Genomic DNA, 57,671 nt, shown 5'->3' on the forward strand with positions numbered 1-57,671 from the left:
AAGTCCGGTCGAGGTGTCGCCGCTGGAGTACTCGGTGGCGCGGCGCACCGACACCGGGTCCGCGGAGGCGCTGCACGCGCTGTCGGGGGCCGAGGTGCTGCGTCGCCGTAGCGATGGTGAGTTGTTGGTGTTGGTGCACAACAAGTGGCGGTTGCGGGTCATCGAGCGTGATCATCCGTCGTTGTTCATGGAACCGTTGCTGGCCGGCGGCGTCATCGAGGACGAGTAGGACCCGGCCGCCGCCGATGCACCGCCCGGGGCGCGGAAAAGGCGCTCCCGACCTCTTGCGGTCGGTGCACTTCGCGTGCCCCGGACACGCCCCCGAAACAGGGCTTCGGAAGACGGGTTCGCCGGGACGGGTGTGAACTCCCGTTCCGCGGGCACACTCTTTGCCCACCCGGGACGCCTCCGTGTTCATTCCGGGGAACGGGGTGGGATGCGACGTCCGCGGCAGAGGCCAAGATCACCGCACCGGGGGCACCCCGCGTCAAGCCCCGTGATCAGGGCGAAGGTACTCTGATAGATGGCCACTAGGGCGCGTTCGGACAGTTGATCGCACTCCGTCGTGTTCGGGTATGTCCATATCTGTGAAGGACACCCGGCAGACGAGGTTCGTGAGGTGATCGGGGTGCTCAGGGGACCGGCACAGGAGGTGTCGCGGTGTCGGGGGAGAACCCTCCGCGGTTCCGCGATGTCTCAGGGCGATCACGGAGTAAACGACATCTGGCAAAGATTGCAAATCTTCACCGTGCGGTAATTCCACTCACGTCTGGGTATGTGTTGCATGTCACCTGTTCGTGAATCGGTGAAACTTATATGATTTTGCTTAATCGTCGTTTAACAAAACAGAACAATAACGAGTGAACGAGAACGTGGCGGCGGACCGCCCCGCGTCTGACGCACCTCACGTATCCCCCGCCTGGAAAGGTTGACCTCGGGCATGAGCGAAGACGACAAAGAGCGCACGGTAGAGCTCCACTACGAGGGCGGCGTGCTGAAGCTGCCGGTGTTCACCGGCACCGAGGGTGAGCAGACCATCGAGCTGAAGACCCTGCTGGGCTCGACGGGCATGACCACCCTGGACCCGGGGTTCGGCAACACCGCTTCGTGTAGCTCGAAGATCACCTATATCGACGGGGCGGCCGGGATCCTCCGCTACCGCGGGTACCCGATCCAGGACCTCGCCGTGGGCAGCACCTTCCTTGAGGTGGCCTACCTGGTGATCTACGGCGAGCTGCCGGAGCCCGGCCAGCTCAAGGAGTTCTCCGACAAGCTTCGCGAGAACGCCGACATCCCGGCCGAGATGGGCGCGTTCCTGGACGCGATGCCCGGCAACGGCCACCCGATGGCCCTGCTCGCCAGCGCCGTCAACACGCTGTCCGCGTACTACGCCGACAGCGTCGACCCGTCCGACGAGGCCCAGGTGGAGCTCGCCACGATCCGGCTGTTGGCCAAGCTGCCGACGATCGCGGCCCGCATCTACCGCAACTCCATCGGCGCCGAGCCGATCGGTCCGGACGACTCCCTCGACTACGTCGAGAACTTCATCCGGATGACCTTCGGCGACAACGCCGCCACCGGTGAGCTGGGCGACCTGTTCGGCAAGGCCGTGGACCTGCTCCTCATCCTGCACGCCGACCACGAGCTCAACTGCTCCACCGCCACCGTGCGCACCGTCGGCTCCTCGCAGGCCGACATCTTCGCCAGCGTCGCCGCGGGCATCAACGCCCTGTCCGGCCCGTCCCACGGCGGCGCCAACCAGGCCGTGCTGGAGATGCTCGACGAGATCCGCGAATCGGGCACCACCATCGAGGAGTTCCTGGAGCGCGTCAAGGCCCGCGAGGTCCGCCTCATGGGCTTCGGCCACCGGGTCTACAAGAACTTCGACCCGCGCAGCAAGGAGATCAAGGGCCTCGCGACCCAGATCCTGGACCGCGACGAGAACCCCGACGAGCTGTTCGCGCTGGCCCTCAAGCTGGAGGCCGCCGCGCTCGCCGACTCCTACTTCACCGAGCGCAAGCTCTACCCGAACGTCGACTTCTACACCGGCGTGATCTACCGGGCCATGGGCTTCCCGACCACCATGTTCACCGTGCTGTTCGCGATCGGCCGGCTGCCCGGCTGGGTCGCGCACTACCGCGAGCAGCTGCACGACCCGGCCTTCCGGATCGCGCGCCCGCGCCAGCACTACATCGGCTCCGAAGAGCGCCGCTACCCGGGTCTGGGTTAGCCCCCGACCGGAGCGTACGCAACGCCCGCCCCGCCTTTCGGCGGGGCGGGCGTCCTTTTTGTCCGGATATCTCAGCTATCCGTACCGGTACAGAACCGTCCCTTTCCGCGTATTTTGCGGACGCCCTGCCGTCGGCGTGCGACTTTGAGGGAAGTTGCAGGGTGCGCCCTCTCCGACGGGAGCGCACAAGGGAGGTGAGGCAACCATGATGCGGAACATGCTGGCCGGGGAGGTCCTCGGGACCATGAGCAGGAACTGGTGGATGGTGGTCCTCCGCGGGGTCGCCGCGGTGCTCTTCGGTCTGATAGCGCTGATCTGGCCCGGGTTGACCACCGTCACCCTGGCGCTCGTGTTCGGTGCCTACGCCCTCATCGACGCGATCGTGCTCGGATACGCGGCCTACCGGGCCGCCCCGGGGACGCGCACCCCGCTCGTGGTCCAGGCGGTGCTCAGCGCCATCGTGGGTCTGATCGCGCTGATCTGGCCGGTCGCCGCGGTCATCGCGCTGGTGTTCGTGATCGGCGCGTGGGCCGTCATCACCGGAGTCTCCGAGATCGTCACCGCCGTCCGCCTGCGCGCCCACATCAGCTCCGAGTGGCTGCTGATCTTCGCCGGCGCGCTCTCGGTCGTGTTCGGCCTGCTGCTGTGGTTCTGGCCGCTGGCCGGGGCGCAGGCGATCGTGTTCGTGGTCGGTATCTACGCACTGATCTTCGGTGTCGTCATGGTCGTCGCCGGGTTCCGGCTGCGCGGTGCGACCGACGCCATCGCCGACGCGGACGCCATGGCCTCCGCCGACATGTCGGAGATGCCGGAGGACCCGGTGAGCGCCTTCGACGAGGGGTACTCCGAGGGCTACCGCGAGGGGTACCGGGGCGACCCGAACGCGCCCGAGCCGCCGACCGGCGAGGACACCGGCGACACCGGGGCGGTGCGCCGCAGCGGCGGCCGCCACCGCGCCCCGGACGAGGGCGGCGACCCGGGCACGAAACCCTAGGACTCGCTGACGAGGAGAGGGCCGCCGCGGTCGACCTGGCTTCCGGGGACGACCGAGGCGGCCTTCTCCTGCTGCCAGGCCGCGAAGTGCGGCGAGGCGCGGTGCGCCGCCAGGGCCGCCTCGTCGGCGAACACCTCGCACACCCAGAACAGGTCGGGGTCGGCCGAGTCGGCCGTCACGTCGAAGCGCAGGCACCCCGGCTCCTCGCGGACCGAGGCCGCGGCGTGTCGCGAGATCCCGGCGACGAACGCGTCACGGCGGTCGGGCCGGACCCGGACCGAGATGACCAGGGACAACGGGCGGTCGGACACGGCGGCTCCTGTCGGGGCGGGGCGGGGCGGGTGCCCGAGCCTAGCGCCCCCGTCCGCGGTGCGCGGTGGCCGGGGTTCGCTACCATGGCGCCGTGCACTTCCTCCAGATCTACGGCTAGCGGCCCGGCGTCACCGACGCCACGCCGCCCCCGCCCCGTGAGCGGGCCGGGCGCCGCTTCGCCCTACCCGTAGCAGCTTCTCGACATCTGGAGAGATCCGCGATGACCCGTCGCGCCCATATCGCCATGGTCGGCGTCCCGGCGGTCAGCCACACCCTGCCCAGCCTGGAGATCCTCCGCGAACTGGTCCGCAGGGGCCACCGCGTAACGGTCGCCAACGACACGCTGATGGCCGACCTCATCACCCCGACCGGGGCCGAACTCGTCCCGTTCACCACCACTCTGCCCACCGGGGACGAGGAGTGGCCGGACGACCCCGTCGAGGGCATGGACGTGTTCCTCGACGACGCCATCAACGGCCTGCCCGTCATCCGCGACTCCTACGAAGCGGACCGGCCCGACGTGTTCCTGTACGACATCGGCGGGTACGCCGCCCGGGTGCTGGGAATCCAGTGGGGGATCCCCAGCGTGCAGCTGTCCCCGACCTACGTCGCCTGGGCCGGCCACCAGGAGGCGGTGATGACCTGGCTGGCCGAGCAGCCCGCCGCCGCGCACTTCGCCAAGTTCGACGCCTGGCTCGCCGGGAACGGGATCACCGGGCTGGACCACGTCACCTTCCCCGGGAGCCCGGACCGGGCGCTGGCGCTCATCCCGCGGGAGATGCAGCCGTTCGCCGACACCGTCTCCGACACGGTCACCTTCGTCGGGCCCTGCCTGGGCGACCGTGCAGACCAGGGCGAGTGGACACGGCCCGCCGGTGCGGAGCAGGTCGTCCTGGTGTCCCTGGGGACGGCCTACACCCGCCGGCCCGAGTTCTACCGCACCTGTATCGAGGCGTTCGCCGGGCTGCCGGGCCGGCACGTGGTGCTCCAGGTCGGCGAGTACATCGACCCGGCCGACCTGGGCGAGGTGCCCGCGAACGTCGAGGTGCACCCGTGGGTGCCGCAGCTGTCCGTGCTGCGGCAGGCGGACGCGTTCGTCACCCACGCGGGGATGGGCGGTTCCAGCGAAGGACTGTACTGCGGCGTTCCGATGATCGCCGTGCCCCAGGCCGTCGACCAGTTCGACAACGCCGACCGCCTCCAGGAGTTGGGGGTGGCCCGGCGACTCGACGACAAGGCCGACGACCCGCTCGCCCTGCGGTCGGCACTGCTGGAGCTGACCTCCGACCCGGCGGTGGCCGCCCGCCTGGCGGAGATCTCCGCCAGGCTGCGGAACCAGGGCACCGCCCATGCGGCCGACCTCATCGAGGCCCGGATCCGGTAGGCCCCCTCCCGCAGCCCCTCCCGCAGGCCGTCCCGCCATCCCCGACCCGACCCCCGGGCGCGTCCCGGCCGTGCGCCGGGGCGCGCCCCCGCCCCCTCGCGGAAGGAACGCCCGTGGACCACCTCGTCGTCATCACCGGAGGGCCCGGCTCCGGCAAGACCACCCTCGTCGACCACCTGGCCGGGCTCGGGTACGCCCGCACCGAGGAGGCGGGCCGCGCGATCATCCGTGACCAGCGCGAGATCGACGGGCCCGGCCTGGCCTGGCGCGACGACGCCCTGTTCGCGGAGCTGATGCTGGCCTGGGAGATCCGTTCGCACCGGGAGGCGGCGGCCCGGCCCGGCCCGGTGTTCTGCGACCGCGGGGTGCCCGACCTGGTCGGCTACCTCCTGCTGCGCGGGCTGCCGGTGCCGGCGCACGTGGACGCCGCCGCGCGCCGCTTCCGGTACCGGCGCACCGTCTTCCTCGCCCCGCCCTGGCCGGAGATCTTCACCGGGGACGCCGAGCGCCACCAATCGTGGGAGGAGGCCCTGCGCACCGACCGCGCCATGCGGGAGGCCTACCCGCGGTACGGCTACGAACCGGTGGAACTGCCCCGGGTGCCGGTGGCCGAGCGGGGCCGGTTCGTGCTGGCGGCGCTGGCGGGGGAGGACCGGAATTCAGGTCACCGAGAGTGAGTATTCGGTGCATGCACTTTTGTGTCCGGAGCGCTGGAGAACCCCTGGGGGTGAGCAGGCGATCCCCGGTTCGCGAACGTGTCGTGAGTGGCCGTTCACGGCCGTAAATCCGGCTCTCCCTTGTGATCGGCAGAACCCGGCGCCAGACTCTTCTAGGTAAAGGGAGCATTGACCATGCGCGTCCACCCGATGGGCGCGGGGCGGACGGGACACGGGGAGTGGTACGGAAGGTGGCGAGCGCGTCGGAGGCGAATACGCCGCCCATGAGCTGGGAGGGCATCGAACACGCACTCAACCGGGTACGCGGGGAGCTGAAGCAGATCACGCTCAACCTGGCCGATCTGGACGACCACGTCGGCCACCGCATGCTCAAGGGGGCCGACCTGCGCGGCCTCACCCGGGAGCGCTGGGAGCACGCCGACCGCCACATCCACCGCCTGTGGTCGACCTACGACGCCTTCCGCCGCGCGGTGGAGGAGGCCACCGAGCACCACGGGCTGGGCAGCAGGCGTGCCTCCGACCAGGTCCGGTTGACCTTCCTGCTCACCGGCCCCTGCCTGGACATGCCGTTGGAGAAGGCTCCGCTGCACGAGCGCGGACTGCTGGACACCGGCACCGAGCACATCACCCTGGCGGCGGCCGTCGCCCGGATGACCGCCGACTACGAGGAGATCACCGAGGTCGTCTCGGCCGCCGAGACCGCCTGGAACGCCCTGCATCCCCGTCTGGCCGACCTCGACTCCCTGTGGCGGGAGGTCTGCACCCTCGGCGACATGATCGAGGAGGCGGGCGACGAGAGGGACGACGAGGCCCTGCGCTCGGAACTGGACAGGATCGGCGACACCGTCCGCCGCGATCCCCTCTCCCTGCTGGGCGCCGACCGCCGGGTCGACACCTCGGGCCTGGAGCGCCTGCGCAAGCGGCTGGAGGCGGCGCGCGGCGAGCTGCGCGACGCCCTGCGCATGCGCGACTCCTACCGTGAGAGCATCACCCACCTCGTCTCCGCCATCGACGACCTGGAGGCCACCGTGGCCTCCCTGCGCGAGCAGCGCGCCCACGTGGCCGGCCGTATCCGCGAACCGCAGGCGGTCGACGTCCCCGACCCGGTGCCCGCGCTGCGCGCCCGGATCGACGCGATGGACGCCCTGCGCTCCCGCGGCCGCTGGCGCGAGCTGGGCGTGCTGCTCGGTGAGGTGCAGGCGGCCGTCCACGCCGCCGCCGACGACGCCCGCGAACGCGGGGAGAACCTGGCGGGCCTGCTGGACCGGCGGAACGAGCTGCGCGGCCGCCTGGAGGCCTACCGCGCCCGCTCGGTCCGGTTGGGCCTGGCCGAGGACCCGAAGGTCGGCGAACTCCATGCTCGCGCGCACCGGGAGCTGTGGATCGCGCCCGGTGATCTGCGGGCCGCCACGGTCGCACTGGCCGCCTACCGCAGGTCGCTGGAGGAGCCCGCGGTGACCGAAACCACCCAGAACAGAACCACACCGGGTGCGGGCGCGTCAGACGGCGAGAGCGATGGTGGTGTGAGCATATGACCAAGTGCACGAAGCCCGGGTGCGGCGGTGCGATCGAGGACGGCTTCTGCGTCGTGTGCGGCCTGGAGCCCGTGCCCGGCACCGCGCCCCCGGTGCCCCCTGCCCCCGGCCCCCCGCAGAACCCCTCCTTCACGCCCCCCGGACCCCGGGGGACCGGGCCGCAGCCGGGTCGTGCGCAGCCGGCGGCCCCGCGACCTGCGCAGTATCCGCCCCCGGCGCAGTTCCACCCCTCGGGTCCGCAGGGGTCGTTCGGCGCGCCCGTGCCCTCCGGCCCGCCTCCCTCCGGCCCGCCGCCGTCCGGTCCACAGCACTCCTTCGCCGCCCCGGGCGCCCCGGGGACCCCGCCCGGAACACCGCCGGGCACCCCGCCCGGTAGGCCCGCATCCGGTGGCACCGGCCTCGACCAGTGGCTGGGCGCGTCCGACGGCGACGACATCGGTGACCCCATCCACTCCCACCCCATCTCCGGCAACATCCGGCTCTCCGGCCGCTCCGGCCCCGGCAGCATCACCGGTGCGGTCGGCAGCGGCGCGGGGACCGGCTCCGGGCGCACCCGGCGCTCCGTCCGGGGCATGCTCGGCGCGGGCATGGTCGTCGTCCCCCCGGTGCCCTACCGGGACCCGGCCGAGGCGATCATGGAGAACCCGGTGGTCTCGGAGAAGAACCGGTTCTGCGGCAACTGCGGGGAGAAGGTCGGCCGCACCCGCGGCGACCAGCAGGGACGCACCGAGGGGTTCTGCCGCAAGTGCGGCACCCAGTACTCCTTCACGCCCAAGCTCGGCGCCGGTGACAGGGTCGGCGGCCAGTACGAGGTGCTGGGCTGCCTCGCCCACGGCGGTCTGGGCTGGATCTACCTGGCCCGCGACCGCAACGTCAACGACCGCTGGGTGGTGCTCAAGGGCCTGCTCAACGCCGGTGACGCCGAGGCGCACAAGGCCGCGGCCGCCGAACGCGCCTTCCTCTCCGAGGTCGAGCACCCCAACATCGTCAAGATCATCAACTTCTCCCAGCACCCCGACGCGCGCACGGGCATCCCCGCCGGGCACATCGTGATGGAGTACGTCGGCGGCAAGTCGCTGCGCGAACTCCTGATGGAGCGCCGCGAGCAGGACCCCGACGCGGTGCTGCCGGTGGACCAGGTCATCGCCTACGGCCTAGAGGTCCTGCGGGCGCTCGGCTACCTGCACTCCAAGGGCCTGCTGTACTGCGACTTCAAGCCCGACAACGTCATCCAGAGCGAGGAGCAGATCAAGCTCATCGACCTGGGCGGCGTGCGCCGCATGGACGACGCCGTCAGCCCCGTCTACACCACCCCCGGCTACCGGGTCCCCGAGGACGAGCTGCGCGGCCCCGGCCCGACCATCAGCGCCGACCTGTACTCGGTGGGGCGGGCGCTGGCCGTGCTGAGCTTCCGGTTCAGCTTCATGCGCGAGTTCCCGCACGAGCTGCCGCCGCGCCGGTCCGTCCCGCTGCTGGAGCGCTACGAGTCCTACGACCGGCTGCTGCGCAGGTCCACCCATCCGGAGATGGAACGCCGCTTCCACGACGCCTCCGACATGGCCGACCAGCTCACCGGAGTGCTGCGGGAGGTGCTCTCCGACATGGAGGGCACGCCCCACCCGGCTCCCTCGACCCTCTTCGGCGGCGAGAACTTCACCATCGGGTCCGACGTGGGCCGTGCCGACCGCATGCTCGTCCCACCCCTGCCCACCGAGGCGGCGACGCTCCTGCCCGCGCCCCTGATCGACCCCACCGACCCGGCCTCCCAGCACCTGCGGGGCTTCCAGACCCTGCCGTCGGAGGACCTGGTCGCGGCGCTGCGGTCCATGCCCGAGCCCACCCCCGAGACGCTGCTGATGCTGGCCCGGACGCTCATCACACTGGGCGAGCACGGGCAGGCCATGGACGTCCTGCACCAGTTCAGCGAGCGCGTACCGGGCGACTGGCGCACCATGTGGTACCTGGCGGTCGCCGAGTTGAGCACCGGGCACTTCCAGAGCGCCCGCGAGCACTTCGACGAGCTGTACGGCCACCTGCCCGGGGAGATCGCCCCCAAGCTGGGCCTCGCACTGGCCTGCGAGCGCACCGGGGAGCACGCGATCGCCGCGCGGCACTACCAGAACGTGTGGAACACCGACCACTCCTTCGTCAGCGCCGCGTTCGGCCTGTCCCGCATCCGGCTGGCTCAGGGTGACCGGAACGGGGCCATCGCGGTCCTGGACACGGTCCCGAAGCTGTCCAGCCTGTACGTGCACGCCCAGACGGCGCTCATCTCCGTGCTGGTGGCCCGCCACCCCGGCCGGGAGGCCGGCGACCTGGTGCGTGCCGGACAGCGCTTGGAGAGGCTGGGGCTGGACGGCGAGTCCGCCGACCGGCTGGCCGCGCGGGCCCTGGAATCCGCACTGGACTGGTTGGAGGCCGGCGGCCGGGCCGACGGGACGGTGCTGTTGGGCGGCCCGCTCACCGAGGACGGCGTACGCGCCAACCTGGAGCAGCGCTACCGCGACCTGGCGCACCGGTCCACCTCGGTCACGGAACGGTACGAGCTGATCGACAAGGCCAACTCCCTACGACCCGTGACGCTGCTGTGAGGACCGAAGGAACGGCGATGACGAAGGTGCGGACCTGCCCGGGGTGCGCCGACAAGGTGTCCGCCGGCGACGCCTTCTGCGAGCGTTGCGGCCACGCCCTGCCCGACGACGTGCGGCAGGCCCCGGCGGAGAACCCGGACACGGTACCGACCGGTCCGAACCCGGCCGTGCCCGGACTGGTTCCGGCGGACGGCGGTCCCACGGCGCCCCAGGTGAGCCTGTACGGCGCCGAACGGTACGAGGGCCGGGGGGAGGCGCCCTCGGACGCGACGCCGTCCGGTTCGACCCCTTCGAGGGCCACGCCGTCAGGGGCGACCGCCCGCGAGGAGCCCCATCCGCAGGGGGTCTACCACACCGTCAACCCGGCCGACGTCACGGTCGCGGGGATCATCCCCTCGGACGCGACACCCTCCGGGGGCACCCGGCCCGCCGGCGCGACCCCTTCGGGCTCCACCGCGCCCCCGGGGCCCACGCCGGGGGCATCCGGCGACGCCCCCGCAGCGGCACCCGCGGGATCCCCGGCGCCGGGCACACCGCCCGCCGAGGCCCCCCGGGGAACCGGCCGTTCCCTCACCGACAGCCTCGCCGTGGACGACGACTGGGACGCCATCGACTCACTGGCCACCCAGCCCGTCCGCCGCGACCCGCGGCCCCGCAGACCGGCACCCGTGCCGGCCGTCCCCGACCGGCCCCCGTTCACCTCCTCCGGGCCCGCCCGGCCCACCGACCCCGACCTGTGCGTGTGGTGCTCCGGCCGGGTGGCGGACGGCTACTGCGAACGCTGCGGCTTCCTACAGCCCACCGGCCGCGACCACGTCGAGGTGCGCGCCCGCGCCGCCGTCGGCGTCAGCGACCGCGGGCTCAGACACCGGCGCAACGAGGACGCCATGGCCATCCGGGTCGTCCCCGACGACTCCCCGCACGCCGCCGGTGTGGTGTGCGCGGTGGTCTGCGACGGCGTCTCCAGCTCACCCCGCCCCGACGAGGCGTCCCGGGTCACCGCCGAGACCGGCGCGACCGTCCTGGTCGAGCAGATACGGCGCGGCGTCGACGCCCGCGAGGCCACCGGCGTGGCCATGACCAGGGCGGCCGAGGCCGTCGCCGCCATCGCCGACTCCCCGAGTTCGGCACCGGCCTGCACCTTCGTCTCCGCCGTGGTGGACCCCGCCGCGGGCACCGTCACCGTCGGCTGGGTCGGCGACAGCCGTGCCTACTGGCTCTCCGGCGGCCCCGCCGCCAGCGGGTCGGCCCTGCTCACCCGGGACGACTCCTGGAGCGAGGCGATGGTGCAGATGGGCGCGCTGTCCCGGGAGGAGGCGATGCGCTCGGCCAACGCACACGCCCTCATCGCGTGGATGGGCGCGGACTCCGGCGAGATCGACGCGCACATCTCCACCGTCACGCCGACCGGACCCGGGACCGTCCTGCTGTGCAGTGACGGCCTGTGGAACTACTACCCCGAGGCGCAGGGCCTGACCGAAGCGGTGCCCGGGGCGGGGGCGCGCCCCCTGGACGCGGCCCGCACCTACGTCCGGCTCGCCCTCGAAGGGGGCGGCAAGGACAACATCACCGTCGTCGTCATTCCCGTACCCACAGGGGGTTCCCGTGCCGGACAGGACTGAACGCGTCGCCGAACCGGACTTCCGGGTGGAGATCGACCAGAACCGGTTCCTGCCCCTGGGCGGGCGGGAGGTGCACGCGGTCGTCAGCGTCACCTCCACCGGGCCGGCGCTCGTCGGTGCGGACGTCCGGGCGACGGAGCTGATCATCATCGACACCTCCGGCTCCATGTACGGGGAGAAGATCAACGCCGCCAAGCAGGCCGCCCGCGCCGCCATCGAGGTGCTTCGCGACGGGGTGCGCTTCGCGGTGATCGCCGGACACCGGCAGGCCGAGATGATCTACCCCGCAGGGGACACCCTGGCCACGGTCGACACCTCCACCCGGGCCGAGGCCCTGGACGCCGTCGGTCGGCTGCGCGCCGACGGGGGCACCCGGATGGGCGCCTGGCTCACCCGGGCCGCCGAGCTGTTCGCCGCGGTCGACGGCGGGGTCAAGCACGCCATCCTGCTCACCGACGGTCAGAACAACGAGGTCTCGGGCGACTTCGAGCGGACCCTGCGGAGGATCGCCGGGAGCTTCGTCTGCGACTGCCGCGGTGTGGGCACCGACTGGAAGGTCGAGGAGCTCCGCAGGATCGACGCCGCCCTGCTCGGCGGCGGTCCCGGCATCATCGCCGACCCCGCCGACATGGCCGCCGACTTCCGGGCGATGACGCGGGCCTCCATGGGCAAGGCCGTCGCCGACGTGGCGCTGCGCCTGTGGACGCCCCGGCACGCCGTGGTGCGCTACGTGAAGCAGGTCGCCCCCACCGTCCAGGACCTCGGCGACCGCGGTGTGGAGCGGGCGGCGCAGGCCAAGGACTACCCCACCGGTTCCTGGGGTACGGAGAACCGCGACTACCACATCTGCGTGGAGGTCCCCCCGGGCGATCCCGGGCGCCAGTTGCGCGCCGGGTGGGTGCGCATGGTCATCCCCGGTCTCCACGGCACCGAGGACAGGGTCCTGGCCTCGGGGAACATCCTCGCGGAGTGGACCGCGGACGAGCACAGGGCCACCGAGATCAACCCCCGGGTGGCCCACTACACGGGCCAGGTGGAGCTGGCCCGGGCGATTCAGGACGGGCTGGAGGCCCGTCGCTCGGGGGACGAGGACACCGCGACGACGCGGCTGGGCCGAGCCGTCGCGCTCGCGAACGAGACGGGCAACGAGGAGACCGCCCGGCTCCTCGGAAAGGTGGTCGAGGTCCTGGACCCGGTCACCGGAACCGTTCGGCTCCGCCCCACCGTCGAAAAGATCGACGAGATGACACTGGACACCAACTCGACCCGAACCGTTCGGACCCGGCCCCGCCCCTCGGGACCGGACGACGGTGCCCCCGGACCCGGGTAGGAGGGACCCATGCCGAGTTGCCCATCCGGGCACCGCTCCACGGCGACCGACTTCTGCGACATCTGCGGGTTGCGCCTCCAGGCGTACGAGCCCGCGCCACCCGCCTGGTCGCAGGGGCCGTCGGCGCACACGCCGCCCACGGCCCACGTGCCCCGGCCGAACCGGACACCGCAGGCCCCACCGCCGAGGCGGTCCTCCGGTGCGCCCCGGGGCGGGCCCTGCCCGGAGTGCTCGACCCCCAGGACCGGGCGGTTCTGCGAGGAGTGCGGATACGACTTCGCCTCCCACCAGCGCCGCGACCCCGGCGGCCCCTCGGGGATCCGGGTGGGCTGGCGGGCCACCGTCACGGCCGACCCCGCCTACTACCAGTACATGGTGAACCAGGGCATGCTCGACCCCTCCCGCATCGCCTTCCCGTCGGCCGTCCAGCCGCGCCGGGTGGACCTGACCGGGGAGCGGGTGCACATCGGGCGGGCCAGCGCCACCCGCGGATTCACCCCGGAGATCGACCTGGGCGGCCCCGGCGGGGACCCCGCGATCTCCCACATCCACGCGATACTGGTCGCCCGCCCCGGCGGCACCTGGGCCCTGCTCGACCCGGGTTCCACCAACGGGACCACGATCAACGGGACCGACAACCCCGTCATCCCCAACGTGGAGGTCCCCCTGAACGACAACGACCGGATCTATGTCGGCGCATGGACCGTCATCATCCTCCAGAAGGGGTGAGCCCCCGTTGATTCCCTCCCCCACCACCCCGTCGGAGCCGACCCGCTCCAACGCGCCGGCGGAGCCCGCTCCCCCCACGGCCGGGAGCGTCCGCACCGGGGCGGCCCGCACCGGGACCTACGCCCGTGACGGGTGGTCCCGGTTCCGGCGGTGGCTGGCCACCACCCCCGCCCGGGTGTGGCTGCTGACCCTGGTGAGCGCCGCCGCGATCACCGGCCTGTTCGCGTCCGCCGCCTATACCCTCGACCAGGCCCGCACCGGCCTGGACGTGCTCGGCCGCGGTGCGGGGCCACAGGCGATGGCCACCACCGACCTGTACCTGTCGCTGGCCGACATGGACGCCCGCATCGCCGACGTGCTGCTCATGGGCACCGACCACGGTCTCGGCTCCGGGCGCGAGGACGCCCTCGAACAGTACGAGGGCAGCCGGGAGCAGGCCAACGAGTCGCTGCTCCAGGCCGCGTCGCTCACCGAGGGCGACACCGTGGAGGAGCGCAACGTCCAGGAGGTCCTGGACGGCCTGGGCACCTACGAACGGCTCGTCACGCAGGCACTGCTGCGCAACGACGAGGCCCGGGCCGCCCCCGGCGAGGTGGACGCCGAGGCACTGGAGTCGTACCGGGAGGCCACCCGGCTGATGCACACCGAGCTGCTGCCCAAGGCGTTCAACCTCGGGCTGGACTCCTCGGCGATCGTGCGCGCCAACCACGAGGACGGGCAGGCCGCGGTCACCCTGGGCCTGCTGTGGGTCGGCGGTGTCGGCGTGGTCGTGCTGCTGTCCCTGCTCGGCCTCCAGGTGTACCTGCGGCTGAGGTTCCGTCGCCGGTTCAACCTGCCGCTGCTCGCCGCCTCCGTGCTCACCGTGGCCCTCACCGCAGGGGTGATCCAGGCCCTGGTCGGCAGCGGCGGGCACCAGAGGGACGCCAAGGAGGAGGGCCTGGACGCGGCGATGTCACTGGCCCGGGGCGGGGCGATCGCCACGGACATGCAGGCCGACCAGAGCCGCTACCTGCTGGATCCGGAGCAGGCCGACAACTACCAGCAGGTGTACCTGGAGCGGTCCCAGCAGGTGCTGTTCCGGCCGGTGAGCAACCTGGCCGACTACTACGCGGCCGTCGACGAGGTGGCCGCCTCCTACCCCGAACTGCCCGGGGCGGACGGGTCCGACCCCGACGACCCCGGCACCCTGGGCTACCTGGGCCAACGCGCGCACGACGCCCTGCTGCCCGGGCAGCAGGACCGGCTGGCCGACGTACTGGGCGCCTACAACGAGATCCAGACGCAGGACCGGCTCATGCGGGAGGCGGTGCGCAACGACGACCTCGGGGAGGCCGTCGGCATCCGGATGGCCGTCGCCGACTCGCAGAACGGCACCTTCGCGACCTACGAGGAGGCACTGGACGGGCTCACCGAGGTGCACCGGGAGGAGTTCGCCCGGGGCATCCGGCAGGGCGACTCGGCGCTGTCCCCGTGGGTGTGGCTGCTCCCGGCCGGATCCCTGGCGCTGCTCCTGCTCGTCGCCCTGGGCGTACGCCCCCGGCTGGCCGAGTACCGCTGACCCCGAGAGACCCGACCCCCCGAAAGAGACGAGGACAAGGCCGATGAGGTTTCGACACCGCCGCGTCGCCGCCGCGGCCGCACTGGCCGCCGCGGCGGTGCTCGGGCTGCCCGCCTGCTCCGCGGTGCTGGGCGGTGAGGAGTCGCTGGTCGACGCGGACTCGCTCGTCGTGGGCGTCAAGTACGACCAGCCCGGGTTGGGACTGGAGACCGCGGCGGGCAGCGGCGAGTTCGAGGGCTTCGACGTCGACGTGGCCCGGTACATCGCCGACCACATGGGGATCCCGCCGGAGAACGTCGAGTTCGTGGGGCTCAACTCCGCCGAACGCGAGGAGATGCTGATCAGCGGCGAGGTGGACATGGTCGTGGCGACCTACTCCATCACCCCGGCGCGCAGGACCCAGGTGACCTTCGGCGGCCCCTACTACGTGGCCAAGCAGGACGTGCTGGTGAGCGCCGACGCCACCGACATCCAGGGCGCGCGCGACCTGGAGGGCCTGTCCGTCTGCCAGAGCGCGGGCTCCAACTCGGTGGCCCGCATCACCGAGGGCCTGGGCATCGCGGTGGAGGGGACGGAGCAGGAGACCTACAGCGACTGCATCGAGGAGCTGAGGTCGGGGAGCGTGGACGCGGTCTCCACCGACAACCTGATCCTGGCCGGGTTCTTCGCCCAGACCCCCGACGCTTTCCGGTTCGTCAACAACCCGTTCACCGATGAGAAGTACGGTGTGGGGCTGCCGTACGGCGACACCGAGGCCTGTGAGGCCGTGAACAAGGCGATCAGCCGGATGTACCAGGAGGGCGACGCCGCCGAGATGTTGGACCACTGGTTCGGGGAGACCGACCTGGAGATGGTGCACAGCGTTCCCCAGTTCGAGGGCTGCGACTGATCCACGGGGGTTCGGGTGGGGCGGCGGTGCCGCTCCCACCGGTGTGTCCGGGCACGCCGCGGGCGGTTCGCATGCGGTGGCCCACTCGGGGGTTATGGCAGATACTGACCCTTATGTAAGGCATTGGGGGCTCAGGATAGGAGTTGTCCGTTGACCATCGTCGAGTTCCTGAACGCGCGCTTGGACGAGGACGAACGCGCGTCGAAGGCCGTACCCGTGGGAGCACGCGGCCGGGACCGGGCGTTGGCCGAAGTCGCCGCCAAGCGCAAGATCGTCCAGGGGTACACGCGCGCGCATCACGCCAGCATGCGCAGTCTCCAGCCGACCATGGCCGGAGCGCCCCCCGTCCCCCCACGGCAGGGCGAGGACCCCTGGTCCGAACTGCTGGCCTGGCGGCTGGCCGTGAAGTACCTGGCCGCCGTCTACCGGGCCCACCCGCAGTACGACATCTCCTGGGAGGACTGACCGGCGGCCGGAGCGGGGGAGGCGGTTCAGGGCACGGCCAGGCCCGGCAGCGCCCGCACCGTCTCCACCAGGTCGGCCCCGGTCGCGTCCGGGGCGCCGAAGACCGCCGGGAACCGCCCCTCCAGGTGCGCGGACCAGCCCGTGACCAGTCCCGCGCAGGCCGCCCCCGCCACGTCCCAGCCGTGCGCCGTCACCAGGGCCAGCCGTTCCGGCACCACGCCCAGGGAACGCGCCGCCGCCCGGTAGGCCTCCGGGGAGGGCTTCCAGGCCCGCCCCGGCCCGCCGCCCATGACCCCCTCCACCAGCCCCTCCAGACCGGCCCGCTCCACCAGCTCCAGAGTCGCGGCCGGGCCCGCGTTGCCGAAGAGCACCGCCCGCAGGTCCGCCTCGCGCACCGCGGTCAGGGCCGCGGCCGCCTCCCGGCGCGGCGCCAGCTCCGACAGCCCGTCCACGATCGTGTCCTCGGCGGCCGGGGCGATCTGGTGGCCGGTGACGTCGCGCAGCGCGGTGCGCACCACGTCCTCGAAGGACCGGCCGCCGCCCACCAGCGCCAGGGCGAACACGTCCCGCGCCAGGTGGTCGGCCCAGCGGGCCATCAGGACCCGGGGGATGCCCGCCTCCCGGAACCGCCACTCCAGCGGGGCCAGGGGGAACAGGGTGTCGAGGACGTCGAAGGCGACCACGGCCGGGCGCGCGGCCCGACGCGGGGGAACAGGGGACATCGGTGCGACTCCAGGGGGGAGGAGGGACGTGCCGACCGGAGTCCTACCCCGATCCCGGAACCCTGTCGCGCCGCCCGGCCGGGAACGGTCGCCGTCCGGGCCGGGGGCGGTCCGGTGGAGTCGTGTGGTGGTCGTGGTGAAGGTGGTGGAGGTGGGCGGTGGGTGTGTCGGAGTCGCCCTGCGGTGTGGACGGTCCGCGCGGTGGGGGTGGGAAGGGTGGCCGCTCGGAGACCGCTTGGGCGGGGCCGGGGGCGGTCCGGTGGAGTCGTGCGGCGGCTGTGGTGAAGGTGGTGGAGGCGGGCGGTGGGTGTGTCGGAGTCGCCCTGCGGCGTGGACGGTCCGCGCGGTGGGGGTGGGAAGGGTGGCCGCTCGGAGACCGCTTGGGCGGGGCCGGGGGAACCGGGGACCGCTGGGCCGGGAGCGGGCGGTGTCCGCGGGCGGGCGGTCAGAGGGGTCGCGTTCCCTGGAGCGGTGTGACTTTCGCGCGGCTGCATCCTTGCAGCTCATCGTGATAATCGGCCGACGCCGGGCGGTCCCGAGTGGCGGCGCGCCGCTGGCCGGGGTGGACGAGCCGCCGAAGGCGGCGGGACACCGACCCGGCGGACGCCGGCGACGCGCATCTGTGAGGAGAGCGCGGAAAAGGGTTCTCGCACTGATCCTGCGGTGTGGTGACAGCACGTCACGGGCCGGGATTCGAGAGCCCGGGTGTGACGAGGGGCGAACGGAGTTCCTGCGCGTCCCAGGGCTACAGGCCTCGTAACCCTTCGCGACCGGTCCACAAGATCAGTGCCAGAACCCGGAAAAGCCACACCATGGGTGGGCCACCATCGTCAGAGGCGGGCCAGACGGGGGATCTGCTCCACCGCCCACGGGCTGAGCAGCCACGGGGTGCGCTCGGCCACCGCCACCAGGTCCTCCCAGCGCGTCCAGGAGAACTCGGCCACCTCGGCCGGGTCCGGCTCCGGGACGTCGTCGGTCAGCGCCCAGAACACCGGGCAGAACTCGTTCTCCACGATCCCCTCCGCCGACACCGCCCGGTAGCGGAAGTCCGGCAGCGCCGGACGCACCTCGGACAGGGACAGTCCCAGCTCCTGGCCCACCCGGCGGCGCACCGCCGCCTCCAGGCCCTCACCCGGCGCCGGGTGGCCGCAGCAACTGTTCGTCCACACACCCGGCCAGGTGGTCTTGCCCAGGGCGCGGCGGGTCAGCAGGATCCGGCCCGAACCGTCCCGGACATAGCAGGAGAACGCCAGGTGCAGCGGGGTGTCGGCGGTGTGCACCGTCGCCTTGTCCGCTGTTCCCACCGGACGGTGGTCGTCATCGAGCAGCACCACGAGCTCGCGCTCGACGGTCATCGGTCGGATCACTGGACTCCCCCCACCCGCGGTGTACCCGCGTCACCTGTGTCCCTCCATGGTCACCCGTCCCGGACACCGTTTCGTGCGCATAAGGTTCCTCTGGGCGAAGAGTCGCGCCCGGCAGGACGTCCAGTGGAGTGAGCGGATGACGGAGACGAACACGGTGGCCGCCGAGGAGGCCCGGTCCATCGACCCCGAGCAGATGCGGGTGTGCCTGGACGTGATCGCCCGGGTCGGTGCGCTGCCCAGCGATCACCCCGACTCCCTCACCCTCCAGCGGGCCAGCGCCAAACTGTTCAAGACGGTCAAGGAGACCCGTCGCAGGGAGCGCCGCGACGCGCGCAAGGCCCACGACGACGCCGTGCTGGCCGCGACCGCCACCGCGGCCCCCGACCGCATCGACGACGAGACCAACGGGCGGGCCCTCAGCGGCGGCGCCACCGGGGAACTCGCCGGGGTGCTGCGCAAGGCGCGCGGGTGCTACATCTGCAAGGAGAAGTACCGCGAGGTCGACGCGTTCTACCACCAGCTGTGCCCGGCCTGTGCCGCCTTCAACAGGGAGCGCCGCCACGCCCGCACCGACCTGACCGGGCGGCGGGCCCTGCTCACCGGCGGCCGCGCCAAGATCGGCATGTACATCGCGCTGCGACTGCTCCGCGACGGGGCGCACACCACCGTCACCACCCGGTTCCCCAACGACGCCGTCCGCCGGTTCGCCGCGATGCCCGACAGCGACCGGTGGCTGCACCGGCTGCACGTCGTCGGCATCGACCTGCGCGACCCCGCCCAGGTGCTGCGCCTGGCCGACGAGGTGACCGCCCGGGGCCCGCTCGACATCCTCATCAACAACGCCGCCCAGACGGTGCGCCGTTCTCCGGCGTCCTACGGGCCGCTCATCGAGGCCGAGGCCCACCCCCTGACCGGTGACCACCTGCCGCGTCCGCTCGTGCTGGGCGGGGTCGGGCGGCAGGCCCTGGAGTCCTCCGACGCCCTGGACGGCAACGCGCTCACCCCCGAGATGCTCACCTCGCTGGCGCTCACCACCGGGTCGGCGTCGCTGGAGCGGGTGCGCGCGGGCACCGCCGTCGACGCCGGAGGGCTGCTGCCCGACCTGGCCGCCGACAACAGCTGGACCGACCGGATCGGCGACATCGAGCCGATCGAGATGCTAGAGGTCCAGCTGTGCAACGTCACCGCGCCGTTCCTGCTGGTGGACCGGCTGCGCCCGGCGCTGGCCGCCTCGGCCGCACGGCGCACCTACATCGTCAACGTGTCCGCCATGGAGGGGGTGTTCGGCCGCGGCTACAAGGGTCCGGGACACCCGCACACCAACATGGCCAAGGCCGCGCTCAACATGCTCACCCGTACCAGCGCCCAGGAGATGCTGGAGACCGACGGCATCCTGATGACCAGCGTCGACACCGGGTGGATCACCGACGAGCGGCCCCACCCCGACAAGGAGCGGATGGCCGAGGCGGGGTTCCACGCCCCCCTGGACCTGGAGGACGGGGCCGCGCGCGTGTACGACCCCATCGTCCGGGGCGAACGCGGCGAGGACGTGTACGGCTGCTTCCTCAAGGACTACGCCCCCGCCGCCTGGTGACCGTGGCCGGGCCGTCGGACCCGGGGACCGGTGCCGGGACCCGGGCGGGCGGCCGGTGGGTCCGGATCATGGTTGCAGGATGAGGCGGACCGGGGAGCCGATCCGCTTCTCCAGCCGTTCCACCGCCGCCGGGGCCTCCTCCAGCGGGAAGGTGCCGCTGATCGAGGTGGAGAAGTCCAGCCGGCCAGCCCGGACCAACTGGACGAGCTGGATCACGTGCTCCGGCTCTGAACCGTAGTGGCCCAGGATCTGCTGTTTGAGGTAGCTGAACCGGGTGCCGTCCGCGACCACCAGGGGCTTGTCGGTGAGGCCCACCAGGATCAGGCGGCCGTGCTCGCCGAGCACTTCGAGCGCCTGCTCGCGCACCACCGGTACCCCGGCGAAGTCGAACGCCACCGCCAGCCCGTGGCCGTCGGTGAGCTCACCGATCCGCGCCGGGAAGTCCGGGGCGGTGGAGTCCAGGGCCACGTCCGCGCCGAAGTCCAGCGCCCGCTCCCGGGCCCGCGGATCCGGGTCGGCGGCGATGATCGGCGCCGCACCCACCAGGCGCAGCAGCTTCACCGCGTGCGCGCCCAGACCGCCCACACCCCACACGGCCACCGCTTCGGCCGGGCCGACATCACCGGTGCCGGTGACCGCAGCCCACGGGGTGGACACCGCGTCCGGGATGATCGCCGCCTGTGCGAAGGGCAGGTCGTCCGGGAGGGGGACCAGGGTCTCCTCGTCGGCGAGAGCATACTCCGCCCAGCCGCCGTCGTAGTCCACGCCCCGGGTGAGCACCCGGCCGTGGTGATCGATCCGGCCCGCCTGGAGCGCCACCCGTTCGCCCACCTCGGTGTCGAGGACCTCCGGGCCGAGTTCCTCCACCACCCCCGCCACCTCGTGGCCCAGGGTGACCTCGTCACCCTCCAGGTAGAGCGGGCTGAGCGTGCCGTCGATGAGGTGCACGTCGGACAGGCACACCCCGGCGGCCTTCACCCGCACCAGGACCTGCCCGCGCCCGGGCACCGGTCGAGGGACCTCCTTGACCTCCAGGGTCTTGGTCCGCACGTTGAGTCGGGCAGCGCGCATCGTCGCCATCGCAGAGCCTCACAACAGTCGTGATCGTCCTTTCCCCCGGTTCCGGGGGCGTGCCACCACGATCCTGCGCGGTGGGTCGAGCGGGGTCCAGGGGCGGCCGCGTGGCAGGTCAGGGTTTCGTCAAAGGCCGGACCCGCGCTCACTCGGCGTGCCCGTTGCGGAAGGCCCAGGCGACCAGCTCGGTCCGGTTGCGGGTGCCCAGCTTGGTCTGGATGCTCGCCAGGTGGGTCTTGACGGTGCTCACCGTGACGTGCAGCAGCACGGCGATCTCGGTGTTGGTCCGGCCCAGCGCCACCGTCCGGGCGATCTCCAGCTCGCGCGGGGTGAGCCCGCCGTCGTCGCGGACCCGCACCGGTCGGCCCCCGGAGGAGAAGTGCCGGATCAGTCGGACGGTGATCTCCGGTGAGATCAGCGCGTCCCCCCGCACCGCCGCCCGCACCGCCTCCACCAGCAGTCCGGCGCCGGCGTCCTTGAGCAGGAAGCCGACGGCACCCGAGGACAGCGCCTCGTTGACGTACTCGTCCAGGTCGAACGTGGTCACCACGACCACCTTGACCGGGTCGTCCGTCAGCCGACGGGTGGCCTCCAGGCCGTCGATCCCCGGCATGCGGATGTCCATGAGGACCACGTCGGGACGCCTCTCCCGGGCGAGCCGGACCGCCTCCAGGCCGTCCCCGGTCTCGCCGACCACCTCGATGTCGTCCTCGGCCTCCAACATGTAGCGGAACCCCGTCCGCACCATCTGCTGGTCGTCCGCCAGCAGGACCCTGATCGCCATCCGGCACCCCCGTTCCACCTTCACTGTGCCCGGTCCGGGGCCGTCCCGGCGGCTATCCACAGGGCTTTTCCGGGAGGCGGACGTGCACCTCCCAGCCACCGCCGCCGGGGCCGGCGGTCAGCTCACCGCCCAGCAGCCGTGCCCGCTCCGCCATGCCGACCAGCCCGAAGCCGCCTCCGCCGCCCGACCCGCGGCCGTTGTCGCGCACCGCCATGCGCACGCCGTCCCCGGCCTCCACCTCGACCGACACCCGGGAGGCGCCGCGCGCGTGGCGCCGGGCGTTGGTGACCGCCTCCTGGGCGATCCGCACCAGCGCGGTGCCCACCTCCGGCGCCAGCCCCGCCAGGGAGCCCTCCACCCGCACCGCCACCTCCAGGCCGCCCGTGGTCCCGGCGAGGCGGTCCAGGCCCTCCTTCGCGTCCGGTACCGGTGGCGCCTCGTCGGGTTCGCGCAGCCGTGACACCAGGGAGCGCATCGCCTCCAGGGCGCGCGCCCCGGCCGCCTCGATCTCCGGCAGCGCCCGCACCGCGGCCTCGGGCCTGGTGTCGGCGACCCGGCGCAGCGCCTGCGCCTGGACGACGATCCCGGTGACCTCGTGGGCCACCACGTCGTGCAGGTCGCGGGCGACCGCCAGCCGCTCCTGGGCCCGCGCCCGCTCCACGTGGTACTCCCGTTGGTACCGGCGCCACCGCAGGTACAGCCCCGGCGCCAGGCCCACCGCGACCAGCAGCAGGGCCGAGGTGAGGGAATCGCCCGCACCCTCCCGGAGCCGGTCGGAGGCGGCCGCCAGGAAGGCCGCGGCCGACACCGCGCCGACCCACCGCGCGTCGCACCGCAGCGCGGTGACGGCCAGCGCCAGCAGCAGGGCGATCGCCTCGGCGACCGCGACGGGGTACCCGAACACCCCCTTGGGCAGCGGCCACAGCGCCAGCGAGGCGGCCGCCACCACCAGCGGTGCGGCCAGTGCCGCCGCCCCGGTGGCCGCCGTCCCGGCCCGCGGCCGCAGGGCGAGCAGCACCAGCCCTCCGGCGACCGCGCCCGAGGCCGCGGGCAACCAGTCCCACGGCCCGTGCGGCGGCCCCGGCCACGCGGCCGCCGCCAGTCCGCTGCGCACGGTCAGCAGGTCCGCGACGACGGCCAGTGCGAGCACGACGCCCGCGCCGCCCCAGAGGATCCGCTCCCCCAGGGGGCCGCCGAGCACCTCGACGATCCTGTTCAGCCCCATGCCCTTCACCCTAGGCCGCGGCCCTCCCCCCGCCCTCGGCCGAAAGGACGAGGCCGGGGACCGCCCTTTCAGCCGATGTGGCCGTCGGGCCCGCCGACCACCCTTGGAAAGGTCGGCGCATCCTGCGCCGACGGTGCCCGGCGGCGGTCCGGCGGGTCGGGGGAGACGGGGAAGGGGAGCCCGATGGCGGGAGAGCGGATGACGGAGACGGCCGGTACCGGGGAGGTGCGGCCGCCCGCGGCGCAGGGGCCGCCCGCGGTGCGGCGGCGGGTGGAGTTCCTCGACGTCGCGCGGGCGCTGGCGATGATCGGCGTGGTCATGATGAACGTGACCGTCGTCGTCTTCTCAGCCGAGAGCGCGGGGGAGCGGCCGCCGGGCACCGTCACCTCGGTCGTGGACACGGCGCTGTCGCTGCTGATGTCGGGCAAGGCCCGGGCCATGCTCATGGTGCTGCTCGGCATCGGAGCGGTGCTCGCCTGGAGGGCGGCGGACGGGCGGGGGGAGCGGCCGTTCGCGCTGATGCTGCGCCGCTACGTCGCGCTCGGCCTGCTGTTCGGCCTGCCCCACCTGCTGGTGTTCTCCGGCGACATCCTCACCCACTACTCCATCACCGCCCTGGTGCTGGCGCCGCTGATGCCGGTGCTGCTGTCCGGGGGGCGGCACCGGCCGGTGATCGCCGCGGTGGTCTGTTTCGCGGCGGCGCCGTTCGTCGAGAACCTCGTACCGCTGCCGGGCGAATGGTCGGTGCTGTTCCTGATGGTCCCGCAGACCCTCGGGTTCTTCTGCGTCGGGGTCTGGCTGGCCCGGCGGCCCGAGCTGGCCGCCGCGCGTTCGGCGGAGCCGTCCCGGCTGCCCGTGGCCATGGTGTGGACCGGCCTGGCCGGGCAGATCCTGGGTGTGGCCCTGATGGCCGGTTCCGACCTGCTGTTCCCCATGGAGTTCGGCGCCGACGGGATACCGGTGCTCGGCCCGGACGGGATGCCGGTGGTGCACCCGGCCGCACCGTTGCTCACCTCGTTCTCCGGAACTCTGATGGGTCTGGGCGGCGCCCTGTTCTACCTGGGGCTGGTGTGGTGGCTGATGCGCAGGCGGCGCGGAGCGGCGCGCGCCCTGGGCCTGCTCGCCCCGCTGGGGCGCATGACGCTCACCGTCTACCTGGGCAGCACGGCGTTCTTCCTGATCGTGATGGGCCCCTGGGAGACACAGGTCCCCATGCTCGCCCAGCACGCGCTGGCCGCCGGGTACTTCGTGGTGATGCTGGTGTTCGCCCGGGTGTGGTCGGCCCGGTTCCGTTACGGGCCGTTGGAGTGGGTGTGGCGCATGCTCACCCACCTGCGCATCCTGCCGCTGCGCCGCCGACCACGTCCACGGACCGTCCAGGCCGGATAGCACCTCCGGGGCGGGCCGGGCCGTCCGGCGGGAGGCGTCCCGCCGCCGTGGTCCGGTGCCGGCGCGGGCGACCTCCCGGCGGTCACCGGCCGGGTGGCCTGGAGGTGGCGGTGCGGGTGGAGGGCTCCCTGCCGGGCCGGCGCCCGAGGTGGGCACCGTGCTGGTGCGGATCGCGGATCGCCCGGGAGGCGGTCACCAACGCCCGGCGCCACGCGAACGCCCGGCGCCACGCGCGCGGCGCCTCCCGGGTGTCGGTCGAGGTGGAGGCCGGGGACGGCGTGCGCATGGCGGTGCGCGACAACGGCCGAGCGGGCGATCCCCCGGGAGGCGACGTGGGGGTCAGCCGCCGGCGACGGAGGGGAGGATGCGGACGTCGGTGCCCTCGGGCACCGGGGTGTCCAGGCCGTTGAGGGCCCGGCACTCCTCGGCGTCCACGAACACGTTGACGTACCGGCGCAGTCGTCCCTGCTCGTCGCGGATGCGCCGGTCCAGGCCGGGGTGCTCCGACACCAGGCCGTCCAGCACGTCGCGCAGTACCGCTGACGGGTCGGCGTCCACGGGCAGGTGGGCGGCGCCCCCGGCGTCCGCCCGCAGCAGCCCGGGGAGGTGGACCGTCACGCTCATCTCACACCTCCGTCGCGCGCACGCACAGGACATCGGGCAGATGCGCGGCCACCCGGTGCCAGGGCCCGCCGTCGTCGGCCGCGTACACGTCCCCGCTCCGGGTGCCGAAGTAGAAACCAGGCGAGTCGGCCCCGTCGGTGCAGGCGGCGTCGCGCAGCACGATGCCGAAGTACGGCTCCTCCGGGAGCCCTTCGGTGGCGGGGAGCCACCGCCCACCGCCGTCGTCGGTCCGGTACACGCCCAGCCGGTGCTCCGGCGGCAGGTGCACCTCTTGGCTGACCACCGGGAAGTTCAGCGCCGTGCCGGGCCGGTGGGGGTGCGCCACCATCGCGAACCCGAAGTTCGTGGGCAGCCCCTTTTCCACCGCCTGCCAGCCATCCCGGGCGGGGTGCTCGGAGCGGTAGACCCCGTGGTGGTTCTGGGCGTACATCGACCCGTCGGGGGCCAGCGCCACCTTGTGCACGCACTGCCCGTACTCGGGTTCGTCCTCGGGCAGGAAGACCGCGGAGATGCCCCGGTTGGCGGGCGCCCAGCTCGCCCCGCCGTCCCCGGTCTGGTAGACGCCACCGGTGGACATGGCCACGGTCATCGCCTCGGGCGAGCGCTCACCGCAGCCCAGCACCCCGGGCAGGATCGTGTGCACCGCACCGCCGCCCGCGCCGGGGAACCAGTCGGCCCGGTGCGGGTGATCCCACAGGGCGCGGACCAGCTCGAAGCTCTGTCCGCCGTCGGCGGACCGGAACAGGGCGTGCGGCTCCACCCCGGCATGGACCACACCGGGCACATCCCCGAACGCGAACTGCCAGACCCGGGTGAGCGAGGCGCCGGTGTCCTCGGGGAAGGCCAGCGGGGCGGTCCCGGGTTCCCGCCAGTGCTCCCCTGCGTCGTCGCTGTACCAGACGCTCGGGCCGAAGTGCGAGCTCTCCGCGCCGGCCAGGATGCGCCCGCTGTGCGGGTCGATCCCGACCGCGTACACGGCGCTCATGCTCGCATGGTCGGCGCTGTCGAGCCGGTGCGGTCCCCGCACCTCCCAGGTGCGCCGATCCTCGCCGGTGGCGGTGAAGAGGCCTTTGCGTGTGCCGATGACCAGCAAATACGTCATGTTCGGCTCCGTGTCGTGAAGCGGATAACGCCACTCTCGCACGTCTCGGCGACAAACGGGGGGACCGGCCGGGCACTGATCGGGTTCCGGTCATCTATGAGCCTTCAACAGTTAGGAACCCGAACGATTTACCGTGGGTGGCTAATTGGTGTCGTCGGGAAATGCCGTCCCGCGGAGACCATAACCTCCACATGGTTGGAAACCATATGGGCAAGGGGATTCGACTATCGGGGGTACTGCGGTTGTCAGACCAGGGGCGCTCTGCAATAAAATTCCGGCCCAACCGGCGTCACCGTACGGGACAGGGCCTGAGCCCGTGCGGATGCGTTCCAAAACCCCGATCAGGCTCAGACGACTTCCCGCTCTCCCGGTACTCAGGGGGCGTTTCGGGACTACCGTCCCAATGGTCCCACGCCCCAGGTAGAACCGGGTCCACTCGATAGGGTCCGCCTCATGCATCACCCCCCCGACACACTTCACGCCCGCAAACGCCGTAAGGCCAGGGCCATGATCGTGTCCGCCGCCTTCCAGCTCTTCGCCGAGCACGGGTTCGACAACGTCACGGTCGCCGCCATCGCCGAGCGCGCGGAGGTCGGCCGTACGACCTTCTTCCGCTACTTCGGTGACAAACAACAGGTGCTGTTCGCCGACGAGGGCACGGAGGTCGAGCGTCTGTGCGCCCACGTGCGCGACAAGGCCCCCAGACCCCTGGGCGATGACCTGGGTGCCGCCGTCGAACTGCTGCGGGAGGCCGGCGTCGCGGCCCGGCCGCACGCCGCGCTCTCCCCGGCGCACTCGGTCGTCCTGGTGCGGCTGCTCCGGGAGAGCACCGATCTGCGCTCCCGTTATCTGCTCACCCGCCAGCAACGGGCGATCCGGCTCGCCGGGGCACTGATGGAGGTCGGAGCCCCGGAGAACGTCGCCGTCCTGGCCGCGCACATCTCCATGGCCTGTGAACTGACGGCCATGCGCCTGGCCCAGAGCCCGGATGTCTTCCCGGACCGCATGGACGAGGCCTACACCCTGCTGGGATCGCTGAGCGGCGGATCCGGCTGAGGGGAGGGGGACTCAGACGTCGTACTCGCGCACCAGGCGTGTGAGCCTGCGGCCGAAGAACACGACGACGACCAGTCCGACCACACCGATGAGGGCATAGGGGGCGCGCAGAGCGCCCTCGTGTCCCGTCAACGGGTCGAGAGCGGAGACCATCACGCCGCCCGCCGCCATGCCCAGGGCGCTGACACCCCAGCTCACCGTGCGCATGGCGGCGTTGACCCTGCCCAACAGCCGGTCGGGTGTGATGCGCTGGCGAATGGAGGTCATCGCCACCGCGTAGCCGAGGATGAGCCCGCTCACCAGCAGGTACCCGACGGCGACCACGGGTGTGACCGGCAGCGCCGCGATCACGCAGTAGACCACGCTGGTGGCGGTCAGAGAGACCACCGGCAGCGTGCCGTGCGGGAGCACCGACCGCAGCCGGGCCACCGACTGGCCGCCGATGACCCCGCCCACCGCGGCGAACGCCATCATCAGGCCGAACCCGACCGGTCCCAGGCCGAGTACGTCCCGAATGAACAGCACCTGGGTGGACAGGGCGGTGGCGTAGCACCCGTTGACGGCCAGGGCGATGCCCGCGACCAGCCGCAGCAGCGGCTGGTGCCGGATCGCCCGCACCCCCTCCGCCAGGTCCGCGCCCACGCCGCGCAACCCGCGCCGCTCCGGTCCGGCGCCCGGGCCGGCGGGTCCGGTGTCCTCGGCATGCCCGGCTGCGGTCGTGTCGCCGTGCCCGGCGGTGTCCGGGGCGTGGGGGCCGACCGTGTCGGGGTGCCGGGCCGTGTCCACGCCTCGCACGCGGAGCAGGGCCAGTACCGACGCCACCAGTGCCGCGGCGTTGAGGATGAACGGTGCGAACAGCCCGAGGGAAAGGAGCAGGCCGCCGATGGGTCGCCCGCCGAACTCCTGGACGACCAGCGCGCCGGTGCGCAGGTGCCCGTTGGCGCGCTCCAGCCGCTCCCGGGGCACCAGCGAGGCGACGACCGTCTCCGCGGCGGTGTCGTAGCAGACCTCCAGCGCGCCGAAGCAGAACGCGAACACCACCAGCAGCGGTACCGACGCCGCCCCGGAGAACACCACGGCGGCCAACGCCGCCCACAGGGCCAGCCGGACGGTCCCGGCCCCGGCCATCACGGGGATGCGGGGCAGCCGGTCGATCAGCACCCCGGCGGGCAGTGCCAACAGCAGCCAGGGCAGCCGCCCGGCGGTGGCCACCGCGGCGACCGATACGGGGTCGGAGGTGAGGGAGGAGGCCAGCCACGGCACCGCGATCATGGCGACGCCGTCGCTCAGATTCGCGGCCGACGCGGCCGCCCAGAACGCCCAGAAGCGCCCGCCGAGCGAGCCTTCGGCGGCGGTCGGCCGCGGAACGGGAGAGGGCACGGGCGGATCACCGGACCTTTCCGGCCCGGTTGCGGCGGGGGCGCCGCGGGGGGGCGGACCGGGCCTCACGGCCACCCTAAGTCCCGGCCCGGAACCCCCCGTGACCGGTACCGGCCCGTCCGGTTCCGCCGAAAGTCTGGTGCCCGTCACCGATCTCGGCCGGGATGGGCGCCGTGAGCGGCACGCACAACACCTCCCATGGCCCCATTCACGGCACCCTCGTCCAGATCGGCACCCTGCACGGGGCGGTGGACATCGACCAGTCCGAACGCCGGGCCGTGCGCATCCTCCCCAAGGGCCCCTCCCGTTTCCAGAACCGGGACGCGGAGCTGGCACGGCTCGACGCCTTCCTCGCCCAGTCGAGGCAGAAGGACGGCCGCCGCCTGTGCTGTGTGGTGGGCCCGCCGGGGGTGGGCAAGACCGCCACCGTCGTCACCTGGATCAACCAGAACCGCGAGCACTTCGGCCACGCCCAGATCGCCCTCCCCTGCGGGGGAGACCCGGGCGAGGGCGCGGGCCGAGGCATCGAGGAGGTCTGCGACCAGTACTTCCGGCAGATGGGTGTGGACACCGACGCTCCGGGGTTCGACACCCTGGAGGGCAGGCTGCACCGCTTCCGGCAGCACACCGAGGGCCGCCCGGTGGTGGTGCTGCTGGACGACGTCCGCTCGGCCGCACAGGTGGAGCCGTTCCTGCCGGACCTGCCGGGCATGGTCGTCATCACCACCAGCCGCACCCCGATCAGGGGCCTGGGACTGCACGCGCCCCTCTCCCTGCCGATCGGGCCCCTGGCCGACGAGGCGGTGGCGGCGCTGCTGCGCGACATCGTGGAGGGCGAGGATCGCTTCGCCGACGAGGCGGCGTTCGCCCGCCTGGTCGCGCTCTGCGGCGGCATCCCGTTGATCGCGGGGCACGCCGCCTCCCTTCTCTACGACGACCGAGGGCTGACCGTCGCCGAGCTGGTGGCGCGGATGGAGGAGTCGGGGCGGCTCACCCTCCTGGAGGAGTCGGTGGCGAGCGTCCAGCGGCCCGCCGCCGTGTTCGACGTCTTCTATGACGAACTGCCGCAGGACGCCGCGTACCTGTACCGGGCGCTGGGCTCGCACCCCACCCGGGACTTCGACCGCTGGTCGGTGGGCGCCCTGTTCCCCGGCGCCCCGCAGGAGGCGGGCGCGGCCCTGGACCTGCTGGCCAGGCGCAGCCTGGTGAAGCAGGCCCCGGGCGGGCGCCGCATCATGGAGGACCTCACCTACGAACACGCGGGGCTGGTCGCCCGCGGTCGCGGCACCGCGCAGGAGCGGGCCCGGGTGCGGGACCTGATCTGCGACTACTACCTGTACGGCGCGGTCGCCGCCGACACCGCGGGCCGCTGGAAGCTGGGGCCGCTGTACGGTGAGCCCGCCCCGGTGCCGCTGCCCGATTTCGCCGCGGCGAACAAGGCCCACCGGGAATCGACCGCGACACCCGGGGACCTCGAACCCTGGTTGGAGCACCGCCGCCGGGTACGTGACCGTAGCGCTCTCCCGGTGCCCGGGGACACCTCGCACGAGTGGTTCGAGTCGAGCCTCGACGCGATCATCGCCTGCATGCGCCGGTCCGGCCGGCTCTGGGAGGGGGACCGCCCCCGGCCGGGCTACCGTTGGCAGCTGGCCGAGGCCACCAACGCCTTCTTCGCGGCCTACGGCCACCGGGACGCCCGGGCCACCGTCCTCGCCCTGGGCACGGAGGACGCCGAGGCCTGCGAGGACCAGGACGCGATGGCCCGCATGCACGCCCAGTGGGGCGAGGCCCTGCTGGGACAGGGGCGCCTGGACGAGGCGGAGGAGCACCTGCGCCGCTCCCTGGCGGCCGCCTCCCACCGGGACGCGAAGGTCGTCTGGGGCAGGGGCGCGGCCCTGGAGTGGCTGGGCATCCTGGAGCGCCGCCGCGGGAGGCCGGACGCCGCCGACGTGTTCCTCGACGCGTCCCTGCCCTTCCTGGACCGTTCCCGGGCCCGGCCCGTCGCCCTGCACCACATGCACAAGGGTGATGTCGCGTTGCTGCGCGACGACGGGGCGGCGGCGCTGGAGGAGTACCGCAGGTCCGCCGAGTGGTTCCGCCGGCACGCGGACGAGAAGGGCCCGGACTTCGCCAACGAGGGCAAGGTCCTGGCGAACCAGGCCCGGCTCCTGGCGGCGGGGAGGCCGGATCAGGCGGTCGCCCTGCTGGAGTCGGCCCTGGACCGGTTCGTGAAGGCGGACCGTGCCCACCAGGCGGGCAAGGTCCTGGAACTGCTCGGCGACCTGGGCGCGGACACCCGGAAGCACTGGGGGTACGCGCTGGAGGTCTTCGGCCTCATCGGTGACACCGCCGCGGTCGACCGGGTCTCCGGCAAGCTCGCCGAACTCCCCCAGATGTACTGACCTGGGAGGTTGGGAACACGGGAGGCGGGAGGGCCTCCCGGCTTGCTTCAGGTGTTGATCTGGACGATCCACACCTATGCCGGAGGCCCTCTCCTGCCGTCGAATCGCTGCCGGGCTGTTCCCGGCCTCCACGGTCAGTGCACCTAGAGCCCCCGGTCGGGGGCGGGACGCAGGCCGACCGTGACCGTGCGGTCGGCGGACACGCGCAGCCGCAGCGGTCCCGGGGCGGCGACCGACTCCCGGGTGGGCGGGGCGTCGGCGCAGACCAGCCGCTCGGCCAGGACGCTCGCCGCGAGGTGGTGGTCGTGCGGCAGCGGCGGGTCGAAGCGCAGCGCGAACACGTCGCCGCCGCGGGCGCGCAGCTCCACCCCGTCGGGCGCGTGGACGGCGGTGACCCGGGTACCGGGCCGGTGTGCGAACACGGTGGCGGACCAGCGACCGGCCTCGGCGGGCAGGGCGTCGCGGGCGGCGGTGATCACGTCCGCCGCCGAGGCCAGCCGGTGGTCCGGCTCGTCGTCGGAGCAGACGAGGATCGCGTCCCCGGGCCCCTGGGGCAGGACGGCCGCTGGGGTGCGGCGGACCCGGAGGGTGCCGGGCTCCCCGGGGAGGGGTGCGACGGCGGTCCACAGCGAGGCCGGTCCCGCGTGCCGGATCTCCGGTTCCGGAACGGCGAGCTGCGGCGGGCGCCCGGGCGGCGGTGCGGCGCCCATCATCCGGTACGCCCGGGCGCGGATGAGGTCGAGGGAGGAACCGGGGGCGGAGCTGACCCAGGCCTCGGCGACGGCGCGGGTGGCCTCGCGCAGCTCGGCGGCCTTGGCGAGCTGGGAGCGCAGCGGGGCGTACCGGTCGAGGGGGGACGCGGTCCCGTAGAGGCGGCCCAGGCCGCTGCGCGGGTCCACGGACTCGCGGCCCTCGGGGGCGAGCAGGACGGGTTTGCCCAGGGCGGCGGCGTAGACGCCGACGGAGCCGTGGTCGGAGATGACGTGGTCGGCGGCGACGACGGCGGCCCGCCAGCCCTCCTCGGGCGGGATCAGGAGCAGGCCGGAGCGCAGGGCCTCGGCGAGCCAGGATTCGATCTGGCGCCGCCCGTGTGCGGCCCACACGTTGGGGTGGAGGATGAGCGCCACCTGGAATTCGTCGTGCGGGAGTTCGGCGATGATCTCCGGAACGTAGGAGGGGTCGATTCCGAAAAGGGAGTCGTGTTTCCAGGTGGAATTGACCGTGACGAGTGTGCGTTCGGGGTGCGCCAGGAGGGCGCGCCGGTAGTGGAGGGCGCGCGGCAGACTGGCGAGGAGGCGGTCGTGGCAGGGGTCGCCGGCGAGGAAGGCGAGGGGGAGGGCGTCGGGGCAGCCCTCGCGCAGCCGGTCGAACTGCTCGTGGTGGGAGAGGGCGATGGCGTCGGGGACGAGCCGCCCCTGGTGTTTGAGGGTGCCCTCGGACAGCCCGAAGACCTCCCGGCTCCCGGCTCCCGGCTCTCGGCTCTCGGCTCCCGGCTCCCGGCTCCCGGCTCCCGGCTCCCGGCTCCCGGCTCCCGGCTCCCGGTGCTATTCCAGTGTTTATTGTATCCGTTTCCGTGGGGCAGCCGCAGGATTCTCGAATGGATCTCGTGGAGGTCGTCGCCGAGGCTCGCGGTGATCACGAGGTCGAATTCCATTTCCCGGGCGGTTTCCCAGGGCAGCGGGGTGAGTCCGTGGGCGCGCAGGTGTTCGTCGACCCCGGCGGCGAACACGCCGCCGGTGGTGCGTGCGCAGTGGAGCTGGACCCGGGGGTCGTCGAACGCGGGCAGCACGTCGACGATGCGGGTGGCGCAGGTGAGGCTGTGGACGACGAGCAGTACGTCGAGGTCGGTGTCCACGGTGCGCCAGCCGGGGGTCAGCGCGAGGGGGCGGACCGCCTCGCGGCGTCCCGGTGCGGGATCCCGTTCCACGTTGTCGCTCACAAGCCGCTGAGCCTATCGATACCGGCGTCGCCGGGACAAAGCCCCTGTTCGCGGCGCACCGCCGGGCGGGAGGCGCGAATTCGCGCGGCGCACCCCCTGGATTTACTTGGACGTCCAACTATATGGTGGGGCGCACAGGCCCGCGGTGTCAGGGAAGCCGGTGAGAATCCGGCACGGTCCCGCCACTGTGACCGGGGAGCGTCCCCTACGAAGCCACTGGTGAGAGCCGGGAAGGCGGGGGGAGTCGCGCAGAACCGGGAGTCAGGATACCGGCCGCGGGTTTCGAGTACGTGCGGTCCACGAGGATGGAGCGAACACGCATGACGACGCAGCACGCCCACGGCACCCGTCCACGGCGAGCGATCCCGCGGCATCACTGAACCCACCGCCCCACCACCCCGGGGCGGCGGTCGGCCGTGCCACCGCACACGGCCCCCGTTCCGCATGCCGCTTCTCATGCCTCGCCTCCGTGACCTCCACAAGAGAGACGGATGACCCATGGTCCAAGTCCTGACGCACTTCGTCCACGGAGAACGCGTCCCCGGCCGCTCGGCGGCGCTGGGCGACGTCTTCGACCCCGACACCGGCACGGTCCAGGCCCGCGTGCCGCTGGCCGACCGGGCCGAGACCGAGGCGGTCATCGCCGACGCGGTCGCCGCCCAGGCCGAGTGGGCCTCCTGGAACCCGCAGCGCCGGGCCCGGGTGCTCCTGAGGTTCCTCCGGCTGGTCGAGCCCGAGCGCGACGCGATCGCGCGCATGCTCTCGGCCGAGCACGGCAAGACCGTCCCCGACGCCCACGGCGACCTCCAGCGCGGGCTGGAGGTGGTCGAGTTCGCGGCGGGCATCCCGCACCTGATCAAGGGCGAGTTCTCCGACAACGCCGGCACCGGCATCGACGTCCACTCGCTGCGCCAGCCGCTGGGCGTGGTCGCGGGCATCACCCCGTTCAACTTCCCGGCGATGATCCCGCTGTGGCAGGCCGCGCCCGCACTGGCCTGCGGCAACGCCTTCGTCCTCAAGCCGTCGGAACGGACCCCCTCGGTGCCGCTGCGGCTGGCCGAGCTGTTCGCCGAGGCGGGGCTGCCGCCGGGTGTCCTCAACGTCGTCAACGGCGGCAAGGAGGCGGTCGACACCCTGCTGACCGACCCGCGGGTGGCGGCGGTCGGCTTCGTGGGCTCCACCCCGATCGCCGAGTACGTCTACTCCACGGCCACCGCGCACGGCAAGCGCGCCCAGTGCTTCGGCGGCGCCAAGAACCACATGGTGGTCATGCCCGACGCCGACCTCGACCAGGCGGTGGACGCCCTGATCGGCGCCGGGTACGGCTCGGCGGGCGAACGCTGCATGGCGGTGTCCGTGGCGGTCCCGGTCGGCGAGGAGACCGCCGACGCCCTGGTGTCCCGGCTCAAGGAGCGCATCGCCGGACTGCGGGTGGGCCCCTCGCACGACCCGGAGGCCGACTTCGGCCCCCTGGTCTCCGCGGACGCCCGCGACCGGGTCACCGGGTACATCGACCTGGGCGTCGAGGAGGGCGCCGAACTGGTCGTGGACGGGCGCGGCCACACCGTCCCGGGTTTCGAGGACGGCTACTTCGTCGGCCCCACCCTGTTCGACCGGGTCGGCCCGGACACGCGCCTGTACCGCGAGGAGGTCTTCGGCCCGGTGCTGTCGGTGGTGCGCGCCGCCGACTACGAGGCGGCGCTGGCCCTGGCCAACGGCCACGAGTACGGCAACGGCGTCGCGATCTTCACCCGCGACGGCGACACCGCCCGCGACTTCACCCGGCGGGTGACCACCGGCATGGTCGGCGTCAACGTGCCCATCCCGGTGCCCGTGGCCTACCACACCTTCGGCGGCTGGAAGCGGTCCGCGTTCGGCGACCTCAACCAGCACGGGCCCGACTCCATCCGCTTCCACACCCGTACCAAGACCGTCACCTCGCGCTGGCCGTCCGGGACGAGGGAAGGCGCTTCCTTCACGATCCCGGTGATGCGGTGACCGCCGTGGCGACCCTCACCGAGGACCAGGCGGCCCTGGCCGGGGTGGCCGGGGACTTCGCCCGCGAACACCTGGCCCCGCACGCGATCGAGTGGGACCAGGGCAAGCACTTCCCCGTGGACGTGCTCCGCAAGGCCGCCGACCTGGGCATGGGCGGCATCTACGTCCGCGAGGACGCGGGCGGCTCCGGCCTGTCCCGGCTCGACGGCGTCCTCGTCTTCGAGGCGCTGGCCACCGGCTGCCCGTCGGTGGCCGGGTACCTGTCCATCCACAACATGGTCGCCTGGATGGTCGACCGCTACGGCGACCCCGCCCAGCGCGACCGGTGGCTTCCGGGCCTGTGCTCCATGGACGTGCTGGGCAGCTACTGCCTGACCGAGCCGAACGCGGGCTCGGACGCGGCAGCCCTGGGCACCCGGGCCGTGCGCGAGGGCGACCACTACGTGCTCACCGGCACCAAGCAGTTCATCTCCGGGGCGGGCGCCTCGGGACTCTACATCGTCATGGCCCGCACCGGCGGACCCGGGCCCGCGGGGGTGTCGGCGTTCATCGTGGACCGCGACGACCCGGGGCTGTCCTTCGGAGCCAACGAGGTCAAGATGGGCTGGAACGCCCAGCCCACCCGCCAGGTGGTCCTGGACGGGGTGCGGCTGCCCGCCGACCGGTTGCTGGGCGCGGAGGGCGACGGGTTCCGGATCGCCATGAACGGCCTCAACGGGGGCCGTCTGGGCATCGCCGCCTGCTCGCTGGGCGGGGCCCGCGCCGCGCTGGACGCCGCCACCGCCTTCCTGGGCGACCGGCAGGCGTTCGGCGGACCGCTGATCAATGCCCAGGCGCTCCGCTTCCGGCTGGCGGAGATGGCCACCGACCTGGAGGCCGCCCGCTCCCTGGTGTGGCGGGCCGCCGCGGCCCTGGACGCCGGCGACGCGGACGCCGCGCACCTGTGCGCGATGGCCAAGCGGTTCGCCACCGAGGCCGGGTTCACCGTCGCCGACCGGGCGTTGCAGCTGCACGGGGGCTACGGGTACCTCACCGAATACGGCATTGAGAAGATCGTGCGCGATCTGAGGGTGCACCGAATCCTGGAAGGGACCAACGAGATCATGAGCCTGATCATCGCGCGCGGACTGACGGGAGCCGCCTGATGTCCACCACTGAAGAGAAGGTCCTGGTCCGTGTGGAGGGCCGCCTGGGGCGGCTCACCCTGAACCGGCCGCGCGCCATCAACGCCCTGGACCATGACATGGTCACCGCCCTGCGGGAGGCCCTGACCGCCTGGGAGCACGACGACGCGGTCACCGCGGTGCTCATCGACGGGGCGGGCGAACGCGGTTTGTGCGCGGGCGGCGACATCCGCGCCATATCCGCCAGCGCCCGGGAGCGCGACGGTGCGGCCGCCGCCTTCTGGCGGGACGAGTACCTGCTCAACGAGCACATCTCCCGCTACCCCAAGCCCTATGTCGCGTTCATGGACGGCGTGGTCATGGGCGGCGGCGTCGGTGTGTCCGCGCACGGGTCGGTCCGCATCGTCACCGAACGCTCGACCGTGGGCATGCCCGAGACCACCATCGGGTTCGTGCCCGATGTGGGCGGCACCTTCCTGCTGTCCCGGGCGCCCGGGGAGACCGGAGTCCACCTGGCGCTCACCGCCGGGTCGGTGGGCGCGGGCGATGCGATCGCCCTGGGCCTGGCCGACCACTACGTGCCCGCCGAGCGGCTGGCCGACCTGGCCGCGGTGCTGACCGGGGTCACCGGTGCCGAGGACGTGTCCGAGGCGGTGGGCCGGTTCGCCGAGACCCCGCCCGCCCCGACCCTGACCGGCGGACACTGGGTCGACGCCTGCTACCGCGCCGACACCGCCGAGGAGATCGTGGAGCGGCTGCGCGGCCACGGCGACCCGGCGGCGGCCGCGGCCGCCGACACCGTCCTGGCCAAGTCGCCCACCGCGGTGAAGGTCGCCCTGGCGGCGCTGCGCCGGGCCCGTGAGCTGCCCGGCCTGGCGGCGGTCCTGGAGCAGGAGTACCGGGTCTCCTGCGCGGTGCTGGACTCGCCCGACTTCGTCGAGGGGGTCCGCGCACAGATCATCGACAAGGACCGGAACCCCAAGTGGGTGCCCGACACCCTGGACGGGGTCTCCGACGAGGAGGTGGCCCGGCACTTCCGCCCGGCCCCCGACGGCCCGCTGGGCCTGGTCGGCCCCGGCGTCGCGGGAGGTGCGCCGTGACCGTGATCGGATTCCTCGGGCTCGGCCACATGGGCGGGCCGATGGCGGCCAACCTGGTCCGGGCCGGGCACACGGTGACCGGCTTCGACCCGGTCCCGGAGGCGCTCGCCGCGGCGGCGTCGAACGGGGTGCGCCCGGCCGCCTCGGCGGCCGAGGCGGCCGCGGACGCCGACGTGGTGATCACGATGCTGCCCAGCGGGCGGCACCTGCTGGCCGCCTACCGCGGCACCGGGGACGGGGACGGCACCCTCGGCCTGATCGCCGCGGCCCGCCCGGGCACGCTGTTCGTCGACTGCTCCACCGTGGACGTCGCCGACGCCCGTACGGCGGCCGCAGAGGCGGAGGCGGCCGGACACCGGGCGGTCGACGCCCCGGTGTCGGGCGGCGTGGCCGGTGCGGCCGCCGGAACGCTCACCTTCATGGTGGGCGCCCGGGAGGAGGTGTTCGCCCAGGTCGAGCCGTTGCTGTCGGCCATGGGCGGGCGCATCGTGCACTGCGGGGGCGCGGGCGGCGGCCAGGCCGCCAAGATCTGCAACAACATGGTGCTGGCGTCGTCGATGATCGCGGTGAGCGAGGCGTTCGTGCTCGGCGAGCGGCTGGGCCTGGACCACGAGGCGCTGTTCGACGTGATGTCCGCGTCCTCGGCGCAGTGCTGGTCGCTCACCACCTACTGCCCGGTGCCCGGGCCGGTGCCGACCAGCCCGGCCAACAACGACTACCGGCCCGGGTTCGCCGCGGCGCTGATGGCCAAGGACCTGGGCCTGGCGCTCAACGCGCTGCACGCCACCGGCACGGTGGCCGAGATCGGTGCGCGGGCCGCCGAGGTCTACGCCGGGTTCGCCGAGAACGGCGGTGCGGGCCGGGACTTCTCCGCGGTCGTGGAGGAGGTCCGCGCCCGCGGCGGGGACTCCCGCGACGGGAACGTCTGAGGCGGTGGGTGCCCGCCGCGAACGGTATCGCGGCGGGCACCCACCCGGCCCGGGGCCGCCGACCGGCTTCGGCGTCCCCGGGTTCCGGTGCCGGGGCCGGGACCCGGGACGGCCGGTCCCTTGAGAAGGCCGTGAGGGTGGCCTCCGGCCGCTGGGCGCCGTGGTCCTGGAGGGGGGCGAAGTCCGCCGCGTTGTCGAACGCGACCCCGTGGTCCTTGCCGTCCACGGTGTTCCGGTGGAAGACCGCCGCGTACCGGTTGGCGGCCTGGTCCGGATGGAACCCGTCCGGGCCGTCGGCGTCCGCCCGGCTGCGCCGGTCGGTAGTTCGGGCAGCGGATCGGTCGGCCCCGGGGTGGCCGAGGGTGTTCGCCCGGGGCCCGCGCCGTCCGCGGCAAGGGGGGCGCACGCGATCCGGAGCACTTTTCCGATCGCGGCCGGTGACACCCGCCACTGGTCCGCGCGGGCTCCGAGTCCTAGGGTGTAGGCGATCCGGAGGCCGGGACCGAGGAGAAGCCGTGGCGAAGATCGACCTCAGTGAGTACACCCGGGGCGGGGAGGGCTCTCCCCATCTGCGCGCCTACCTCGCCGTCCCCGAGGGCGAGGGGCCCTGGCCCGGCGTCGTCATCACCCACGAGGCCTGGGGCGTCGACGAGCAGATGCGCGCCCACGCCGACCGGCTGGCCCGGCTCGGCTACCTCACCATCGTCCCGGACCTGTACAGCGAGGGCGGCATGGCCCGCTGTGTGGTCAAGGTGATCATGTCCATGCGCTCCGGGCGCGGGCGCGCCATCGTCGACATCGCCGCCGCCAAGCGGTGGCTGCTGGACCGGGACGACTGCACCGGCCGGATCGGTGTGGTCGGGTTCTGCATGGGCGGCGGGTTCGCCCTGGCCACCGTCGCGGACTTCGACGCATCCGCCGTCAACTACGGGTTCACGCCCAAGAAGCTGGAACGCAGCCTGGACCGGGCCTGTCCGGTGGTGGGCAGTTTCGGCGACCGCGACGCGGGTCTGCGCAGGGCCGCCGACGAACTGCGCGCCACCCTGGACGCCGCGGGCGTCGTCAACGACATCAAGGAGTACCCCGGGGCCGGGCACTCCTTCCTCAACGAGGCGCCCAACGGGCCGAGGATCCTGCGCGCCGTGTTCCGGGCCATGCACACCGGGCCGCACCCGGAGTCGGCGGTCGACGCCTGGCAGCGGATCGACGCCTTCCTCACCGAGCACCTGGCCGCCCCCTCCGAGCCCTGAGACGGGCGGGGCCGGTGCACGCACCGGCCCCGCGGGAGAGGGCCGCGGCCGCGGATCGTCCGTAAACGGGGGATCCGCGGCCGAGGGCCGTCCGTAAGCGGGAGGTTCGCTGCCGCGGGCCGTCCGTAAGCGGGAGGTTCGCGGCCGAGGACCGTCCGTTGAGGGCGGTGGCGGGTGACGGGCGGGTCGTGGCCGCCGGGCGGGCCTCAGCCCGTCGGCCGCCGGGCGGGCGGCGGGACCGGGCGGCGCTCCCGGCCCGTGTAGTCGCTCAGCGGCCGGATGAGGGCGTTGGCCGCCTGCTGCTCCAGGATGTGCGCCGTCCATCCGGTGATCCGCGCCATCACGAACAGCGGCGTGAACGTCGGGATGTCGAAGCCCATCAGGTGGTAGGCGGGCCCCGCCGGGTAGTCCAGGTTCGGGTGGATGCCCTTGCGGTCCAGCATCGCCCGCGCCAGCTCCCGGTACAGCTCCATCAGCCCGTCCGCGCCCTTGAGCCCCGCCATGGTCTCCAGCGCCGCGTGCATGGTCGGGACCCGCGAGTCCCCGTTCTTGTACACCCGGTGCCCGAAGCCCATGATCCTGCGCTTCTCGGCCAGGGCCGCGTCCAGCCAGGCGCCGGCGCGGTCCGCGCTCCCGATCTCCTGGAACATGTGCATGACCGCCTCGTTGGCGCCGCCGTGCAGCGGGCCCTTGAGCGCCCCGACCGCGGCCGTCACCGAGCTGTAGATGTCCGACAGCGTGGAGGTCACCACCCGCGCCGTGAACGTCGACGCGTTGAAGCTGTGCTCGGCGTACAGCACCATCGACGTCTCGAAGCAGCGCACGACCTCGGCCGCGGGCACCTCCCCGAAGCACATGTGGAAGAAGTTCTCCACCAGGTCCAGGCCGGGGTCCGGCGGGATCGGGTCCAGTCCGCGGCGGCGCCGGTGGTCGGCGGCCACCACCACCGGCAGCCGGGCCAGCATCCGCTCGGCCTTGACCCGGTTGGCCCCGGGGGAGCCGTCCCCCTCCAGCGGGTCGTCCGCGCCCAGGTAGCTCACGGCGGTGCGCAGCACGTCCATGGGGTGGGCGGTCTCCGGCAGCCGCCGCAGCAGCTCCAGGGTGTGCCGGTCCAGGGCCCGGTGCGCCCGCTCGCGCGAGGTGAAGGCGCGCAGCTGGGCGGCGTCGGGCAGCTCCCCGTCCCACAGCAGGTACGCGACCTCCTCGAACGTGCAGGAGGCGGCCAGGTCCTGCACCGGGTAGCCGCGGTAGGTGAGGGAGTTGGTGGTCTGGTCCACCATGGAGATCTCGGTGGTGTCCACCACCACCCCGGCCAGGCCCTTGCGGATCGCCGTGTCGCTCATCGTGTCACCACATCCGTTAGAGAGTGAAGTCGTACACGTCGCCGTCGAAGGCGTTGTACGCGCGGTAGTCGAGGAGCTCGTAGAGGCGGGCCCGGGTCTGCATCCGGTCCACGAGGCCGGCCTGGGTGCCCTCGTCGCGCAGCGCCCGCAGCCCCTCCTCCACGGCGCCCATGGCCAGGCGCAGGGTGGTGACCGGGTAGATCACCAGGTTGAGCCCGAGGGACTCCAGCCGTTCGGCGGTGAGCAGCTCGCTCTTGCCGAACTCGGTCATGTTGGCCAGCAGCGGCACGTCGACCGCCTTGCGGAACGCCTCGAAGTCGGCGGGGCCGCGCATCGCCTCGGGGAAGACCATGTCGGCCCCGGCGTCGACGTAGGCCCTGGACCGCTCGATGGCGGCGTCCAGGCCCTCCACCCCGGCGGCGTCGGTGCGCGCGCAGATGACGAACCCGTCGTCGCGGCGGGCGGACACCGCGGCACGGATGCGGCGCACCATCTCGTCGGTGCCGACCACGGACTTGCCGTCCAGGTGACCGCAGCGCTTGGGGGCGACCTGGTCCTCCAGGTGGCAGCCGGCCAGCCCGGCGTCCTCCAGCGCCTGTACGGTGCGGGCGGCGTTCATGGGCTCGCCGAACCCGGTGTCGGCGTCGATGACCACGGGCAGGTCGGTGACCCGGGCGATCTGGGCGCCCCGCCCGGCCACCTCGGGCAGGGTGGTCAGGCCGATGTCGGGCAGCGCCAGGTCGGCGGCGATGACCGCGCCGGACACGTACGCCCCGTCGAAGCCCAGCTCCTGGATCAGGACGGCGGTCAGCGGGTTCATCGCCCCGGGGACCCGCAGCAGGCGGCCCGAGGCCAGGTCCTCGCGCAGGCGGCGGCGCTTCTCGCGGGGTGCGACGGTGGAGTGCAGCATCAGAAGATCCCCTTGCTCCCGGAGGCGCCGAGCGGCTCGGCGGCGGTGAGGGTCAGCGCCCGCACCTCGTCCGCGGTCAGGTCGGGCAGGCGCTCCACCAGGTCCAGGAAGCGGTCCTGCTCGTCGGTGGTGACCACGCCGTCGGCGAGGGTGCGCAGCTTGGCGACGTAGTCGGGGCGGGTGAACGGGCGGGCGCCCAGCGGGTGGGCGTCGGCCATGGCGATCTCGTCCTCGATGACCGAGCCGTCGACCAGCTCCACCACGACGCGGCCGCCGAAGGCCTTCACCGCCGGGTCGGCGGAGTGGTACCGGCGGGTCCACTCCGGGTCCTCCACCGTGGAGACCTTGTGCCACAGCTCGACGGTGTCGGGGCGGGCCGCCCGCTCGGGGGCGTAGGACCGCTCGTGGTGCCAGGTGCCGTCCTGGAGGGCCACCGCGAAGATGTAGGCGATGGAGTGGTCCAGGGTCTCCCGGCTGGCCGTCGGGTCCATCTTCTGCGGGTCGCCCGAGCCGGTGCCGATCACGTGATGCGTGTGGTGGCTGGTGTGGATGGTGACCGAGCGGACCTTCGCGGTGTCGCCGATCCCGGGCCCCAGCCGCCGGGCCAGGTCGATGAGGGCCTGGCTCTGGTACTCGGCGGAGTGCTCCTTGGTGTAGGTCTCCAGGATGCCGCGCTTGGGCTCGCCCGGGCCGGGCAGCTCCACGGTGTACTCGGCGCCGGGGCCGCCCAGCAGGTACGCGATGAACCCGTCCTCGCCCTCGTAGGCGGGGGAGGGCGCACCCTCGCCGCGCATCGCGCGGTCCGCGGCCTCCACGGCGACCTTCCCGGCGAACGCCGGGGCGTAGGCCTTCCAGCTGGAGATCTCGCCCTTGCGGGACTGGCGCGTGGTGGTGGTCAGGTGCAGCGCCTGCTGGACCGCCTGGTAGGTGGTCTCGGTGTCCAGCCCGAGCAGGGTGCCGATCCCGGCGGCGGCCGAGGGTCCCAGGTGCGCGATGTGGTCGATCTTGTGCTCGTGCAGGCAGATGCCGCGCACCAGCGCCACCTGGATCTCGTACCCGGTGGCGATGCCCCGCAGCAGGTCGCGTCCGGTGCGGCCGGTGTGCTGGGCGACGGCCAGGACCGGGGGGATGTTGTCGCCGGGGTGCGAGTAGTCGGCGGCCAGGTAGGTGTCGTGGAAGTCCAGCTCGCGCACGGCCACCCCGTTGGCCCAGGCGGCCCACTCGGGGGACAGCCGCACGTTCGCGGGCAGGCCCGCCACGGCGGCGCCGGGCGCCGCCGGGTGGCGCAGTGCCTGGTCGCGGGCGCTCACCACGGGGCGGCGGTGCAGGGAGGCGGCGGAGACCGCGGCGTTGTCGATGATCCGGTTGCCGATCATCTCGACCACGTCGGCGTCGAGCTCCACCGGGTCGGTCGCCACCGCGGCGATCCGGTGGGCGAGCTGTTCCTCCCCGGGCGGACCCTCGGAACTGCGGTGGACACGGACGGTGTAACGGACCATGGTCATCCCTTCGCGGCGGTCGCTGTGCAACGAGAGTCGCATGCCGTCATCGCAGGTGAAAGGCCCTGAAAATGCTGGATTCCGCTAATCTTCGACGGCGTTTTCGCTAATCTTGCCAAGCCTCTGGAAGACACTTTCGGGTTAGCCTGGTGCGGACGAGAGGGGACGCCGTGCGCAAGGTCTTCGCGGGGGCGCGGCTGCGGCGGCTGCGCCAGGAGCGTTCGCTCAACCAGGCCGAACTCGCCCGGGAGCTGGGCATCTCGGCCGCCTACCTCAACCAGATGGAGCACAACCACCGACCGCTGAGCGTGCCGGTGCTGCTGCGCATCACCGAGGCGTTCGGGGTGGACCCGGCGTTCTTCGCCGCCGAGGACACCACCCGGACCGTCGCGGAACTGCGCGAGGCCCTGGTGGACGTCCCCACCGGCGACCAGGTCACCCCCGGGGAGCTGGCCGAGCTGGCCGGGTCCATGCCCGGGGTCGCGCGTGCCCTCCTCGACCTGCACCGCCGCTACCGCGACGCCTCCGCGCAGGCGGCCGCGCTGGCCGAGGGGCGCGGCGCCGCGGCGGCGGCCGCGCCGATGGCGTACGAACAGGTCCGGGACTTCTTCTATGAGCGCCACAACTACATCGGCGAGCTGGACGAGTGCGCCGAGGGGCTGGCCCGGGAGGAGGGGGCCGTCCCCGGCAGACCCCGCGAGGCGCTGGCGCGGCTGCTGTCCGAGCGGCACGGGGTGCGGGTGGAGACCCGCGACGGCGGCGACCGGCGGCGGTCCTACGACTCCGAGCGTCGGGTGCTCACCCTCGCCTCCCGGCTGCGCCCGGGGCAACAGGCCTTCCAGATGGCCACCCAGTTCGCTTTCCTGGAGTACGGCGACCTGCTGACGGAGCTGGCGCGCGGGGAGGAGCTGCTCACCGGGCAGGCCGAGCGGCTGGCGCGGATCGGGCTGGCCGACTACTTCGCCGGGGCGTTCGTGCTGCCCTACCGCGAGTTCCACGCGGCGGCCGAGGCCGAGCGCTACGACATCGAACTGCTCGCCGACCGGTTCGGGGTGGGGTTCGAGACGGTGTGCCACCGGCTGTCCACGCTCCAGCGGCCCCGGCTGACCGGGGTGCCGTTCTCGTTCGTGCGGGTGGACCGGGCCGGGAACATGTCCAAGCGGCAGTCGGCCACCGGGTTCCACTTCTCCCGCTCCGGCGGCACCTGCCCGCTGTGGAACGTGTACGCGGCGTTCTCCGCCCCGGGGGCGGTCCAGACGCAGATCGCGGAGATGCCCGACGGGCGCTCGTACTTCTGGGTCGCCCGCACGGTGGGGCGCCGGTACGGCGGGCACCGGGGCCCGGGCAGGGCGTTCGCGGTCGGGCTGGGCTGCGAGCTGCGGCACGCACACCGGCTGGTCTACTCGGCGGGGCTCGCGCTGGACGACCCGCGCGCGGCCACCCCGATCGGTATGGGCTGCAAGGTGTGCGACCGCCCGGCCTGCCCGCAGCGCGCCTTCCCCCCGGCGGGGCGGCCGCTGCTGATCAACGAGAACGTCGGCTCCGTCGCCCCCTACCCGGTGGCGGACCCCCGGCCCTGATCACGTGATCGGCTCGCCCGGTCGGACGGCCTCCTCCACCCGGGAGGGGAGCGGGGCGGCCCGGCCCCGCGCGAACGCGGCCGTGTACTCCTCCACGCCCAGAATCCCGGCCGCGCGCCGGGCGATCCGGTCCACGTCACCCCGCTCGGCCTCCGGCAGGGGCGCGTCCAGCGCCTCCCGGGCGGCCGCCGCGGTGCCCAGCAGGGAGGCGGCCCGTTCCGCGTCCCCGACCGCCCCGCCGAGGGCCAGGGCCCCGGCCGTTCCCTCCAGGGCGAGGGCCACCGCCCGCGGGTCGCCGCCGCGCAGCGCGGTGGCCAGACCCCGCCGGTGCAGGTCCAGGGCCTGCGCGGCGTCCCCGCGTTGCTCGGCGCAGAACCCCAGCTCGGCCAGGATCAACGCCGCTCCGGGATCCGCGCCGAGCCGCAGGTTCCACACCAGCCAGGGCCGCAGGTGCCTCTCGGCCGCGGCCGGGTCCCCGCTGCGCCGGGCGGCCATGCCCAGGCCGATGGCGGCGAACTCCTGACCCGCCTGGTCACCGTGCTCCACGGCGATCCGCAGGGCGCGCCCGTGGAAGCCGTCCGCCCGTTCGAAGTCCCGCTCCAGCAGGGCGACGCGGCCCAGCCCGGCCAGGTGGCGCGAGAGTTCGCTCCACAGCATCAGCCCCTCCGCGACGCCGACCGCCTCCCGGCGCATCGCCGCGGTCCGCCCCAGGTCGCCCCTGATCTCGGCGTGGACGGCGAGCGCGTCCAGTGCCTGGAGCCGCCCCCATCCGTCACCGAGCCCGTCGAACAGGGACAGGCTCCGTTCGCCGTCAGCGAGCAGCCCGGGCAGGTCGCCGCGGAAGTGCGCGATGTTCGCCCGGGTCGCGAGCGCGGCCGCCTCCACCCACGTGTCGCCGAGGGCGCGGGCGTCGCGCAGCGCGTCCCCCACCAGTGCCTCGGCGGTGTCCAGATCACCGAACCCCATGTGGGCGGAGCCCAGGAACCAGACGGCCCGGGCCAGGGCCACCCGTCCGGGCAGGTCGTCGGGCACGGCCCCGGCCGCAAGAGCGGTGCCGTACCCCGTCCCGGGAGCGGCGGCCCCGTGCACGTACAGCTCCAGTGCGGCCCGGGAACAGGCCGCCCTGACCTCCAGTGCCGACGGCGGCCCGGTCCACGGACCCGAGGTCCGCCGCCCGACCGCGACGAACCTCTGTAGCGCCTCCCCGAACCGGCCGCGCAGGAACAGGTGCCAGGTGCCCGCCAGCGTCACCCGCAGGGCCGTCTCCGTGTCCCCGAGTTCCAGGGCGTGGTGCAGTGCGGTGCGCAGGTTGGCGTTCTCCGCGTCCAACAGGAGCAGCCGGCGGCGCTGCTCCCGCCCGATCAGGTGCGGGTCCGCCCGCTCCGCCAGGGCGGTGTAGTAGGCGGCGTGCGCGCGCCGGGCCGCGTCCCGTTCACCCGCCTCCGCCAGGCGTTCTGCGGCGTAGTCGGCCACCGACTCCAGCAGCCGGAAGCGCGGGCGGTCCGGGTCGGGGACGGCCACCACCAACGACCGCTCCACCAGGCGTTCCAACAGGTCGAAGACGTCTTCGGCGGCCACTCCGGGGCCGGGGCACACCGCCTCCGCCGCCTCCAGGGTGCACCCCTCGGCGTGCACCGACAGGCGGCGCAGCACGGCACGCTCGGCCTCCGAGGCCAGCTCCCAGCTCCAGTCGATCACCGCCCGCAGGGTGCGCTGCCGGGCGGGGGCGTCCCGCCGCCGCCCGGCCAGCAGCCGGAACCGGTCGTCGATCCGCTCCAACAACCCGTGCGCGCCCAGGGCCCGGATGCGCGCCGCCGCCAACTCCAGGGCCAGGGGGATGCCGTCCAGCCTGCGGCAGACCGTCACCACGGCGGTCACGTTGTCGCCCGTCAGCCGGAAACCGGGGGAGGCCGCGGCGGCGCGTTCCGCGAACAGCCGGACCGCGTCCGACGCCAACGCCGCGTCGGGGTCGTCGTCGGTGCCGGGCAGGGCCAGGGGGCCCACCGACTCCAGCACCTCTCCGTCCACCGCGAGGGGCTCCCGCGTGGTGGCGAGCACCCGCACCCCGGGGGCCGCCCGCAGCAGGGCGGTGACCGTGCGGGCGGCGGACTCCACCACGTGCTCGCAGTTGTCCAGCACCAGCAGGGTCCGCCGGGCGGAGAGGGCGTCGCACAGCCGCGCCACCGGGTCGGCCTCCGAGGTGCCGCGGCCGCGCAGCCCCAGCGCGGCGCCCACCTCCTCGGCCACCGCGTCCGGTCCGGCGCCGGACTCCCGTTCCGGGCGCAGCCCGGCCAGCTCCACCAGCCACACCCCGTCGGGGTGGTCCGCGGAGCGCGCCTCGGCCACCGCCAGAGCGAGCCGGGTCTTGCCGACCCCGCCCGGGCCGGTGAGGGTGACCAGGCGATGGCGGCCCACCAGCCCGGTGACGCGGTCGAGCTCCGACGCCCGGCCCACCAGAGCGGTCGGCGGCAACGGCAGGTCGCCGCCCCCGCCCGCGGGGTGTGCGGCGGCGGGCGCGGCCAGGCCCGGGTCCTGCTCCAGGATCCGCTGGTACAGCGCGGCCGTCTCCGGCCCCGGGTCCGTCCCGAGTTCCTCGGCCAGCCGCTCCCGCAGATCGGCGTAGGAGGCCAGGGCGTCGGCCGCGCGGCCGGCCCGGTAGAGGGCGAGCATGTGGACGGCCCGCAGCGACTCCCGGAGCGGGTGCTCGCGGACCCGCTCCCCGAGCCCGTCCGCCACCAGTGCGTGCTCGCCCGCCTCCAACCTGGCCCGGGCCAGGTCCTCCACGGCGGTGAGCCGCCGCTCCTCCCAACGCGCGGCGACCGCCTCGGCGAGGTGGGCGCCGGCGGGGTCCGTGTCGAGGAGGTCCGCGAACGCCGGCCCCCGCCACAGGTCCAAAGCCTCCGAGAGCAGGGCGGCGCGTGCCCGGGGGTCCGCCGCGGCACGGGCCAGCTCGGTGAGCGCCGAGAACCGTCCGGCGTCCACACCGTCGGCCGACACCTCCAGCGCGTACCCGGGAGGACGGTGCGCCACCAGCTCCCGGCTGCCGGACTCGGCCCGCTCCAGGGTCCGGCGCAACTGCGACACCTTGGTCTGGAGGGTGTTCGCGGGGTTGGCGGGAAGCCCGTCGCCCCACAGGTGGTGGGCGAGCCGGTCGGTGGAGACCACCCGTCCGGGCTCCATCAGAAGTGCGCTCAGCAGAGCCCGCACCTTCACCTCGGGGACCCGGACGAGGGTCCCCTCGTCGGTCCACACGGCCAGTGGTCCCAGCACCCCGAAACGCATGGATCCAACCTAGCCGCGCGGCCGCGCACGGCCCGCCCCCGGGCCGCCGTCGGCGAACCGTCGGCGAACCGTGCGCGCCGACCGGTGGAGTGGTCCCACAGCGGGCGGACGAGGCGCCCGCCGGACCGGGAGGGGACCTCCGATGGACGACGGACCACCACGCGTCGCACTCGTCTTCGACGGCACCGACGGGAGGGGCCGAGCGGTCGCCGAGGAGGTCGCCGACCGGGCCGCCCGCCGGGGCGGCCCGGGGACCGACCTCCTCGATCTGGCCGAGGCCGGACTGCCCGAGGCGGTGCGCGGACACCCCGGACCCGTGCCCTGCGCCGTCGCTGACCTCGGCCCCTGGCTGGCCGACGCCGACGCCTTCGTGGTCGTCGCCGTCGGTGACGGACCGCCCGCCGGACTCCGCGACGCGGTGGGCTGGTGTGCGGACACCTGGCGGGACAAGCCGATCGCGCTGGTCGTGCTCGGGACCCCCGCCGACGCCCTCCGTGTCGGCTCCCTGCTCCGGTCCCTGCCGACCGGACCCGTGGTGGCGACCGCCTCCCTCCGAACGGACCCGGGCACCGACCGGTCGCGCCAGGACGCCGCCGACCGGCTGCTCGATCACCTCCTCCGGTGGACACACCCGCTCCGCCGGACCCGGACCCAGTGAAAGGCAAGAACATGTCAGCGAACACGACCGCCCCCGCGGCCCGGGCGGGATGGCGGGCCTGGGCCGGGCTGGCCGTCCTCACCCTGCCCACCACCCTCCAGGCCCTCGACGTCACCGTCCTGTACCTGGCGCTGCCCCACCTGACCGCGGACCTGGGGGCCACCGCCTCCCAACGGCTGTGGATCATCGACGTCTACGGCTTCATGGTCGCCGGCCTGCTGGTCCTCATGGGCACCCTCGGCGACCGGATCGGCCGCAGGCGGCTGCTCGTCCTGGGCGCCACCGCGTTCGGGGCCGCCTCCGTGCTGGCCGCCTACTCCACGACCCCGGAGATGCTCATCGCGGCCCGGGTGCTCCTCGGCATCGCCGGAGCCACCCTGATGCCCTCCACGCTCGCACTGATCAGCACGATGTTCGCCGATCCGCGACAACGGGGACTGGCGTTCGGCGTGTGGGCCACGAGCTTCTCGGCGGGTATCGCCCTCGGCCCGATCCTGGGCGGCCTCATGCTGGAGTTCTTCTGGTGGGGTTCGGTGTTCCTGCTCGCCGTCCCCGTGATGGCGCTGCTGCTCGCCACCGCCCCGTTCCTGCTCCCGGAGTACCGGGACCCCGAGCCCGGCCGCCTCGACCTGCCCAGCGTCCTGCTCTCGATGGCCGCCGTCCTGCCCGTCGTCTTCGGTCTCAAGCAGCTCGCCAAGTACGGACCGGAGCCGGTGGCCCTGGCCGCGATCGTCGCCGGTGCCGTGTTCGGCCTGCTGTTCGTCCGCGGACAGCGCCGGCTGGCCGACCCCCTCCTGGACCTGCGCCTGTTCTCCGGGGCCGCCTTCTCCAGCGCCCTGATCGTGATGCTCCTGGGCCTGCTGCTCATCGGCGGCATCTACCTGTTCGTCACGCAGTACCTCCAGTCCGTCGCCGGCCTGTCGCCGCTGGTGGCCGGGCTGTGGCTGCTGCCGGCCGCGATCGGGCTGGTCATCGCCTCCACCCTGGCCCCCGTCATCGCCCGGCGGGTGCGCCCCGCCTACGTCCTGGCCGGTGCGCTGGCCCTGTCCACCCTCGGGTTCCTGCTGCTCACCCGGGTGGGCCCCGAGGACGGGCTCGTCACCGTGGTGGTCGGGTTCACCCTGGTCTACTTCGGTATCAGCCCCATCATGGCGCTGGGCACGGACCTCATCGTGGGTTCGGCCCCGCCGGAGAAGGCCGGTGCCTCCGCCGCCATCAGCGAGACCGCGATGGAGGTGGGCGTGGCCCTGGGCATCGCGGCCTTCGGCAGCGTGGGCACGGCGGTCTACCGCCTGTCGATGACCGGGGCGATGCCCGCGGGCGTCTCCGCGGACGCCGCGGCCGACGCGTCCGACGGGCTGGAGGGCGCCGGGCGGGCCGCCGCGGACCTGCCCGCCCCGGTGGCGCAGGACCTGCTGGACACCGCGGCCACCGCCTTCACGTCCTCCCTCACCACCGTGGCCTGGATCAGTGCCGCGCTGGCCGTCGGGATCGCGGTCCTGGCGGCGGTGGCCCTGCGCCGGGTCCCGCCCACCGGGGCCGCCGCGGAGGAGGAGAGCCCGGAGGTCGGGGAGCCCGTGGCCGGCTGATCTGCGCGCCGTCCGAGCCGGTGCCGCCCGCGGGCGGCACCGGCCCTCCGGTTTCCGGGGCGCCCGTGACAGCCGTCACGGCCGGTTCCTGACGGACGGGCCCCACCCGGCGGCCGCCGCGAAGGAGGAGAGTCCGTGGCCGGCTGATCTGCGCGCCGGCTCTCCGGTTTCCGGGGCGCCCGTGACAGCCGTCACGGTCGGGTCCTGACGGACGGGCCCCACCCGCCGACCGCGCCGTCCACCGCCGGGGCGCCCGAACCGCTCCTTCGCGCCGGGGCCGGGCAGCGCCCGGCCCCGGCGGCCGGCGGTGTCGGACGCGGTGCATAGCATCACGGCATGAGCAAGCACACTCTCCCCGACATGCTCGACGACGCGGCCCTGATGTCGTTCGAGCACCAGCTGTACCTCCAGGAGTTCCTCGGTGAGCACAACTGGAACGTCGACCTCCAGGAGGGCCGATTCGAGTTCTCCGGCGAGCGCCCCCTGGTCTGCGAACGCTTCCACCTGCTGGGCAGCGCGGCGCCCGGCCCGAACTCCTGGATGTGGGGCTGGGCCAACCCCTCCGGCTTCCGCCCGGACCTGACCGCCATGAGCGCCGCGGTCCGCGACTTCGGCCGGGAGCACGACGTCCCCGAGCTGGCCTCCGCCGAGGTGGCCTTCGGTGACCTGCCCGGCGCCCCGCAGGAGGTGCCCGTGGTGGTCGGCCAGCTCACCGACGCGGCCAAGCTCCTCACCGGCCGCTGGTTCTCCTACAACGGCGAGGTCGGCGGCGGCACCCGGGTGGCCTTCATCATCGAACACCCCGATCTGCGGCTGCCCGCGCCCGAACCCACCAGGGTCATGAGGGTCCTCCAGCAGGGACTGATGGAGCTGCGGCTGACCGACCACAAGCGGGCCCTGTACACCTACGGCCGGCTGCGGGGCCTGGCCCCGCGGTTCACCGACGAGGAACGGGGCACGCTGCTCCTGTCCGTGCCCGGCCTGGAGGCTCGCGTCTCCTTCGACCACCTCGGCCGGGTCGGCGGGATCAACGCCTCGGTGTCGAACCCCGACGCCTGAGCCCCGTCAGAGCCGACCCTGCTCCCCGGCGGCCCGCCCCCGGTCAGTCCCGCCCCGCGGGCACGACCACGACCTTGCCGACGACGGTGCCGGACTCGGCCAGCGCGAGTGCCCCGTCGATCTCCTCCAACGGCACCCGGGCGGCGACCGGCGGGTCGATCGCCCCTTCGGCCAGCAGGGCGAACACCGCGCCCAGGTCCTCGGCCAGCCTGCGGCGGTAGCGGTCGAGGGAGCGGTGCCCCTGCCACAGGTTGAAGAAGTGCGCGCTGCGCCGGTTGGGCAGCGCGTTCCACAGCAGCAGTCGGCCGAACAGGGCCAGTACGGGCATCCGCGCGTTGCCCTGCTCGTCCCGGGTGGCGGCGGTGCCGTAGGACACCAGGGTCCCGCCGGGGGCCAGCAGCCGGAAGGAGTCGACGATGGCGGGCCCGCCCACGTGGTCGAACACGGCGGCCGCCCCCTCGGGGGCGAGTTCCCGGATACGTGCGTACATGTCCGGGGCGCGGCGGTCGACGGGCAGTGCGCCCAGGGCGCGGACCGCTTCCAGGTGCCGGGTCGAGGCGGTACCGATGACCGTGGCGCCGGCGCGGCGGGCCATCTGGACGAGCAGTGAGCCGACCCCGCCGTTGGCGCCCAGTACGACCACGGTGTCGCCCCGCCTCACCCGGGCGAGCCGGTGCAGCATGCGGTGTGCGGTGACCCCGTTGACCACGGCGGCCTCGGCGTCGGCCGGGTCCACTCCGTCGGGGACGGGGACCAGGTCGGCGGCGGGCAGGACGACCCGGTCGGCCCAGCCGCCGGTCTTGGTGAGGGCGGCCACCCGGCGCCCGACCAGGGCCGGGTCGGTGTCCGGGCCGACCTCCTCCACCCGGCCGACCAGGTCGTAGCCGGGCACGAACGGGAAGGGCGGCTGGTCGTAGTACTTGCCACGGCGCATCTGCTGTTCGGCGAAGGAGACGCCGGTGGCCTCCACCCGGACCAGGGCGCCGCCGGGGGCGAGGGGGGCCAGGGTGCGGCGGCGCAGGGTGATCTCCTCGGCCGCTCCGGGACCGTGCAGGACGGCTTCGAGGGCGGTGCGGGCGGTGTGCTCGGTGGCGGTCATCGGGGGCTCCTTCTTTCCGGGATCTTGTTTGTGAGTCATCACTTACTTGCGGGGGCCGAGAAGAGCCCCACCGGGTTCGGGTCATCGGCGCCGGTCGGGCGGTTCGGCCGCGCGTGCGGAGAGGCCGGCGGCCCTTCGGGGCGTTTCGGTTCCGCTTATGTATGTGAGTACACACTCACAACTGGAGTATGTCAAGAAGCAGGGCGGAAAAGGGCCGGGACGGCCGGGCCGGCCGCCCCGGAACGCGGTCAGCGCGCCGAACGGTAGGGTGCGGCGTTCACCAGCGTCACCCCGATCACCGCCCCGCTCGGGGAGGTGAAGGTGCGCCGCTCACCGCGCGCCGCCCCCAGCGGCGACCGCGGCGAGTACACCGTCACTGCGTCCGCCACCGGGGCGTCCCGGACCCCGAGCAGGAACTCCTCGGTGTCCTCCTCGCCGTCGTAACGGATCGTCAGCACCTTGCCGGGCGCGGCCACCCCGTCGTCGGGCGCCGCCTCCTCGACCACGGCCTCGCGCAGCAGCCGCTCGATCGTCTGCACCCGGGCCAGGCGCACGGCCGGGTCGTGAATGTAGCGGGGCGCGGGGACGGTGTCCCCCGCGCCCCCGGCGTCCGACCCGGAATCCGCTCCGATGCCGTCCTCGGGGGGTGTGCTCAGCACCCGCAGCTCCTCCTTGAGCCGTTCGTACGCCTCCCGGGTCATCCAGGTGTCGGTGGTCTTGTACATGGGGCGTTCCTTGTCTTCACGAACAAGCGCCACGGACGCTGTCCGTGGCGCGGATGGGAGTACGCGAGGGCCGGGGGGCGCTGTCCCCCGAATCGAGTGTGTCCACCGGCGGCGGGCGCCCCGTTATCGTGAAAGGACAATCACGGCACGGGTTCTTGTCGAATTTCGACAACGGAGGAGGCGGTGCGGTGATCAACCTCGACCGGCTCGTCAACGTTCTGGGCGGCTACGGCGCCCACCTGGTCGGTGACGGCCACCTGCGCCGCCGCGAGCTGCGCAGCGTCGCCATGCACGACCCCACCGACGACGCGCCGCCGCCGGGCGACGCCTTCCTCGCGGTGGGGATCGACGCCTCCGCCACCGCCCTGCGGCTGGCCGAACAGGCCCGCGCCGTCGTCGTCATCGTCCGCTCCGCCACCGGGCCCGCGGCCGGTATCCGCGCCGAGCTGCGCGAACGCGGCATCGCCATGGTCGTGGTCGAGCCCGCCGTGTCCTGGAGCCAGATCTCCGGCATCGTCTACGGGCTCGTGCTGGAGGGCCGCGAGACGGAGTCCGGGCGCGGGCCCAGCGACCTCTTCGCCCTGGCCGACACCGTCGCCGCCGAGGTCGGGTCGCCCGTCGTCATCGAGGACCGGGCCTGGCGGGTGATCGCCTACTCCGCCGGGCAGGCCGACACCGACCGGGCCCGCCGGGACACCGTCATCGCCCGGCGCGCCCCCGCCGGGATCCGCGACCGCCTGGAGTCCGACGGGACCGCGGCCCGGCTGGCCGCCGCCGACGCGCCGCTGTACGTGCCCGCCCTGCCGGAGTTCGGGATGGGCGGGCGCACCGCCGTGCCGATCCGGGTGGGCCGCGAACTCCTCGGCTCGCTGTGGGCGGTCGGGGACACGCCCCTGGACGCCGAGAGGGCCCGGGCGCTGAGCGAGGGCGCCCGCACGGTGGGCCTGCACATGCTGCGCGCCCGGGTGAGCAGCGACCTGGAGCGCCAGGTGGAGTCGGAGTCGGTCATCGACCTGCTGGAGGGGTCGGAGGACCCGGAGCGGGCCGCCGACCGGATCGGGCTGCCCGCCGACGGGCTGCGGGTCATCGCTCTGCACGCCCGGGCCGCGCCGCCCGACGCCGCCGTCCTGCATCTGTTCGAGCAGGTCACCACCGGATTCGGCTGGTCGCGTCCGGGGCGCAGCACCCTGCTGGGGACCACCGTCTACACGGTGCTGCCCTGCGCCGGGGAGGTCGCCCCGGCCCTGGAGTGGGTCCGTGCCACGGTGCGCGGCCTGCCCGCCCACCCCGGCGTGGCCGCCGGGGTGGGCGGCGCGGCGGGCGCGGGAGACCTGCCCGCCGGCCGTCAGGAGGCCGACGAGTGCCTGATCCTGGCGGGGGACCGCGCCGCCCCCGTGGTCTACGACGACGCCTGGGACGAGGTGCTGCTGCGCCGCCTGCGGCTGTCCGCCGAGGCCGGGCGGCTGCCCGGCCGCAACCCGGTGGCGGTGCTGGCCCGCCATGACGCCGACCAGGGGACCGAGTACACCGGCACGCTGCGGGCCTGGCTGTACGCGCACGGCGACCCGGCCGTCGCCGCCGAGCTGCTGGGCGTGCACCCCAACACGGTCCGCTACCGGCTGCGCCGCCTGCGCGGCGTCGCCGACCTGCGCTTGCACGAACCCCGGGCGCGCGTCGCGCTCACCGTCGCCCTCGCCGCCCTGCCCGAGGACCCCTGACCCCCGGTCAGCCCCGGTAGGGGTATCCGCCGCGTTCGGCGATCAGGCGCTTCCTGTGCTTGCCGCGGCGCACGGCGGTGGTGATGATGAGGATCAGCCCGAGGGCCAGTCCGGCCAGCGGGATGAGGAAGAACGCGGCCAGGGCGCCCGCGATGTCCCCGGCCATACCGAAGTCCGCCGGGACCGCGGCCACGGCGTAGGAGGCGTCCCGGGCGCCCTCGCACACCAGCGTGTACTCGCCCGACTCCTGCGGAGAGGCCGCACCGACCAGGGTCCACTCCGCGGTCTCGTGGGTGAACCCCGGGTCCGAGAACCCGACCGGTTCCCCGGCGGGGGCGACCAGGCCGCAGTCGTCGGGGGAGCCCAGGGCGGAGGTGGAGTACAGCGCGACGATCGCGGTCTCGGTGCCCGGGGTGTGCGAGAAGGCGCCCTCACCGCTGCCCGGCACCTCCACGGCGAGGTCCGGCAGTGCCACCGCCCGGGCGATGAAGAAGACGAAGAGCACGATCCCGGCGATGCCGCCGAGCACGATGGCGAGGCCGCCCGCCCAGTAGCCCGCCCGGCCGGGGCGCAGCTCGGCGGGGTCGACCCGGGGCGGTGTCGGCGGCTGCTGTGCGTACATGGTCGTTCTCCCGATTCTCCTGCGCCCGCCCCGACCCGCGGTGCGGGGCGAATCCTCGGCCGGCGCGCTCACCACGGTGAGACGGAGGCCGGAGCGCGCGGGTTGCGGTCCGTGGCCGACCGCACATGCGGACGTTCATGACATGTGGTGACGAACGGGTGCGATCCATCGCCGGTTGCGCGGAACCCCTTGTCATCAGCCCCGTACCCGGTTTGAATCGTGGGATCCCCACCTCGACGGGGGTGAGCCGGGCCGGGCCGCGCCGCGGCCCGACGCCGCCTCACGCACAGGGGGAGGCCGTGATGCCCTGGACATGGAACGCCTGGCCGTGGGACGCCGATCCCGACGCCGTGCGCAAGGACGTCGCGCTCGCCCACGAGGACTTCACCGGCTCCGGCCGGGTGCGCGGCACCGTCCGCCCGGTCGTCGGCGAATCCTGGCGGCGCAGCGCCCGCCTGGGCATCGACCCGGACGGCGTCTCCCCGCGCATCGAACTGTCCGGCTCCGACCTCGCCGACTACCGCGATGCCCACCCGCTGGCCGCCACCCTGCCGCTGCTGCGCAGGCTGCTGCTGGACACCGCGCCGGGGCCGCAGATCGTCGCCGTCGGCGACGCCGCTGGCCGACTGCTGTGGGTGGAGGGCGACCACCGGCTGCGCAGCAAAGCCGAGGACATGCGCTTCGTCGAAGGCGCCAACTGGCACGAACGGTCGGCGGGCACCAACGCCCCCGGCATCGCACTCGCCCTGGACCACGAGGTGCAGGTGTTCGCCAGCGAGCACTTCGCCCGCAGCGTCCAGCCGTGGAGCTGCTCGGCCGCGCCCCTGCACGACCCCGACACCGGGGCGCTGCTGGGCGTCCTCGACATCACCGGCGAGGACCTGGTGGCCTCTCCCCAGGCGCTGGCCCTGGTGCGGGCCGCGGCCACCGCGGCCGAGATGGAGCTGAGGGCCCGCCGCATCGCCGGGGTGCTGCCCGGTCCGCGCCCGTCCCCGGACGACCCCGCGCGGGTGCCCGACCACCTCATGCTCGAAGTCCTGGGCCGCGACGGTGCCCGGCTCACCGTGGACGGGCGCGCCACGGAGCTGAGCGCCCGCCACTCCGAGATCCTCCTGCTGCTGTCGTCCGCCCCGCGCGGGCTGAGCGGCGCCGCCCTGGGCGCCCGGCTGCACGAGCGCGACAGCGCCCCGGTGACGGTCCGCGCCGAGATGTCCCGGCTGCGCCGCCTGATCGGCCACGACCTGCTGGCCTCGCGTCCCTACCGGCTGCTGTGCCCGCTGCCCACCGACGCCGACACGGTGCGCGAGCGGCTGTCCGGCGGTGACCGGACCGGCGCCCTGCGCGCCTACCGGGGGCCGGTGCTGCCCGGCTCGGAGGCCCCGGGGGTGATCGAGATCCGCGAGGGCCTGGACGCCGAGCTGATCGGCGCGCTCGACGGGGAGAAGGACCCCCGCGCCCTGCTGGCCTGGGCCGAGCACCCCGAGTGGCGCGACGACCCCCGGGTGCTGAGCGCCGTGCTGCGCTCCCTGGACCCCGACTCGCCGAGCCACGCCGCCCTGCGCGGACGGCTGCGCTGGCTGGGGGAGTGACCACCCCCCGCGGCAACGCGGCTGCAACGTGCTCGCAACGTAGGCGTGACTAGCGTCACGGTCGTCGACCCCCGTTGATGACCGCCGGGTTCCCGCCCGGCGCATAAGGAGGCTCACCATGGCCGTGTACGCTCCCCCCGGACAGCCCGGCAGCATCGTGGAGTACGCCCCCCGCTACGAGAACTGGATCGGCGGCGAGTGGGTGAAGCCCGTCAAGGGCCGCTACTTCGAGAACCCCGCCCCCGCCACCGGCAACACCTTCACCGAGGTGGCGCGCGGCACCGCAGAGGACATCGAGCTCGCCCTCGACGCCGCCCACGGAGCCGCCCCCGCCTGGGGCCGTACCTCGGCGGCCGAGCGCGCCGTGATCCTCAACAGGATCGCCGACCGCATGGAGGAGAACCTGGAGCGCCTCGCCGTCGCCGAGTCCTGGGAGAACGGCAAGCCGGTCCGCGAGTGCCTGGCCGCGGACCTGCCGCTGGCCGTCGACCACTTCCGCTACTTCGCCGGGGCCGTCCGCGCCCAGGAGGGACACACCTCCCAGATCGACGGGGACACCGTCGCCTACCACTTCCAGGAGCCGCTGGGCGTGGTCGGCCAGATCATCCCGTGGAACTTCCCGA

General features: G+C 73.6%; 45 protein-coding genes, 1 pseudogene and 1 riboswitch (1 of these 47 running past the window's edge). Of the genes and pseudogenes, 29 read left to right on the plus strand and 17 right to left on the minus strand.

Annotation, left to right across the window (positions count from 1 at the left end; genetic code table 11):
* The 3 genes and pseudogenes from QJS33_RS07835 to QJS33_RS07845 form a co-directional block, all read left to right on the plus strand.
* Nucleotides 1-229: pseudogene (locus QJS33_RS07835) on the plus strand (peptide chain release factor 3); the annotation flags it as partial.
* A gap of 711 nt (nucleotides 230-940) precedes the next feature.
* Nucleotides 941-2,230 (plus strand): citrate synthase, encoded by a 1,290-nt coding sequence (locus tag QJS33_RS07840; RefSeq protein WP_306367201.1) that lies wholly within the window; start codon nucleotides 941-943, stop codon nucleotides 2,228-2,230.
* 205 nt (nucleotides 2,231-2,435) lie between these two features.
* A complete protein-coding gene (locus tag QJS33_RS07845) occupies nucleotides 2,436-3,224 on the plus strand; it encodes an HdeD family acid-resistance protein (protein WP_306367202.1) in 789 nt (262 codons plus the stop codon).
* On the opposite strand, the gene QJS33_RS07850 is transcribed toward QJS33_RS07845, so the two are convergent.
* A complete protein-coding gene (locus QJS33_RS07850) occupies nucleotides 3,221-3,535 on the minus strand; it encodes a putative quinol monooxygenase (RefSeq protein ID WP_306367203.1) in 315 nt (104 codons plus the stop codon). The two genes, QJS33_RS07845 and QJS33_RS07850, sit on opposite strands and share 4 nt — an antisense overlap.
* Before the next feature lie 221 nt (nucleotides 3,536-3,756).
* Between QJS33_RS07850 and QJS33_RS07855 the strand changes: the two genes are divergently transcribed.
* From QJS33_RS07855 to QJS33_RS07900, 10 genes are all read left to right on the plus strand, one after another.
* Complete coding sequence (locus QJS33_RS07855; protein ID WP_306367204.1) at nucleotides 3,757-4,920, plus strand: macrolide family glycosyltransferase; 1,164 nt, start codon at nucleotides 3,757-3,759, stop codon at nucleotides 4,918-4,920.
* 113 nt (nucleotides 4,921-5,033) lie between these two features.
* The gene (locus QJS33_RS07860; protein WP_306367205.1) at nucleotides 5,034-5,597 is read left to right on the plus strand and encodes an AAA family ATPase; all 564 of its coding nucleotides are present in this window, start codon (nucleotides 5,034-5,036) and stop codon (nucleotides 5,595-5,597) included.
* Nucleotides 5,598-5,860: 263 nt separating this feature from the next.
* The gene (locus QJS33_RS07865; protein ID WP_306367206.1) at nucleotides 5,861-7,132 is read left to right on the plus strand and encodes a hypothetical protein; all 1,272 of its coding nucleotides are present in this window, start codon (nucleotides 5,861-5,863) and stop codon (nucleotides 7,130-7,132) included.
* Nucleotides 7,129-9,723, plus strand: coding sequence for a tetratricopeptide repeat protein (locus tag QJS33_RS07870; RefSeq protein ID WP_372339612.1), 2,595 nt, complete (start codon nucleotides 7,129-7,131; stop codon nucleotides 9,721-9,723). The genes QJS33_RS07865 and QJS33_RS07870 overlap by 4 nt, the downstream gene beginning before the upstream one ends.
* 17 nt (nucleotides 9,724-9,740) lie before the next feature.
* Nucleotides 9,741-11,345: a PP2C family serine/threonine-protein phosphatase gene (locus tag QJS33_RS07875; protein ID WP_306367207.1), complete on the plus strand. Its 1,605-nt coding sequence runs from the start codon at nucleotides 9,741-9,743 to the stop codon at nucleotides 11,343-11,345.
* A complete protein-coding gene (locus QJS33_RS07880) occupies nucleotides 11,329-12,675 on the plus strand; it encodes a VWA domain-containing protein (RefSeq protein ID WP_306367208.1) in 1,347 nt (448 codons plus the stop codon). Before QJS33_RS07875 ends, QJS33_RS07880 begins: the two co-directional genes overlap by 17 nt.
* 9 nt (nucleotides 12,676-12,684) lie before the next feature.
* Nucleotides 12,685-13,404 carry an FHA domain-containing protein gene (locus QJS33_RS07885; protein WP_306367209.1) on the plus strand — a complete coding sequence of 240 codons (720 nt, stop codon included), beginning with the start codon at nucleotides 12,685-12,687 and terminating at the stop codon, nucleotides 13,402-13,404.
* Entirely contained in the window at nucleotides 13,364-14,962 is a 1,599-nt protein-coding gene (locus QJS33_RS07890; protein WP_372339613.1) for a hypothetical protein, read from the plus strand. Before QJS33_RS07885 ends, QJS33_RS07890 begins: the two co-directional genes overlap by 41 nt.
* A gap of 43 nt (nucleotides 14,963-15,005) precedes the next feature.
* Nucleotides 15,006-15,851 (plus strand): glutamate ABC transporter substrate-binding protein, encoded by an 846-nt coding sequence (locus QJS33_RS07895; protein WP_306367211.1) that lies wholly within the window; start codon nucleotides 15,006-15,008, stop codon nucleotides 15,849-15,851.
* 150 nt (nucleotides 15,852-16,001) lie between these two features.
* Entirely contained in the window at nucleotides 16,002-16,316 is a 315-nt protein-coding gene (locus QJS33_RS07900; RefSeq protein ID WP_306367212.1) for a DUF6221 family protein, read from the plus strand.
* A 26-nt stretch (nucleotides 16,317-16,342) separates the two neighbouring features.
* Here QJS33_RS07900 and QJS33_RS07905 read toward each other — a convergent pair whose 3' ends face one another.
* Nucleotides 16,343-17,038, minus strand: a complete 696-nt coding sequence (locus QJS33_RS07905) for an HAD family hydrolase (protein WP_306367213.1) — start codon at nucleotides 17,036-17,038, stop codon at nucleotides 16,343-16,345.
* Between the two features lie 830 nt (nucleotides 17,039-17,868).
* Complete coding sequence (gene idi / locus QJS33_RS07910; RefSeq protein WP_306367214.1) at nucleotides 17,869-18,393, minus strand: isopentenyl-diphosphate Delta-isomerase; 525 nt, start codon at nucleotides 18,391-18,393, stop codon at nucleotides 17,869-17,871.
* A gap of 148 nt (nucleotides 18,394-18,541) precedes the next feature.
* On the opposite strand from idi, the gene QJS33_RS07915 reads away from it, so the two are divergent.
* Nucleotides 18,542-19,999 (plus strand): SDR family oxidoreductase, encoded by a 1,458-nt coding sequence (locus QJS33_RS07915; RefSeq protein WP_306367215.1) that lies wholly within the window; start codon nucleotides 18,542-18,544, stop codon nucleotides 19,997-19,999.
* Between the two features lie 66 nt (nucleotides 20,000-20,065).
* Here the strand turns inward: QJS33_RS07915 and QJS33_RS07920 are convergent, their stop codons facing one another.
* From QJS33_RS07920 to QJS33_RS07930, 3 genes are all read right to left on the minus strand, one after another.
* The gene (locus QJS33_RS07920) at nucleotides 20,066-21,079 is read right to left on the minus strand and encodes a zinc-binding dehydrogenase (protein WP_306367216.1); all 1,014 of its coding nucleotides are present in this window, start codon (nucleotides 21,077-21,079) and stop codon (nucleotides 20,066-20,068) included.
* Between the two features lie 139 nt (nucleotides 21,080-21,218).
* Nucleotides 21,219-21,857 (minus strand): response regulator transcription factor, encoded by a 639-nt coding sequence (locus QJS33_RS07925; protein WP_306367217.1) that lies wholly within the window; start codon nucleotides 21,855-21,857, stop codon nucleotides 21,219-21,221.
* Between the two features lie 52 nt (nucleotides 21,858-21,909).
* Nucleotides 21,910-23,082, minus strand: coding sequence for a sensor histidine kinase (locus QJS33_RS07930; RefSeq protein WP_306367218.1), 1,173 nt, complete (start codon nucleotides 23,080-23,082; stop codon nucleotides 21,910-21,912).
* Nucleotides 23,083-23,280: 198 nt separating this feature from the next.
* On the opposite strand from QJS33_RS07930, the gene QJS33_RS07935 reads away from it, so the two are divergent.
* Entirely contained in the window at nucleotides 23,281-24,471 is a 1,191-nt protein-coding gene (locus QJS33_RS07935) for a DUF418 domain-containing protein (RefSeq protein WP_306367219.1), read from the plus strand.
* A gap of 339 nt (nucleotides 24,472-24,810) precedes the next feature.
* On the opposite strand, the gene QJS33_RS07940 is transcribed toward QJS33_RS07935, so the two are convergent.
* Nucleotides 24,811-25,095, minus strand: a complete 285-nt coding sequence (locus QJS33_RS07940) for a ubiquitin-like small modifier protein 1 (protein WP_306367220.1) — start codon at nucleotides 25,093-25,095, stop codon at nucleotides 24,811-24,813.
* 1 nt (nucleotide 25,096) lies between these two features.
* Nucleotides 25,097-26,197 (minus strand): sialidase family protein, encoded by a 1,101-nt coding sequence (locus QJS33_RS07945; protein WP_306367221.1) that lies wholly within the window; start codon nucleotides 26,195-26,197, stop codon nucleotides 25,097-25,099.
* 453 nt (nucleotides 26,198-26,650) lie between these two features.
* On the opposite strand from QJS33_RS07945, the gene QJS33_RS07950 reads away from it, so the two are divergent.
* Nucleotides 26,651-27,253 (plus strand): TetR/AcrR family transcriptional regulator, encoded by a 603-nt coding sequence (locus QJS33_RS07950; protein ID WP_306367222.1) that lies wholly within the window; start codon nucleotides 26,651-26,653, stop codon nucleotides 27,251-27,253.
* A 12-nt stretch (nucleotides 27,254-27,265) separates the two neighbouring features.
* Here QJS33_RS07950 and QJS33_RS07955 read toward each other — a convergent pair whose 3' ends face one another.
* The gene (locus tag QJS33_RS07955; RefSeq protein ID WP_306367223.1) at nucleotides 27,266-28,633 is read right to left on the minus strand and encodes an MFS transporter; all 1,368 of its coding nucleotides are present in this window, start codon (nucleotides 28,631-28,633) and stop codon (nucleotides 27,266-27,268) included.
* Nucleotides 28,634-28,806: 173 nt separating this feature from the next.
* On the opposite strand from QJS33_RS07955, the gene QJS33_RS07960 reads away from it, so the two are divergent.
* Nucleotides 28,807-31,035 carry a hypothetical protein gene (locus QJS33_RS07960; protein WP_306367224.1) on the plus strand — a complete coding sequence of 743 codons (2,229 nt, stop codon included), beginning with the start codon at nucleotides 28,807-28,809 and terminating at the stop codon, nucleotides 31,033-31,035.
* Nucleotides 31,036-31,178: 143 nt separating this feature from the next.
* Here QJS33_RS07960 and QJS33_RS07965 read toward each other — a convergent pair whose 3' ends face one another.
* A complete protein-coding gene (locus QJS33_RS07965) occupies nucleotides 31,179-32,162 on the minus strand; it encodes a hypothetical protein (RefSeq protein WP_306367225.1) in 984 nt (327 codons plus the stop codon).
* Between the two features lie 918 nt (nucleotides 32,163-33,080).
* A riboswitch (cobalamin riboswitch) is annotated at nucleotides 33,081-33,267 on the plus strand.
* 205 nt (nucleotides 33,268-33,472) lie between these two features.
* Here QJS33_RS07965 and QJS33_RS07970 point away from each other — a divergent pair.
* The 5 genes from QJS33_RS07970 (at nucleotide 33,473) to QJS33_RS07990 (ending at nucleotide 39,375) form a co-directional block, all read left to right on the plus strand.
* On the plus strand, nucleotides 33,473-34,972 hold the full coding sequence (locus QJS33_RS07970) for a CoA-acylating methylmalonate-semialdehyde dehydrogenase (protein WP_306367226.1): 1,500 nt from the start codon (nucleotides 33,473-33,475) through the stop codon (nucleotides 34,970-34,972).
* A 5-nt stretch (nucleotides 34,973-34,977) separates the two neighbouring features.
* A complete protein-coding gene (locus QJS33_RS07975; protein ID WP_306367227.1) occupies nucleotides 34,978-36,117 on the plus strand; it encodes an acyl-CoA dehydrogenase family protein in 1,140 nt (379 codons plus the stop codon).
* Nucleotides 36,117-37,196: an enoyl-CoA hydratase/isomerase family protein gene (locus QJS33_RS07980; protein ID WP_306367228.1), complete on the plus strand. Its 1,080-nt coding sequence runs from the start codon at nucleotides 36,117-36,119 to the stop codon at nucleotides 37,194-37,196. Before QJS33_RS07975 ends, QJS33_RS07980 begins: the two co-directional genes overlap by 1 nt.
* The gene (gene mmsB, locus QJS33_RS07985; RefSeq protein WP_306367229.1) at nucleotides 37,193-38,125 is read left to right on the plus strand and encodes a 3-hydroxyisobutyrate dehydrogenase; all 933 of its coding nucleotides are present in this window, start codon (nucleotides 37,193-37,195) and stop codon (nucleotides 38,123-38,125) included. Before QJS33_RS07980 ends, mmsB begins: the two co-directional genes overlap by 4 nt.
* Nucleotides 38,126-38,640: 515 nt before the next feature.
* The gene (locus QJS33_RS07990) at nucleotides 38,641-39,375 is read left to right on the plus strand and encodes a dienelactone hydrolase family protein (protein ID WP_306367230.1); all 735 of its coding nucleotides are present in this window, start codon (nucleotides 38,641-38,643) and stop codon (nucleotides 39,373-39,375) included.
* 206 nt (nucleotides 39,376-39,581) lie between these two features.
* Here QJS33_RS07990 and QJS33_RS07995 read toward each other — a convergent pair whose 3' ends face one another.
* From QJS33_RS07995 to QJS33_RS08005, 3 genes are read right to left on the minus strand one after another with little or no spacing between them, the layout of a single operon-like run.
* Nucleotides 39,582-40,718 carry a bifunctional 2-methylcitrate synthase/citrate synthase gene (locus tag QJS33_RS07995; protein WP_306367231.1) on the minus strand — a complete coding sequence of 379 codons (1,137 nt, stop codon included), beginning with the start codon at nucleotides 40,716-40,718 and terminating at the stop codon, nucleotides 39,582-39,584.
* Nucleotides 40,719-40,734: 16 nt separating this feature from the next.
* Nucleotides 40,735-41,628, minus strand: coding sequence for a methylisocitrate lyase (gene prpB, locus QJS33_RS08000; RefSeq protein ID WP_306367232.1), 894 nt, complete (start codon nucleotides 41,626-41,628; stop codon nucleotides 40,735-40,737).
* Nucleotides 41,628-43,127, minus strand: a complete 1,500-nt coding sequence (locus QJS33_RS08005) for an MmgE/PrpD family protein (RefSeq protein ID WP_306367233.1) — start codon at nucleotides 43,125-43,127, stop codon at nucleotides 41,628-41,630. Before QJS33_RS08005 ends, prpB begins: the two co-directional genes overlap by 1 nt.
* A 170-nt stretch (nucleotides 43,128-43,297) precedes the next feature.
* Between QJS33_RS08005 and QJS33_RS08010 the strand changes: the two genes are divergently transcribed.
* Entirely contained in the window at nucleotides 43,298-44,707 is a 1,410-nt protein-coding gene (locus tag QJS33_RS08010; protein WP_306367234.1) for a short-chain fatty acyl-CoA regulator family protein, read from the plus strand.
* Here the strand turns inward: QJS33_RS08010 and QJS33_RS08015 are convergent, their stop codons facing one another.
* Nucleotides 44,708-47,989, minus strand: a complete 3,282-nt coding sequence (locus QJS33_RS08015; protein WP_306367235.1) for a BTAD domain-containing putative transcriptional regulator — start codon at nucleotides 47,987-47,989, stop codon at nucleotides 44,708-44,710.
* Nucleotides 47,990-48,131: 142 nt separating this feature from the next.
* Here QJS33_RS08015 and QJS33_RS08020 point away from each other — a divergent pair, with 142 nt between their 5' ends.
* From QJS33_RS08020 to QJS33_RS08030, 3 genes are all read left to right on the plus strand, one after another.
* Nucleotides 48,132-48,647 (plus strand): NADPH-dependent FMN reductase, encoded by a 516-nt coding sequence (locus QJS33_RS08020; RefSeq protein WP_306367236.1) that lies wholly within the window; start codon nucleotides 48,132-48,134, stop codon nucleotides 48,645-48,647.
* A gap of 11 nt (nucleotides 48,648-48,658) precedes the next feature.
* Nucleotides 48,659-50,236, plus strand: coding sequence for an MFS transporter (locus tag QJS33_RS08025; RefSeq protein ID WP_306367237.1), 1,578 nt, complete (start codon nucleotides 48,659-48,661; stop codon nucleotides 50,234-50,236).
* Nucleotides 50,237-50,572: 336 nt separating this feature from the next.
* Nucleotides 50,573-51,295, plus strand: a complete 723-nt coding sequence (locus QJS33_RS08030) for a DUF6882 domain-containing protein (RefSeq protein ID WP_306367238.1) — start codon at nucleotides 50,573-50,575, stop codon at nucleotides 51,293-51,295.
* A gap of 43 nt (nucleotides 51,296-51,338) precedes the next feature.
* Here QJS33_RS08030 and QJS33_RS08035 read toward each other — a convergent pair whose 3' ends face one another.
* Nucleotides 51,339-52,394 carry a medium chain dehydrogenase/reductase family protein gene (locus QJS33_RS08035; RefSeq protein WP_306367239.1) on the minus strand — a complete coding sequence of 352 codons (1,056 nt, stop codon included), beginning with the start codon at nucleotides 52,392-52,394 and terminating at the stop codon, nucleotides 51,339-51,341.
* A gap of 248 nt (nucleotides 52,395-52,642) precedes the next feature.
* Nucleotides 52,643-53,119 (minus strand): transcription elongation factor GreAB, encoded by a 477-nt coding sequence (locus QJS33_RS08040; protein ID WP_306367240.1) that lies wholly within the window; start codon nucleotides 53,117-53,119, stop codon nucleotides 52,643-52,645.
* 188 nt (nucleotides 53,120-53,307) lie between these two features.
* On the opposite strand from QJS33_RS08040, the gene QJS33_RS08045 reads away from it, so the two are divergent.
* Entirely contained in the window at nucleotides 53,308-54,837 is a 1,530-nt protein-coding gene (locus tag QJS33_RS08045; RefSeq protein WP_306367242.1) for a CdaR family transcriptional regulator, read from the plus strand.
* A 7-nt stretch (nucleotides 54,838-54,844) separates the two neighbouring features.
* Here QJS33_RS08045 and QJS33_RS08050 read toward each other — a convergent pair whose 3' ends face one another.
* On the minus strand, nucleotides 54,845-55,459 hold the full coding sequence (locus QJS33_RS08050) for a hypothetical protein (protein ID WP_306367243.1): 615 nt from the start codon (nucleotides 55,457-55,459) through the stop codon (nucleotides 54,845-54,847).
* Nucleotides 55,460-55,761: 302 nt separating this feature from the next.
* Here QJS33_RS08050 and QJS33_RS08055 point away from each other — a divergent pair, with 302 nt between their 5' ends.
* Together QJS33_RS08055 and QJS33_RS08060 are read left to right on the plus strand one after the other, a co-directional pair.
* Complete coding sequence (locus QJS33_RS08055; protein WP_306367244.1) at nucleotides 55,762-57,048, plus strand: GAF domain-containing protein; 1,287 nt, start codon at nucleotides 55,762-55,764, stop codon at nucleotides 57,046-57,048.
* A gap of 118 nt (nucleotides 57,049-57,166) precedes the next feature.
* On the plus strand, nucleotides 57,167-57,671 hold the 5' portion of the coding sequence (locus QJS33_RS08060; protein ID WP_306367245.1) for an aldehyde dehydrogenase family protein. The gene runs 1,019 nt beyond the window's last position; only the first 505 of its 1,524 coding nucleotides appear in the window; it begins with the start codon at nucleotides 57,167-57,169; the stop codon falls past the right edge of the window.

This window comes from Nocardiopsis sp. CC223A (genome assembly GCF_030766825.1).
GTDB lineage: Bacteria > Actinomycetota > Actinomycetes > Streptosporangiales > Streptosporangiaceae > Nocardiopsis.

What these genes read in the sequence shown, in the direction of transcription:
- QJS33_RS07935 (WP_306367219.1), top strand. Translation starts at nt 23,281, where the DNA reads ATGACGGAGACGGCCGGTACCGGGGAGGTGCGGCCGCCCGCGGCGCAG.
- QJS33_RS08015 (WP_306367235.1), bottom strand. Translation starts at nt 47,989, where the DNA reads ATGCGTTTCGGGGTGCTGGGACCACTGGCCGTGTGGACCGACGAGGGG.
- QJS33_RS07915 (WP_306367215.1), top strand. Translation starts at nt 18,542, where the DNA reads ATGACGGAGACGAACACGGTGGCCGCCGAGGAGGCCCGGTCCATCGAC.
- QJS33_RS07885 (WP_306367209.1), top strand. Translation starts at nt 12,685, where the DNA reads ATGCCGAGTTGCCCATCCGGGCACCGCTCCACGGCGACCGACTTCTGC.
- QJS33_RS07925 (WP_306367217.1), bottom strand. Translation starts at nt 21,857, where the DNA reads ATGGCGATCAGGGTCCTGCTGGCGGACGACCAGCAGATGGTGCGGACG.
- QJS33_RS07845 (WP_306367202.1), top strand. Translation starts at nt 2,436, where the DNA reads ATGATGCGGAACATGCTGGCCGGGGAGGTCCTCGGGACCATGAGCAGG.
- idi (WP_306367214.1), bottom strand. Translation starts at nt 18,393, where the DNA reads ATGACCGTCGAGCGCGAGCTCGTGGTGCTGCTCGATGACGACCACCGT.
- QJS33_RS08035 (WP_306367239.1), bottom strand. Translation starts at nt 52,394, where the DNA reads ATGACCGCCACCGAGCACACCGCCCGCACCGCCCTCGAAGCCGTCCTG.
- QJS33_RS07980 (WP_306367228.1), top strand. Translation starts at nt 36,117, where the DNA reads ATGTCCACCACTGAAGAGAAGGTCCTGGTCCGTGTGGAGGGCCGCCTG.
- QJS33_RS08040 (WP_306367240.1), bottom strand. Translation starts at nt 53,119, where the DNA reads ATGTACAAGACCACCGACACCTGGATGACCCGGGAGGCGTACGAACGG.
- QJS33_RS07940 (WP_306367220.1), bottom strand. Translation starts at nt 25,095, where the DNA reads ATGAGCGTGACGGTCCACCTCCCCGGGCTGCTGCGGGCGGACGCCGGG.
- QJS33_RS07895 (WP_306367211.1), top strand. Translation starts at nt 15,006, where the DNA reads ATGAGGTTTCGACACCGCCGCGTCGCCGCCGCGGCCGCACTGGCCGCC.
- QJS33_RS07920 (WP_306367216.1), bottom strand. Translation starts at nt 21,079, where the DNA reads ATGGCGACGATGCGCGCTGCCCGACTCAACGTGCGGACCAAGACCCTG.
- QJS33_RS07970 (WP_306367226.1), top strand. Translation starts at nt 33,473, where the DNA reads ATGGTCCAAGTCCTGACGCACTTCGTCCACGGAGAACGCGTCCCCGGC.
- QJS33_RS07950 (WP_306367222.1), top strand. Translation starts at nt 26,651, where the DNA reads ATGCATCACCCCCCCGACACACTTCACGCCCGCAAACGCCGTAAGGCC.
- QJS33_RS08005 (WP_306367233.1), bottom strand. Translation starts at nt 43,127, where the DNA reads ATGGTCCGTTACACCGTCCGTGTCCACCGCAGTTCCGAGGGTCCGCCC.
- QJS33_RS07890 (WP_372339613.1), top strand. Translation starts at nt 13,364, where the DNA reads ATGTCGGCGCATGGACCGTCATCATCCTCCAGAAGGGGTGAGCCCCCG.
- QJS33_RS07875 (WP_306367207.1), top strand. Translation starts at nt 9,741, where the DNA reads ATGACGAAGGTGCGGACCTGCCCGGGGTGCGCCGACAAGGTGTCCGCC.
- QJS33_RS08050 (WP_306367243.1), bottom strand. Translation starts at nt 55,459, where the DNA reads ATGTACGCACAGCAGCCGCCGACACCGCCCCGGGTCGACCCCGCCGAG.
- QJS33_RS07905 (WP_306367213.1), bottom strand. Translation starts at nt 17,038, where the DNA reads ATGTCCCCTGTTCCCCCGCGTCGGGCCGCGCGCCCGGCCGTGGTCGCC.
- QJS33_RS08030 (WP_306367238.1), top strand. Translation starts at nt 50,573, where the DNA reads ATGAGCAAGCACACTCTCCCCGACATGCTCGACGACGCGGCCCTGATG.
- QJS33_RS08025 (WP_306367237.1), top strand. Translation starts at nt 48,659, where the DNA reads ATGTCAGCGAACACGACCGCCCCCGCGGCCCGGGCGGGATGGCGGGCC.
- QJS33_RS07870 (WP_372339612.1), top strand. Translation starts at nt 7,129, where the DNA reads ATGACCAAGTGCACGAAGCCCGGGTGCGGCGGTGCGATCGAGGACGGC.
- QJS33_RS08055 (WP_306367244.1), top strand. Translation starts at nt 55,762, where the DNA reads ATGCCCTGGACATGGAACGCCTGGCCGTGGGACGCCGATCCCGACGCC.
- QJS33_RS07865 (WP_306367206.1), top strand. Translation starts at nt 5,861, where the DNA reads ATGAGCTGGGAGGGCATCGAACACGCACTCAACCGGGTACGCGGGGAG.
- QJS33_RS07855 (WP_306367204.1), top strand. Translation starts at nt 3,757, where the DNA reads ATGACCCGTCGCGCCCATATCGCCATGGTCGGCGTCCCGGCGGTCAGC.
- QJS33_RS07840 (WP_306367201.1), top strand. Translation starts at nt 941, where the DNA reads ATGAGCGAAGACGACAAAGAGCGCACGGTAGAGCTCCACTACGAGGGC.
- prpB (WP_306367232.1), bottom strand. Translation starts at nt 41,628, where the DNA reads ATGCTGCACTCCACCGTCGCACCCCGCGAGAAGCGCCGCCGCCTGCGC.
- QJS33_RS07945 (WP_306367221.1), bottom strand. Translation starts at nt 26,197, where the DNA reads ATGACGTATTTGCTGGTCATCGGCACACGCAAAGGCCTCTTCACCGCC.
- QJS33_RS07995 (WP_306367231.1), bottom strand. Translation starts at nt 40,718, where the DNA reads ATGAGCGACACGGCGATCCGCAAGGGCCTGGCCGGGGTGGTGGTGGAC.
- QJS33_RS07930 (WP_306367218.1), bottom strand. Translation starts at nt 23,082, where the DNA reads ATGGGGCTGAACAGGATCGTCGAGGTGCTCGGCGGCCCCCTGGGGGAG.
- QJS33_RS08020 (WP_306367236.1), top strand. Translation starts at nt 48,132, where the DNA reads ATGGACGACGGACCACCACGCGTCGCACTCGTCTTCGACGGCACCGAC.